Raw genomic sequence first — 55,940 nt, 5'->3', positions numbered from 1 at the left:
TAGCGGCCGCCTTCACCGCCTGGCGGTTGGGGGTACTGCCCGAGGCGTTCAACGCGATCATCTCGGCGTACAGCGCGCGCTTGTCGTCCTTGGTACCCAGATCACGGATGGGCAGCACCGCGCCCTTGTCGCTCATGTCGTAGGAGGCGTTGTCGTTGATCTTGAAATAGCCCACGCGCAGGTTGTCCACCGTCGCCATGGATCGGGTCATGCCGGCGATCATGGAACGGTTGCGGTTGCCGTAGTAGGAGAACCAGTTGGCAAAGTTCTGCAACGCGATGCCATCAGTGCTTTTGATGGTGTACTTCCACATCGTGCAGCCCGTGCCACAGGCATTGGCGACCTCCGAGCGTTCCACCGCCGCGTAGGCCCCGGGGCTTCCAGCCAATTCAGGGCGCGGGTCGTTCTTGCTCGTGAACGGAAGGAAGAAGGTGGCCGGCACGTAGGTAATCGTGGCGTCGTATCGTGTTGGCTGATTTTTGACTTTGTAGAAATCTGCGGTGTTCCAGACGTAGTCATTGTTAGCCGCGAACGGGGTGCCGTCCTTCTCCCTACCATTGTTGTCATAGGCGAAGAAGACCGTGCCCTTTGGCACGATCATTCCATCGACCATGTTGAACACACCAGTGGTGGCCGCGGTCAACGACACTTTATTGGCCTGACGAGGATCGATCAGAGTATTGTCGGTGGCCGCCTGCGCGTAATCGACCACCTTCTCCTGGGCGGTGTCATAGCGCATCCACGGCTCATACTTGATCGTAGGGTTGTAGAAGGCCGGGTTGTACGTCGGGGAACGTGCGAAGCCGAACTTATCGAACGGTGCAATGCCGTAATACGCGCCGGAAATGCGCGACCCCGGCAGCACGTAGAAGAAGCTGCAGGTCCCTGATGTACTGAGCGCCTTGGAGCTGTTGAAGAAGCTCTTGGTCGTCGTATTCCAACAGGCCTCGCCATCCGCACCGGGGAACTGGGTCTGGAAGGTCATCGAGCCGGAGTTGTCGACGGTCATGATGAAGGCCGGTTGCGCCTGCACCTGATTGTTCAACGGCACCTGGGACAGCGTCCCCTGCCCCTGCGCGGCGATCAGCTGGTACGTCAGCACTCCGCCGCCGACCAGCACGGCCAGTACGGATGCGGAAATGAGTGTGGTCCTGCGCGATACCATGTGCGCGTCCTCAGAGCTTGAAAACCGTGTCAATCACGGTCGAAGAAGTGGGATTGTCAGCATCGTCGGCGGCATAGCCGGTGATCTGGTAGATCGGTATGGGGTTATCGCCCGGCCCGCCCATGCCGACGCCGGTGCCGAAGGGCACGCAGGTATCGATCTGCCTGACCGTTACCGCTGGAACGGCATCGGAACTCTGCTTGCTGCCCCACTCTGACGGGTCGAAGGCAGCATCGCAGCCGGCATCGATGTCGCCGGCGCCGATCAGGCTGCCGTCGGGCACCGCCTGACGATTGGCGATTTTCTCCACGAGATGTTCGGCGGTGCGCACCGTCGCTTCGGTGTTCTGGAAGGAGAGATTGCTCGCGCGATAGTTGGCCGACATCTTTTCCTGCATGCCGGCGACCTGCATGCCCGCGATACCGATCAGCGCCAGCAGGATCAACATCACCAGCGCCACATACAGCACGGCGCCACGCTGGCGGCGCGGGGCCGGAGAACGAACGACGGGGCGGACGGAGGCGTGCATGTCAGTTCCCATAGAGTCGATTGCGCAAGGCCACCGATACTTCATAGCTGGCCCGGTAGCGGGTATCGCGGGTATCGGACGGCGCGAACTCCACGCCCAGTGCGCCCTGGCGAGCTACCTTCTGCTGGGCCTGCAACGCATCGGCCGGTTGCGGGCTGCGTGCCAGCACGCCGACCTGCACCAGGCCTACGCGCCGCCACTGGCCGGCAGCGGCGGCATCGGTGCCTGTGGAGACGCCACTGGCGGTTGCCTGTGCGGTGATGTTGCCGATCGGCGAGGCATCCGCACTGATGTTGGTGGTCGAATCCAGGCCGAACAGCACCTGCAGATTCTCGATGCCCTCGACCAGTTCTTCATTGAGCTCGGCCGGATATTGGCCAGCAGAATTGGCGCGGGCACGTCGCAACGCCGGCTCGCCGGACGCGCCGACCCCGATGTAGTACACGATGGATTCGGCGCGGTAGACCAGCGTCTGCCCGTTCGGCGGTGCGTATCGGGACAGGTCCGCATTGGTCGCCGTCACCGTGCCGCCAGCCAGCGTCCCCGGGAAAATATCAACATGGGCGCAATCGGCGATACCGAACATCGTCGGCGCAGCGGGCGTGCCCTGGCTCAACCGCGCGGCGCGCTCCGTGTCCATCGTCAATTCGCTGCTGCCGCTGTCCGCCGAGATGGCCGTGACCGGAACGCCCTCACCGGCCAGGAAGCGCAGTACCAGCACGTCGCTGCCGCCCAGCGGATTCAGCCCGACGATCCCGGACGGCAGGCCACTGGCATCACTCCAGGCCTCGCCCAGAGTCAGGGTATTGCCTGGCGCGGTGCCGCCGGCTTCATAGCCCTGCACCGCCACCGAGAAATCCAGCGGGCTGCCGGCACCGGTGGCAGCCGTGAAATGATGTCGTGGATCCCCCTCATCCTTGATGAAGTGGGCCTGGTCGTTGACGCACCCGTAGTGTCCAGCCATGCGGATGTCGCGCTCGAGGAAGTCGATCGCAAACCGCGCATTCTCCTGAGTACGTGCAACGCCTTCGGCCAAGCGGGAGGCTGTGCGCGAGGCGATGAAGACCTGGATGACGCCCAGCATCAGCACGGTACCGATCACCACCGCGACCATCAGTTCGATCAGCGACAGACCCTGCTGCCTGCGCGACATGTTCGGGAAAGGGGTCATAGCTGCGACGTCACGGTGAAAGTGGTCTTGTCATCGGGGTTGTCCTTGTCCCAGCGCTGGTCGCCCCAGGCGATCCCGACGGTGACGCTGCCATCGCTGTAGGTCACGTTGGCACTGGCGGTTTCGCCCAGCGCCTTGGCCACCTGGCACTGCCACCGTGCGACGTTCTGTTCGATGGTGACCGCATCCCCGGTCGGACGGCCACAGGCCCCGGCCACGGCCACTGATCCGGCCGAGAACGATGCCGTGCTGTACCAGGCTGCCTGGAAACGATTGGCACGCATCTGATCGATCAGGTCATACGCCAGGTTGGTCGCTTGGGTGCGGTAGTTGGCGCTCTGGGTAAAGCGCACGCTCATGGTCTGCAGCAGCGCGAAGCCGAGCAGGCCAAACGCAAGCACCACAATAGCAACCAGCACCTCGATCAAGGTAAATCCACCTGGCACTGCGCGCAGGCGGCGATGGCGTTTGCGCTTCATTGGCACGCTCCCTGGGCACTGCGTGCCTGGCCGGAGGAATTGATGGTCACGGTGCGCTGCATCGGTTGGCCGCTGCATTCGTCAGGCCGCAGGGTCAGCGTCTGGTCGGCAGACGCCTGGCGGCGACCTCGCCCGTCGAAACTGATGGCCAAGTTGTCCGGCCCGTCAACGACCAGCCTGGGGTGGCCCTGGCTGTAGCGCAGGACCGTTTCGCCGGTTTCCAGGGTACCGCTGCCGTCCGGGTCGGCAAAAGCCAGCATGCCGCTGTTCCAGTCGCCGTCGCAGCTGCTGCCAGTGGCGCTGCCACAGACACCCCCGCCCCTGTTGTTACGGATGGCCTCACTGCGTGCGAGCGCCAGCAGGCCCAACGCTTCATTGTTGGCCGCAACCACCCGATTGGATCGGATGACGCCCAGAAAATTCGGGAACCCCACCGCGACCAGCACGGCAAGCACCGCCATGGTCACCATGAGCTCGATCAGTGTGAAGCCGTTGGACCGGCGCAAAGACATGAAACGCTCCCAGCGTTGATGACACAGAAGATGAACGCCCCGCCGCCGATCAGCAAGCGGCGGCAGGACGAACGGTCGCCCGGAGGCGACAGGCGTCAATCAGTTGACGCCGATCGACACCGGCGGCGGCCCCCCTGCCCGCCACCGGCCGGGTCACGGCCTCAGGCCATGACCTTGTAGCAGGGCTGGTACTCGCCCGAGATCTTCATGCGGCGCTGGTCGACGAAGGCGCGCAGCAGCTCGTCCAGGGCCTGCATCATGTCCGCGTCGCCGTGGATTTCGAACGGACCGAACTGCTCGATGCGACGCATCCCGTCTTCCTTCACGTTGCCGGCGACGATGCCGGAGAACGCACGACGCAGGTCGGCGGCCAGGGCATGCGGCGGGCGGCCGTGGTGCAGGTCCAGCGCGGCCATCGCCTCGTGGGTCGGCACGAACGGCTGCTGGTACTCCCACGGAATCTCGATCGACCAGTTGAAGAAGAACGAGTCCTTCTGCGCCAGGCGGTGCTCGCGCACGCGCTTGATGCCCTGGGCCATCTTGCGGGCCACGTTGACCGGGTCGCCGATGATGATCTCGTAGCGGCTGGCGGCTTCTTCACCCAGGGTGAGGCGGATGAAGCGGTCGATCTGCTCGAAGTACGGCGCGGCGACGGTCGGGCCGGTCAGGATCAGCGGGAACGGCAGGTCCTTGTTCTCGTCGCGCAGCAGGATGCCCAGCAGGTACAGGATCTCCTCGGCGGTGCCGACGCCGCCGGCGAACACGATGATGCCGTGGCCGATGCGCACAAACGCTTCGAGGCGCTTCTCGATGTCCGGCATGATCACCAGGTGATTCACGATCGGGTTCGGCGACTCGGCGGCGATGATGCCCGGCTCGGTCAGGCCGATGTACCGCGTGGTGGTCTTGCGCTGCTTGGCATGGGCGATGGTGGCGCCCTTCATCGGACCCTTCATCGCACCCGGGCCGCAGCCGGTGCAGATGTCCAGGCCACGCAGGCCCAGCTCGTAGCCGACCTGTTTGGTGTACAGATACTCATCGCGGCCGATCGAGTGACCGCCCCAGCACACGACCAGGTTCGGGTCGCCCGGGTTGAGGATGCGCGCGTTGCGCAGCAGCCCGAACACCGCGTTGGTGATGCCTTCGGAGGATTCCAGCTCGGCCGCGTAGGCCGGGCCCATCTCGATGGCCATGTAGGCCAGGTCGCGGACCACGGCGAACAGCAGCTCGGCGACGCCGCGGATGATCTCGCCATCCACGAACGCCATCGCCGGCGCATTGACCAGGTCGATGCGCACGCCGCGGTCCTGCTGCGCCACCTGGATGTCGAAATCGGGGTACAGATCGCGCGCCGCGCGCGGATCGTCGGAGGCGCTGCCGCTGGTCAGCACGGCCAGCGCGCAGCGGCGCAGCAGCTCGTGCATGCCGCCACCGGAGGCGTCCCGCAGGCGCGCTACTTCGGCGCGCGACAGCACATCCAGCCCACCGCGCGGGTAGATCCGCGCGTCCTGCACCGGCAGCGTACGCGCCGGTTTTTCGTTGATCGTCATGTCCATCTTTTTCGCTTTCCTCAAGGTTACCGACTGTACCGCTGCCCCCTTAAAAAGCAAAACGGCCGGGAAACCCGACCGTTGGATGTGTCCTGACCGCGACAGGGGCGCTGGGCCGTCGCAGTTGCGCCGATTTTCGCGCAACCAGCTGAAGATACGCCCATAAGCCGCCCAGCACAACCACCGGGGCAGCATCGCCTGGAAACGCGCGACGTCTCTGCCGGCCCGCGTCCCCGCCGAAGCGTGAAACGCCGGCAGAAAAAAAGCGGCCGGGTTGCCCCGGCCGCTTTCAATCCCACGCTACGTTCGATGCATCAGAACTTGTAGCGGAAGCCCAGCTGCAGCGACCACTGCGACACGCCGGTGTTGAAGCCGTCAGCGTCCGCGTTGGCGAAGGCGCTGTCGGTCACGGTGGCGCTCGTGTTGCCCTGACGCTCCGCGCGGAACTCGTACAGGTACTTGCCAGTGGTCGGGTCGATGCCGCGGAAGTTGGCGATGCCCTGGTCAGCATAGAAGCCGAAGTCGTCGATGCGACCCCACTTCTTGTTGAGCAGGTTGCCCACGTTCTGGATATCGAGCCAGATTTCGGACTTGTGACCCTTCATGAAGCCCGGCAACTGCTGGGTGATACGCACGTCAAAGGTGTTGACCCAACCGGCGCGAGCCGAGTTCTGCGGGGTCACCTGGCCGGCGTAACGGTTCAGCTGTGCATTGTTCTCCATCCATGCGAAGAAGGCTTCTTCCATGGCGGCACCGCCGGTGAACAGCACGTCGCCACGACCCTTCGGCACATAGAACAGGTCGTTGTAGGTGCGGCCGTCGCCGTTCATGTCGTTGGAGTACACGAAGCTGTACGGACGACCGGTACGGCCTTCATAGAACATGCCGACCTGGGTCTCGTAGTCACCGAAGAACGCATGCTTCCAGTTCACCGAACCCGAGATGCGGTTGCGGATCTCGTAACGCGAGCGCGCAAGCGCGTTCTCGTTGGCCTGGAAGATGTAGTTGTTGTTCCAGTTCGAGGTCGCCACCGAGGAGGTGTTGCTGGCAACTTCCTTCGCATCGGTATAGGTGTAGCCCAGGTTCCAGGCCCAGTCACTGTCCGGGCTGAACGGCTTGGCCAGGGACACGGTGAACTGCGCGGTGCGACCCTTGTCGGTGTTGTCCAGCAGCACGGCATCGCTCACCCAGCTCGGGGTGGTCGACTTGGAGGTCGAGGCGTTGGCAATGTTGCCCCAGTAGAAGTTGCGACCGTCCGGACCACCGGTGTAGCTCGGCTGCACCAGTTCCAGGCGCTTGAAGTACAGACCATCCTTGACCTTGGTCACCAGCAGCTCGGCCGATGCGACCAGACCGTTCCACGGCAGTTCGTGATCGAACGCCAGATTGGCCTTGTACACGGACGGGGTACGGAAATCGTCGGAGACGAAGTTCACGACCTGCTGCCCCGGACGGTTGCGGTTGGCGTACGGGTAGTCGGTGCCCTGGGTGAAGTTCACGCCGTTGTTGGCGTAGATGTTGCCCAGCCACACCTGCGGCGCTTCACCACGGAACAGGCCAACGCCACCGCGCAGCTGCGTCGGGCGATCGCTGTCGAAGGTGTAGTTGAAGCCGACGCGCGGCTGCACCAGGAAGCCGTTGTCGCCGATCGAACGGTTGTCGTAACCGAAGAACTCACTGGCACGCTGGTTGTAGGCCGTGTCCTTGTTGGTGTCGTACTTGTCCGCACGCACGCCCAGGGTCAGGGTCAGGTTGCTGTTGACATACCAGGTGTCCTGCACGAACAGGCCCAGGGTGGTGTAGTCGTAGTCGGCCGCAAGGCTCTCCACGCCACCGTCCACCGGGTTGCGCCAGGTGCTGACCACCGGCGTGTTGTTTCGGAAACCTTCGATGCCGTTGTAGACCAGGTAGCCGTCGATGTTCGGCGCGTACAGGTTGTAGATTTCGTTCTTGCTGTAGTCCGCACCGAACTTCACGTCATGGTCGCCCAGGGTGAGCGTACCGGAGGCGAAGTAGTTCCAGGTCTTGGTGTACAGCTCGTTGTACTGGGTGTTGGCTTCGGTACCCAGGTACAGGGTCGGATTGGCGACCGACTCCCGGTTCGAGTTCAGACCACCGAAACCGATCAGGATCGCCGGAGTGCCCGGAGCCGACGGGTTACGGATGGCCGAGTAATCGCGGTAGCTGGCCTTGATTTCGGTCGAGAAGTTGTCGCTCCAGTCGCTGAACAGCTGGCCGACGTAGGACTCGATCTTCTTGTCGTGCTGGTACCAGTACGAACTGATCGACGCACCGGTGGTCTGGCCGTAGCCGTTGATGCGCAGCTTGTCCTGCTCCAGCTTGCTGTAGCGGAAGCTCGCACGCTGGTTGTCGGTGATGTTCCAGTCCAGCTTCAGCGCGTACTCTTCGAGGTTGGTGTCCGAAGCGGCGTCGTAGCTGCCCGCCGACACGCCATAACGATCCTGGAAGATCTGCTGGGCCTGGGCGATCTGGGCATCGGTGATGGTGCCGGCGCCGATGGCGCTGCCGGCGATGTCGGCGCCGGGAGCGGACTGCTCGAACTTCTCATAGTTGGCAAAGAAGAACAGCTTGTCCTTCACCAGCGGGCCACCCAGCGTGAAGCCGTAGGTCTTCTCGTCTTCGAAACCGTTGAACTTGCCGCCACCCGGGTTGTCACCGAACCAGCTGCCGTCACGCATGTAGCCGTAGACCGAGCCGTGGAATTCATTGGTACCCGACTTGGTCACGGCATCAACCACAGCGCCGGTGGCGCCAGTGATGGTGATGTCGTAGCTGGACAGGTCGACGTTGATGGCTTCGATGGCTTCCATCGAAACCGGCTGGCGACGGGTCGGGAAGCTGTTGCCTTCCAGGCCAAAGGTGTCGCTGGCGGACACGCCATCGATACGGACGGCGTTGTAGCGCGGGTTCTGGCCGCCGGCGCTGATGCTGCCCGAAGCACGGTCAACGAAAGCGACACGCGGATCCAGGCGCATCATGTCCTGGATGTTGCCGCCGACGGACGGCATGGCTTCGATCGTTTCCTGGCTGATCGACGTGCCCGAGCCCATCTTGGTGGCGCTGAACACTTCCGAGCCTGCGGCCACGGCGGTGACCTGCACGGCATCGAGGTTCGTCGCAGCGAGGTCGCCGGTCAGTGCCGCATTGACGGTACCGATCTGGTTGACGCCGAGGTACACACCTTCTTCAGTGCGCGTGCCTTCACCCGGCTTGTTGATGGTGATGGTGTACGGACCACCCACGCGCAGGCCGCGCGCGTTGTAACGACCCGATGCATCGGTCGTGGCGCGGCTGACGGTGCCCGACTCGGTGTGCGTGATGGTGACTTCTGCACCGACGACAGGCGCGCCTGCAGCCGACGTGACCTGACCGCCGACACCGGAAGAGGTGCTCTGGGCGAAGGCGGGAGCGGCGGCAAGTGCAGCCACGAGACCAAGCGTCAGCTTGGACATCCGGAGACAACGGGAGTGGGTCATTGGGGAGTAGCCTCGATGCGAGATTGGCGATGGCGGAGAAAAAAACGCGCCCAAGCAGCCTTGCTGGCGGCTGACTGGACTTTTATCTGGGTTCCCTAGCCGCGAGCTGGTTTCAGCCGCAACGGTTAACACTAGATTAACACGATAGCCTCCGATTGTGACGGTTTGGAGACAAAACACACGCCATCACAACGGGATCGTGACGCTATCTTCACATCTGTTTATGACTCGCTGAATGCAGGGTGGCAGCGGATTTCAGGTGGGGTCGCTTGCCGGGGAGCCGGCCAGCCGCCGGCACTACCGGGTTGGCTGGGGAGCCGGCCAGCGGCCGGCGCTACCTGGCATCGTTGGGGTCGTCGTCCAGTGCCGGCACGTCCCAACAAAGGCGTTGACGCCTTTGGCGCCCTCAGGCGGCGAGAATCCGGCCGCGGTGCGCGGCGCCCGCGGCGGACAGCAGCAGGACCGCCGCGGCGGCACAGTCGGCCGGGTCCCGGGCGGTACGGTCTTCATCCAGCGAGAACGCGCGGGCGCGCAGGGCCGTGCGCATCGGGCCGGGCTGCAGGCCGCTGACCCGGACCGGGCTGCGGCCGAGTTCGTCATGCAGGGAGGCGATCAGTCCGCGCAACCCATGCTGGGCCGCGCCGTAGCCGCCCCAGTAGGCCTGCCCTACCCGCTCGGGATCGTCCACGGTGAACACCAGGGCGGCATCGTCGCGCTGGCGCAGCAGCGGCAGGCAGGCCTGGGCCAGCCAGGCCGGTGCCGTCAGGTTCACGTGGACCGCACGGGCGAAGGCGGCCGGGTCGGCCAGTTCGAACGGGGTCAGCCCGGCGAAATCGGCCGCGCAGTAGAGCACCCCGTCCAGCCGGCCCAGCTCGGACTGCAGGCGCTCGGCCAGCGTGGCGTAGTCGTCGGGGGTCGCGCCTTCCAGATCCAGCGGATACAGCAGCGGCTCCGGGCCGACGGCTTCGACCGCGGCGTAGACCCGGTCCAGCCGGCGCGGTTTGCGCCCCAGCAGCACCACGGTGGCCCCGGCCTGCGCACAGGCCACGGCGGCAGCGCTGCCAAAGCCTCCCCCGGCCCCGGCAACAAGAATGACGCGATCGGCGAGCGATCCGGTCCCGACCACCACGGACGGGACCGCACTCACGGCTGGGAGGCCTCTTCGACGATGCGCTTGAGCTCGCCGGATTCGAACAGCTCCAGCACGATGTCACAGCCACCAATCAGCTCACCGTGGATGAACAGCTGCGGGAAGGTCGGCAGATTGGAGAAGCGCGGCAGGTTGGCGCGGATCTCAGGCTCTTCCAGCACGTTGACCGTGCGCAGCGCGATCGCGCCGGCGGCCATCAACGCCTGGAGGGCACGGCTGGAAAAGCCGCACATGGGATATTGCGGGGTGCCCTTCATGAACAACACGAGGGGGTAACGTTCGACTTCGGACTGGATCTGCTGCATCACCGCCACAACGACTCTCCCTCCAATGGGACAACCCGGCCTCACCGGTCGGATAGACTTCCCTGACCGCCATTGTATGCCCTACCTTCGCGTGGTGGGCACTCTGTCGGCGCTCTCCCCTCCCAATCTGTCGTGCCCATGCCCCTCGAACTGCCTCGCCTTCCCTACGACCGCGCCGCCCTGCAACCCCACCTGTCGGCGGAGACGCTGGACCTGCATCACGGGCGGCACTTGCGGGCCTATCTGGAGGCGGTCAATGCACGTATCGACGGCACGGAGCTGGCCGAGCTGCCGCTGGAGGACATCGTCCGCCAGAGCCAGGGCAGCCTGTTCGATGCAGCGGCGCAGGCCTGGAATCACCAGTTCTATTTCCAGTGCCTGCACCCGCGCGCCGGTGGCGATCCGCAGGGCCGGCTCGGCGAACGGGTGACCCGATATTTCGGGGATGCCAAGCGGCTGCGCGAGGCCTTCGACCGCGCGGCGCTGGGCCTGTTCGGCTCGGGCTGGGTGTGGCTGGTGCAGCACCCCAACGGCGCACTGGCGATCCAGGTCACGCGCAACGCGGGCACGCCGTTGACCGGCGAGAGCACGCCGCTGCTGGCCTGCGATGTGTGGGAACACGCGTATTACACCGATTACCAGAATGAGCGCGCCCGCTATCTGGAGGCGTTCTGGAAACTGGTGAACTGGGATTTCGTCACCGCGCAATTGCGCGATTGAGGCGGTGCCGGCCAGCGGCCGGCACCACCAGGCCTCTAACCGCGCAGGCTCTCGATCACCGGCGCAACCTGCTCACCGCGATCAAGCTGTCCACCGACGGTCTCCAATGCACCGGCCAGCGCAGCCGCATCATCGTCGCGCAGCGTGGCATGGCCTACCTTGCGTCCGTCCCGCGCCTGCTTCCCGTAATCGTGCCAATGGCCACTGGCCTGGCCGAGCACGGCCGCAGCATCGGGCATCTGCCCGATCCAGTTGAGCATGCAGGCGTGGCCGAGCATGCGCGTGTCGCCCAGCGGCAGGCCGAGCACGGCGCGCAGGTGGTTCTCGAACTGCGAGGTCTCGCTGCCTTCGATGGTCCAGTGGCCGGAGTTGTGTACCCGCGGCGCCATCTCATTGGCCAGCAGCTCGTCGCCGCGGCAGAACAGCTCCAGCGCGAACACGCCCACATAGTCCAGTCGCTCGGCCAGGGTGCGTGCGTAGCCGATGGCAGCCTCGTGCTGGGCCGCCGACAGCCGTGCCGGGGCCAGGCTGGCCGAGAGCACACCATTGACGTGCCAGTTGCCGGTGATCGGCCAGGCGCGGAACTCGCCGTCCTGCCCGCGTACCGCCACCACGCTGACCTCGCGATCAAAGGCGACGAAGCCTTCCAGGATCAGGCCGGTCTTCTCGACCTGGCTGCCGAGGGTGTCCCAGGCCGCGTCGATGTCGGTGGTACTGCGGATCCGGAACTGACCCTTCCCGTCGTAGCCCAGGCGGCGGGTCTTGATGATGCAGGGCATGCCGAATTCGGCGACCTTGGCCGCCAGTTCGTCGCGGCTGCGGATGTCGGCGAAGGGCGGCAGCGGGATGCCCAGCGACTGGAACAGGGTCTTCTCGCTGAGCCGATCCTGGGCCACGGCCAGCGCATCCGGATTCGGATGCACCGGCACGCGCTCGGCCAGGAACGTCGCGCTCTGCGCCGGCACGTTCTCGAAATCGAAGGTCACCACGTCCACGCGGGCGGCGAAGGCGGCCAAGGCGGCTTCATCCTCGAACGCGGCCACCTGCAGCGGCGCCACCTGGGCGCCACAAGCATCGGCAGCCGGGTCGAACAGCTCGAAGCGCAGCCCCATCGGCGCACCGGCCAGGACCATCATGCGGGCGAGCTGGCCGCCGCCCAGGATGCCAACGGTCTTGGAGGTCATTGACGCGGGTCGTCGTGGGCCATGACGTCTTCGGTCTGGCGGGCACGGAAGGCTTCCAGCGCCTCACCGATCGCCGGCTGGTCCGAGGCCAGCATGGCGGCCGCGAACAGCGCCGCATTGGAAGCGCCGGCATTGCCGATGGCGAAGGTGGCGACCGGGATGCCGGCCGGCATCTGCACGATCGAGAGCAGCGAGTCCATGCCGTTCAGGGCCTTGGACTGCACCGGCACGCCCAGCACCGGCACGGCGGTCTTGGCGGCGATCATGCCCGGCAGGTGCGCGGCCCCGCCGGCACCGGCGATGATCGCGCGCAGGCCACGCTGGCCCGCCTGCTCGGCGTAGGTGAACAGCACGTCCGGCGTGCGGTGCGCCGAAACCACTTTCACTTCATAGGGAACGCCCAGCGAATCCAGCTTCTGGGCGGCGTGCTGCATGGTTTCCCAATCCGAGCGGGAACCCATGACGATGCCGACGAGCGGCGCGGTTTGGTTGAGGGTCATTGGCCGTCACCTGCCTTAAAGACGTATTCTAGCCGTCTTCCACGCAAGACGAAGAATCCATGGATCGCAAGCTGCTCGACCTCCTGTGCTCGCCCGATACGCGCCAGCCCCTGTCCCTGCTCGACGCCACCGGCCTGGACGCGCTCAACCGTGCGATCGGCAGCGGTGCCGTGCTCAAGGCCGATGGCAGCCCGCAGGCCCAGGCGCTGCGCGAGGCCCTGCTGACCCGCGACCGCAAGCAGGTGTTCCGCGTGGACGACGGGATCCCGGTGCTGCTGGCCGAAGAGGCCATCGCCACCGCCCAGATCGCCGATTTCCCGGAAAAATGAGCCACCTCCCCGTGCCGGCCCCCGAGGCCGCCCTGGTGGCCGCCGATGTGGCCCGTGCACTGGCCGAGGACATCGGCAGCGGTGATGTCACCGCCGCCCTGCTCCCCGACCGCCCCGACACCGCCTACCTGCTGTGCAAGCAGGACGCGGTGATCGCCGGCCGCCCCTGGTTCGATGCGACCCATCAGGCGCTCGACCCGCAGGTTCGGATCGACTGGCGCGTGGCCGAGGGCGACCACGTCGCCGCCGGTACCGTGCTGGCCCTCCTGCAGGGCCGAAACCGCAGCCTGGTGAGCGCCGAGCGGACCTCGTTGAATTTCCTGCAGACGCTGTCCGGCACGGCGACCACCACCGCTCAGTACGTGGCGGCGGTGGCCGGTACCGGCGCGCTGATCCTGGACACCCGCAAGACCCTGCCCGGGCTGCGCGTGGCGCAGAAGTACGCGGTGCGCTGCGGCGGCGGTGACAACCATCGCCTGGGCCTGTTCGACACGGTGATGCTCAAGGAAAACCACATCCGTGCCGCCGGCTCGCTGACCGCCGCGGTGCTGGCCGCGCGCGCGCACTGGCCGGCATTGCCGCTGGTGGTCGAGGTCGAGGACCTGGACCAGCTGCGCGAGGCGCTGGAGGTCGGCTGCACCCGCATCCTGATCGACGATTTCGACGCCGCCACGCGGCGCGAGGCCGTGCGCATCGCGGCCGGGCGGATTCCATTGGAAGTCTCCGGCAGTGTCGGCCTGGACGGCCTGCGCGCGATCGCCGAGGACGGCGTGGACTGCATCTCGATCGGCGGGTTGACCAAGCATGTGCAGGCGATCGACCTGTCGTTGAAACTGGGCGATCCCCCGCGCGGATAATGCCGCTTTCACGGTATGGGCAGATGCGGTCTGCGAGGCTGCGTCTGCCCCCACCTGGATTGCACGCATGCGCTGCCTGCCGCTTCTCGCCTGCCTGTCTCCCCTGCTCGCGCTGCTGCCCCTGCAGGCCGCCGCCGCCGAGGTCTGCGATGTGCCGCCGCGCTTCGGGCTCAGCCCGTTGGCGATCAACATCGTCAAGACCGCCTGCAACGAACACCGCCTCTGGTACCGGCCTTTCATCGATCGCGATGGCCGCGCGGCCAGCCTGAGCGTGACCGAAGCCGAGGACGTACACCTGGCCGACAACGGCCTGGTTGCCTGGCAGCGCGTGGTCGGCTACTGGCGGCAGAGCGGCACGCTGTCCCCGATGAGCAGCCAGCCCGGCGCATCGAGCTGCATGGCCCCACCGGGCACGCGCTACACCGACACCGACTGCCGTGCGTTCCTGGTGGACAACCCGTGGTCGGCCGCCTTCATTTCCTGGGTCATGACCCGCGCCTCGGTCCCCGGCTTCACCCGGTCGCCGCGGCACATCGACTACATCCGCGCGGCGTACCAGAACAGCGGACCGTACCGGATGACCGACCCGGCGCAGGAGAAACCGGCGCCGGGCGACCTGCTGTGCTACCTCCGCGACCGGCGCGAGACCCTGAGCTACAGCGGCCTGGTGCAGTCACTGGGCAGCGGCGCGGTGACGCACTGGAAATCGCATTGCGAAGTGGTGATCGCGGCCAACATGGGCGGCGACCGCACGCTGTATCTGATCGGCGGCAATGTGATGAACACCGTCGCGTTGCGCAAGCTGTCGCTGGACCGCAGCGGCCGGGTCGAGCTGCCGCCCGCGAAGGCCAGTGCAGGCGACGGTGTGGATCTGGGCTGTACGCCGGGCCGCGAAGAGGAATGCAGCTTCAACCGCCAGGACTGGGCCGCACTGCTGAAGCTGGTGGCGACCGCCCCGGCGACGATGCCGATGGACGCGCCCGTTCCGGGCGATATGCCAGTGCCGGGCGCGATGACACCGCCGATCCCGGCGCCACAGCCCGTACCGGTCCCGCCACCCCGCACGCCCTGATCGTCGACGCCCGCATGGCTTGATCCGCGCCGCATTCGTCGCCATCTTGGAGGGACCGTCCTCCTTGACCGCGCCGAGTCACCGATGCCCAGTTTGATCCTGTTGATGATTGCCGGCGCGTTCGCGTACGCCTTCTGGAATTCCTCGCGTGCCGCCGCCGAACGTGCCGGCGTGCTCGGGCGCAATGCCTGCCGCGCTGCCGACGTGCAGTGGCTGGACCAGAGCGTGCACGCCACCGGCCTGCGCGTGTGCCGCAAGGACAACGGCTGGCTGGGCTGGGAGCGCACCTTCAAGTTCGAGTATTCGCACGATGGCGTGGACCGCCACAGCGGCCGCATGGTGCTGCGGGGCGATCAGCTGATCACGTTCGTGGGTCCCTCGGCGGCGCGGATCAGTGAAATCCGGCGCGATATCGATACCCGGGATGCTGAAGACGTTTAATGAAATGGCCGCCTTGCGGCGGCCATGGTGTGTCTTATTTGACGACCCGCAGATGCGGGCGACCGCTGGGCTTGGGCGGTGCATCGTCCGGCGGGGTCGGTGAATCGTCCGGCGGCAGTTCGTCGTCCGGGCCCGGCTCATGGCCCGGGATATCGTCCGGCAGCGCCATGCCCTGCCCCGTCTCGCGGGCATACACGGCCAGCACGGCCGAGATCGGCACGTGCACCGGGTAGCTGGTGCCGGAGAAGCGGGCCGAGAAGCTCACGCTCTCATTGTCGATATGCAGGCGCACCACGGCGCGCTCGGCGATGTTCAGGACGACGCGGCCGTCCTTGACCGCGCTCTGCGGCACCTGCACGCCGGGCATGCCGGCGTCGACCAGGATATGCGGCGTCAGGTCGTTGTCATTGATCCATTCCACCAGGGCCCGCAACAGGTACGGACGGTGGCTGGTCATGCGAAAAGTGTCTTCAGTCATGTGGTAGAGCCGAGCCGTGCTCGGCTGCTCTTGATCCGGATTGCCTGATGCAAGTGTACGCGCCCGCCTACCCGCAGGTCAGCCATCACGCGTACCGGCACCGCGATTTCGTTCAGTACGCCGGGGGTGCACGCGGCACCCGGGCGCGATCAGACCGGCAGGTCGCGGAGCTTCTTTTCCTGCTCGGTGAGGCTGCGGATGAAGCCCGGGTGGCGGAAAATGCGGTTGCCGTAGTCTTCGATCGACTTGCCATCCTTCGGCAGCGGCACGTCCAGTGCCTGCAGCCGCCAGATGATCGGCGCCATCGCGCAGTCGGCCAGGCTCATTTCCGGATTGAGGAAGAACTTGCTGGCCTTGAACAGCGGTACCGCGCTGGTCAGCAGTTCCTTGAGCCGCTTGCGGCCCGCCTCGGCCTGGGTCTTGTTGCCCAGCTGGATGGCCTGCACCTGCGGCACCCAGTCGTGTTCGATACGCAGCATCGCCAAGCGGATGCGGGCCCGCGAGAGCGGATCGACCGGCATCAACGGCGGGTGCGGATAGCGCTCGTCCAGGTACTCGCTGACCACCGACGCCGCGTACAGCACCAGCTCGCGCTCCACCAGGGTGGGCACGGAATGGTACGGATTGAGATCGATGAGATCCTCGGGCGGATTCTGCGGGTCGACCGGCACGGAGTCATAAGTGACGCCCTTGGCCGCCAGTACCAGCCGCACGCGATGGCACAGGACATCGTCGTTCGAGGAAAACAGCGTCAGGGTGTTCCGCATGCGTACGCTCGCCGCCATCAAAGGCTCTCCAACGTCCGGTAACCGCCGGTCGTATCGGCGCCGCCAGCCCATTGCCGACGGTCGTCACAGTACCCGAGTGTGCAACCGCACATCACAAAAGCCAATAGGTCGATCGTCCCACGACAGGAACGATCGACACAGGACGGCGTCCGGCGGCTCAGTGGACGTCCTTCCAGTATTCCTTCTTGAGCAGGTACGCCAGGAAGGTCAGCAGTGCCAGGAACAGGATCACCCAGACGCCCAGCTTCTGGCGCTTCAGGGCGGCCGGCTCGCCGGCGTACTCCAGGAAGTTGGTGATGTCGCGCACCGCCTGGTCGTACTGGCCGGCGTCGACGTTGCCCGGCTGCTCGATCTTCAAGCCGACCACCGGTGCGTCGAGTCCCGGGCCTTCGGCCTTGCCATGCACGGCGTGCTGCAGCCCCTGCATTTCCCACAGCGGGTTGGGCATGGAGGCATTCGGGAACACGGTGTTGTTCCAGCCCAGCGGTCGCGTGGGATCGAGGTAGAACGACTTGAGGTACGTGTAGACCCAGTCGCTGCCACGCACGCGCGAGATCAGGCTCAGGTCCGGCGGCATCTTGCCGAACCACTTCTCGGCCTGCGCCTTGGGCATCGTCACCGGAATCGGTTCGCCAACCGGGGTACCGGTGAAGTTGAGGTTGTTCATGACCTCCTCTTCGCTCAGCCCGAGATCGGCGGCCATGCGCGAATAGCGCAGGTATTTCAGCGCGTGGCAGCCGGAGCAGTAGTTCATGTAAAGCTGCGCGCCGCGCTGCAGCGAGGCGCGGTCGCTCAGGTCATTGCCGGCCTGCAGGGTCTTGGCACCCTCGGCGGCATCGGCGGCCGCGACACCCAGCATCAGGGCCGCCGCGCAGGCCAGCCGGACAATCCAGTGGTCAGTCATGCGTGGTCACCCGGTCCGGTACCGGCTTGGTCCTGTCCAGCTTGGTCCATAGCGGCATGGTGATGAAGAAGGCGAAATACAGGAAGGTCAGCACGCGGCCGAGGTAGGTCTCGTGCGCGTCCGTACCCGGGCCCGAGCCGATCACGCCCAGCCACACGAAGCACACCGCGAACATGCCCAGCAGGCCGCGCGAGAGCAGGCCGCGGTAGCGGTAGGACTTCACCCGCGCCCGATCCAGCCACGGCACCAGGAACAGGATGGCGATCGCGGAGAACATCACGATCACGCCGCCGAGCTTGTTGGGCACCACGCGCAACATCGCGTAATACGGGGTGTAGTACCAGACCGGCTTGATGTGCTCGGGCGTCACCAGGCGGTTGGCTTCGGTGAAGTTGTCGTGCTCGAGGAACAGCCCGCCGAAGGCCGGGGCGAAGAAGATGATGAAGGCGGCGATGATCAGCAGGAAGCCGGCGCCGACCGCATCCTTGAGCGTGTAGTACGGATGGAAGGGAATGCCGTCGGTGGGCGCGATGGCCGACCAGCGGTTGCCCTTCGGGCCCTTCTTGATCTCCACGCCGTCCGGGTTGTTGGAGCCCACTTCATGCAGGGCGCCCAGGTGCAGCACCACCAGCAGCAACAGCACCAGCGGCAGCGCGATCACGTGCAGGGCGAAGAAGCGGTTGAGGGTGGCATCGCTGGGCAGGTAGTCGCCCATGATCCATTCGGTCAGCCCGGTGCCGATCACGGGGATCGCGCCGAACAGCGAGATGATCACCTTCGCGCCCCAGAACGACATCTGGCCCCACGGCAGCACGTAGCCCATGAAGGCTTCGGCCATCAGCACCAGGTAGATCAGCATGCCGAGGATCCAGACCAGTTCGCGCGGCTTCTGGTAACTGCCGTAGAGCAGGCCGCGGAACATGTGCAGGTAGACCACGATGAAGAACAGCGAGGCACCGGTGGAGTGCATGTAGCGGATCAGCCAGCCCCACTCCACGTCCCGCATGATGTATTCGATGGAGGCGAACGCTTCGGCGGCGTTCGTCTTGTAATGCATCGTCAGGAAGATGCCGGTGACGATCTGGTTGACCAGGATCAGCAGCGCCAGCGAGCCGAAGTAGTACCAGATGTTGAAATTCTTCGGCGCGTAGTACTCGCTGACGTGCTTGCGGTAGACCGGCATGAGGCCCGGTGCGCGCGCGTTGACCCAGTCGGCGACGCCGGTGGCGGTACGGGAAAGGATGTTGGCCATGATCAAGCCGCCCCCTGCGGATCAACGCCGATGATGATGGTGTTGTCGTCCTGGTAATGGTGCGGCGGCACCAGCAGGTTGATCGGTGCCGGAACATCCTTGAACACACGACCGGACATGTCGAAGCGCGACTTGTGGCAGGGGCAGAAGTAGCCGCCCTTCCACTGGGGGTCGTAGGGCTCGGGACGGATCTCGGCGACCATTTCCGGCGAACAGCCCAGATGGGTGCACAGCCCGACCAGCACCGAGACCTCGGCCTTGATCGAGCGGAATTCGGGATTCTGCTTGAGCACGTACTCGGGCTGCTGCTCTTTCTCGCCCGACCCGGGGTCCTTCAGGCGGCCGTCCAGTCCGTGCAGCGCCTCGAGGATGGCCTTGGAGCGCTTGACGATCCAGATCGGCTGTCCACGCCACTCCATGACCAGTCGTTGGCCTTCCTGGAGCGCGCTGATGTCGGCAATCACCGGTGCACCGGCCAGTTTGGCGCGGGCGCTGGGATTCCAGGACTTGATGAACGGTACCGCTGCAAATCCGACGCCGACCGCTCCGACCACCGCAGTGGTGGCGGAAAGAAACCGTCGACGTCCAGTGTTGACTGGATCGTTTACCCCATCGTTGGCCATCCGGCACTCCGATATTGATTTAGGTAGCTTGAGGCTGCCAGCAGACCGGTGGGGGCCAGTCCACATTGAATCAGCCGCGAGTGTAGCTGAACCGAAGTCGGCCACACAACGCGGTACTACGGAACGACATTACCCCGACAGTACGGCATCAGGTACCACCGGCGCCATGGGTTATTGATGGCTGGCCACCGCGCCGCGATAGCGGTCGGCCAACAGGGCCACCCGCTTCACGTAATACTGGGTCTCGCTGTAGGGCGGCACGCCACCGTGGCGGTCGACCGCGCCCTCGCCCGCGTTGTAGCCCGCCGCGGCCAGGGTGAGATCGCCATTGAAGCGCTTGAGCAGCCAGGACAGATACTGCACGCCGCCGCGGATGTTCTGCGAGGCATTGAAGGAATCGCTGACGCCGAAGCGGCGCGCGGTGGGCGGCATCAGCTGCATCAGCCCCTGCGCGCCGGCACGACTGAGCGCGGTCGGGTTGTAGGCCGACTCGGCGTGGATGATCGCGCGGACCACCGCTTCCTCGACCCCGAACTCGCGCGCGGCGGCGGCGATCTCGCTCTGGTAGGCCGTGGTGTTGAGCCGCACCGAGCCGAAGTTGACCGCCGGGTTGGCCCCGCAGGCGTAGCAGCGCTCGATGAAACTGTAGTGGATGGTGCGGACCTGGCCCAGGCTGGCGACGCCGGCCGGGCGTGCGCTGGTGTAGTGGCGCACGCCGTCCTTCATATAGGAGTACAGCTGGCCGCTGCGCACCTTTCCCGCCTTGCCGGTGGCCGCTGACGGGGCCGACGGCGCGGTCAGCACCGCGGCCGGGGCCGGGGCGGGCGTGATCGCAGTGGCGGACGTGGCGCTGTCGGCCCGGACGGGGGCTGGCGCCGGCGTCACGATGGCGATCGGGGCCGCCGGGCCCGGCGCGGGCGGCGGCGGCAGGGCCCGGCGAGGCGCGCTGCGGTCCGGCCGGTAGCTGCTGATCACACTGCAGCTGGCCCCGGTCACGCGCTTGCTCACGTAGCTCGGGATACCGTCGCTGCCGACACACTTGTACAGCGTGCCCGCACTGGCCGGCATAGCGGTCAGCGCAGCCAAGGCCAGCGCAGCGATCCCCAACATCCCCTTCATGAGCGGAGTGTCCCCAATTCGTCGGGGATTGCCAAGGGGGGAGCCCGACCCGGCTACAATGGCCTGCTCACCGCAGCCATCCGGCTGCCTGCCCGCCCACCCGACTGGAATAAGCGCCATGACCGGGACGCCAGCTTCGACCGCGCCGACTTCGGCCGGCTCTACCCTGCCTGCCTCTGCTCCTGCCAGCTCCGCCCCCCGCCCCGACCTGCTCCCCCTGCCCGGCGCCAGGCCGCAGGTGACCGGACCGGTGCGCGGCAAGCTGTACATCAAGACCCACGGTTGCCAGATGAACGAGTACGACTCGACCAAGATGGCCGACGTGCTCGCCGCCTCGGAAGGACTCGAGCTCACCGACGACCCGGCCGAGGCCGATGTGTTGCTGATGAACACCTGCTCGATCCGCGAGAAGGCCCAGGAGAAGGTGTTCAGCCAGCTGGGTTACTGGAAGGCACTGAAGAACAACGGCCGCGGCGTGATCATCGGCGTCGGCGGCTGCGTGGCCTCGCAGGAAGGCGAGGCGATCATCAAGCGCGCGCCGCACGTGGACCTGGTGTTCGGCCCGCAGACCCTGCACCGCCTGCCGGAGCTGATCCGCCAGCGCCGTGAATCGGGCAAGTCGCAGGTGGACATCAGCTTCCCGGAAATCGAGAAGTTCGACGCCCTGCCCGAACCGCGCGCCGAGGGTGCCTCCGCGTTCGTCTCGATCATGGAAGGCTGCTCGAAGTACTGCTCGTTCTGCGTGGTGCCCTACACCCGCGGCACCGAAGTCAGCCGCCCGTTCGAGGACGTGGTGGTGGAAGTCGCGCAGCTGGCCGCCCAGGGCGTGCTGGAAATCAACCTGCTGGGGCAGAACGTCAATGCCTACCGCGGCCCGTATGGCGACGGCGAGTTCGCCGACCTGGGGCTGCTGATCCGCACCATCGCCGAGATCGACGGCGTGGGCCGGATCCGCTTCACCACCTCGCATCCGCTGGAGTTCAGCGACTCGCTGATCGACGCGTACCGCGATGTGCCGCAGCTGGCCAACTTCCTGCACCTGCCGGTGCAGGCCGGCAGCGATCGCGTGCTGTCGGCGATGAAGCGCGGCTACACCGCGCTGGAGTTCAAGTCCAAGATCCGCAAGCTGCGCGCGGTGCGCCCGGACATCTCGATCAGTTCGGATTTCATCGTCGGCTTCCCCGGCGAGACCGACGCCGAGTTCGAGAAGACCATGAAGCTGATCGAGGACGTGGGCTTCGACCAGAGTTTCTCCTTCATCTATTCGCGCCGGCCGGGTACCCCCGCCGCCGATCTGGAAGACACCACCCCCGATGCGGAAAAGCACGCGCGCCTGTCGCGCCTGCAGGCCCGGATCAACGAGCAGGCCGCGGCCATCTCCGAGAAGATGGTCGGCACCGTGCAGACCGTGCTGGTGGAAGGTCCGTCCAAGCGCAACCCGAACGAGTTGACCGGCAAGAGCGAGAACATGCGCTCGGTGAATTTCCCGGGGCACCCACGCCTGATCGGCCAGTTCGTCGATGTGGTGATCACCGAGGCGTACAGCAATTCGCTGCGTGCGCGGATGGTGACCGCCGACTGAGCCGCGTGCCGCGCGCACTGGTCATGAAATGATCACGTGCTCGCGGCCCTTGCCCGCCTTGGGGCGACGCGGCTTATCCACACCTTTCTCCCGCGCCCACCCACAGGGCGTGTGGATGACCACGCCACGACGCGCGCACCGTTGACGTTTTTTTGATCACGCGATCGAATCCGTTGCCGCACAAGGGCTGGCGGCCGCTATCCACAGGTTGCTGCACCGGCGTTGCACAGGCGGTGTGGAAAAGTAGCGGCCGCCCGATACCCGCGCTACCCTGTTCTCCCTTTCCCTGCTTGCGGCCCGGTCGGCTGGACCGGCGGCCGCCGGACGCAATGACCGCACTCGCACAACGCGACTTCACCCTCACCCCGGAAGACAACGAACGCCTGGCCAACATGGCCGGCCCATTCGACGAACATCTCCGGCAGGTGGAACTCAAACTCGGCGTGGAAATCGCCAACCGTGGCCACGTCTTCCGCGTGACCGGCCCCAAGGCCGTGGTCGCCGATGCGCAGGCCCTGATCGAAGCGCTGTACGCCGAGGCCGGCGACGTGGTGTTCGACAGCCATGCCATCCACCTGCGCCTGAACCAGGCCAACGTGGAGCATGTGGTCGAGCGTGCCTACGAGGCCCAGGACGTGGCGATCAAGGTCAAGCGCGGCACGGTGCGCGGCCGCGGCGCCAACCAGGCGCGCTACCTGCACCAGATCACCACCCACGACATCAACTTCGGCATCGGTCCGGCCGGTACCGGCAAGACGTTCCTGGCCGTGGCCAGCGCGGTCGAAGCGCTCAACGAAGCGCGCGTGCAGCGCCTGATCCTGGTCCGCCCCGCGGTGGAGGCCGGCGAGAAGCTCGGCTTCCTGCCCGGCGACCTGAGCCAGAAGGTCGACCCGTACCTGCGCCCGCTGTACGACGCGCTGTATGAAATGCTCGGCGTGGAAAAAGTGCTCAAGCTGCTGGAAAAGAACGTCATCGAGATCGCGCCGCTGGCCTACATGCGCGGGCGCACGCTCAACGATGCGTACGTGATCCTGGACGAAGCGCAGAACACCACGGTCGAGCAGATGAAGATGTTCCTGACCCGGCTGGGCTTCGGCTCCACGGCGGTGGTGACCGGTGATCTCACCCAGACCGATCTGCCCAAGCACGTGAAATCCGGCCTGCGCGATGCGATCGATGTGCTGCGTGACGTGGAGGGCGTGAGCTTCACCTTCTTCGAAGCGCGCGACGTGGTCCGGCATCCGCTGGTGGCCCGTATCGTCAGCGCCTACGACCGCCGCGATCTGCAGCAGGTCCAACCCGGAGCAACCCCATGACCCGTGGTCCCGTGCGACTGGATGTCGCGATCAGCTACGCCCTGCCCCGCGCCGGCCTGCCGTCGGCGGTGAGCTTCCGCAAGTGGGTTGCCGCGGCCCTGAAGGGCCGCATCCGCGAGGCCGATCTGGCGATCCGCCTGGTCGACGCCAAGGAAGGCCAGTCCCTGAACCGCCATTACCGCGGCAAGGATTACGCCACCAACGTGCTCAGCTTCCCGGCCGAACTGCCGGAGGGCCTGCCCAAGGGCGTCAAGTTCCCCCTGCTCGGCGATCTGGTGATCTGCGCCCCGGTAGTCGCCCGCGAAGCGGACGAACAGGGCAAGGCACTCAACGCCCATTACGCGCACCTCACCGTGCACGGCGTGCTGCACCTGCTCGGCTGGGACCATGAGGACGAGAAGGAAGCCGATGCCATGGAACAGCTGGAGCGTGACATCCTGGCCGAACTGGGCATCGCCGATCCGTATGCCGGCGAGCGCTGAGCGCCCCCTCGATACCTGTGTTGATCCCTCTGCCCTACAAGGATGTATGCCGCGATGCCGTCACCTGACCGCCGCTCGGCACTGGGCCCCCTGCTGCTCGCACTGTCGCTGGCGGGCGTGGTGTATTCCGCCCTCGGCGCGCCAGGTCTGCCGGCACTGACACCGGCAGGCCGCGATCCCGGTGCGATCCGGTTGGGCATGCTGGCGCTCTCGGCGGTGATCGCCCTGCTGTCCCTGGCCCCGGCGCGCAGCTGGTGGGCTGCACATCAACGGCGCGCGCTCCTGCCCGCACACTGGGCCGACCGCCTGGACGGCATGGCTGCCGGCGTATTCGTCGTGGGCCTGCTGACCAGCGTGGTGGCGGGCCTGGTCCTGCCCCGCCTGCTGGCCGGCCCAGGCGACGCCGCGCTCAGCGCCACCGGCCTGGGCGTGGTGGCTTGGTCGGGACTGGCGGCGGCACTGGCCGCACCGACGGGCTGGCGCACGTTGTATCGCTGGGCCCGGCGCGATGGTGCCCCGCCCGCACAGTCCCCGGTCTTCCGCGCACGGCCGGTGCAGGTGGCGCTGCTGTTCGTCCTTGCCGCGGCCTTCGCGCTGGTGTTCGGCCGCACGCTGATCACGCTCACCGCCAGCGGCCCGGAAGCGCTCCATCTGGGCGCCTCGGCCTTGGTCCTGTGCGCGGCGGGGATCGCGATCGTCACCTTCACCGCCACGCTGCGCTGGCTGCTGCGCCGTCGCTGACGGCCTGCCACGCGGGACCGCCCCCCGTTATGATCGTCGCCGCGTCCGTGCCGTGCACGCCTGTTGATGGACCTGCTCCGATGACCCCGTTGCGATTTGCCTGCCTGGGCCTGCTCGGCCTGCTGCCTGCCCCGGCGTTTGCCGACGCGGCGCCGCTGGACCTGCCCGCTTTGATTGAATGCCGCAAGAGCGTGAGCGATTACGATGCCGTCGCCCCGGTCGTGGCGGACCCGCTCAAGGCGGTCGCCAATGGCCTGCAGCCGTTGCCGCAGACCAACCAGTTCATGACCGAATTCCGCCTGGCCGCGCCGATCACGGTCTTCGGCCAGCGCGCCGAGTACATCACGGTGGCCGGGGCCAGCATCATGGCGATCCTGGACCTGGCCGATCCGCGCCCGCTGGCCAAGCGCCTGGCCCTGGAAGACGGTGTGGATACCCCGGAGAAGTTCATGGCCGGGCGCGAGCTGGTCAGCCGCGACGTCACCGACCCGCGTACCGGCGAGGCCCTGATCGAGTCGGTGATCCTGAGCCTGTCCACGGTGAAGTCCCACCCCGGCCGGACCCTGGCCGGCTGTACCTACAGCCTGGACCTGCCGCCGGAAGAGGAGACCCCGCCCCCTGCTGCCGCCCCGGGCCCCGCGCCGGGCGTGAATCCCCCCTCGGCAGGCCGCTGACAGGCGCCCGCATCCTGATAGACTAAATCCAACGCCCGGCACGCCGGGTGCCTTTTTTTCCAGAGATGTCTGAAGACGACAGTAGTAGCTCCACCCAGGAGCACAATGAAAAGAAGCGCAGCTGGCTCGAACGCCTGACCTCTGCCTTCTCCGGCGAACCCCACACCCGCGACGAGCTGGTGGCGGTCCTGCACACCGCGCACGAAGACGGCCTGATCGCCGCCGACACGCTGCGGATGATGGAAGGTGCCATCGCGGTGGCCGAGCTCACCGTCGGCGACGTGATGATCTCGCGCTCGCAGATGGTCTCCCTGCCGGTCGAAGCCCCCTTCCTTGAACTGATGAAGCAGGTGGTCGAATCCGGCCATTCGCGCTTCCCGGTGCACGGCGACAACAAGGACGACATCCTCGGCATCCTGCTGGCAAAGGACCTGCTGCGCGGCGTGGTCGCCGACAACGGGCCGGCCAACATCCGCGAGCTGCTGCGCCCGGCGGTGCTGATCCCCGAGGCCAAGAAGCTCAACGTGCTGCTCAAGGAGTTCCGGCTGTCGCGCAACCACATGGCCATCGTGGTGGATGAGTACGGCGGTGTCGCCGGGCTGGTCACCATCGAGGACGTGCTGGAGCAGATCGTCGGCGAGATCGATGACGAGCACGACGAAGCCGAGGACCACACCTCGCAGATCGCGATCCAGGCCGACGGCCAGTACGTGGTCGACGCGCTGACCGCGATCGAGGATTTCAACGAGCGTTTCGGCGCCACGTTCCCCGATGATGATTACGACACCATCGGTGGCCTGGTCACCGAGGCGATCGGGCACCTGCCGGAAACCGGCGACGAACTCACCCTGGACCGCTTCGTGTTCCGGGTCGCGCGTGCCGATGCCCGCCGCGTGCAGGCGTTCCACGTGACCGTACTGCCGCCTGACACCCACAACGAGGATTGACCCACGCCATGCGGCCCCCTTTGAATCGGTGGTCGCTGTGCCGCCTGTTGTTCGTGTTGTCGCTGATGGCGATGGCCAGCCTGCCCTTCGGGGCGCTGGCCGCGCAGGATGCCGCGCCGGTCAGTGATGCCCCGGCCTCCGTTGCCGCGGCGCCGCGCATCGGCGTGGTCACCATGCAGCCGGGCGAGATCTTCTTCGAACGCTTCGGGCATGACGCCCTGGTCGTGGTCGACCCGGTCACCGGCGACGCCACCTCCTACAACTTCGGTTACTTCGACCCGAGCGAATCCGATTTCATCGGCAACTTCGTGCGCGGCGACATGATGTATTACCTGGTCGCGCTGCCCCTCGGGCAGGATCTGTCGTACTACCAGGAGAGCGGTCGCGGCGCGAGCGTGCAGTGGCTGGACCTGACACCTGGGCAGGCGCATGCCCTGGCCGCCTCGCTGGCCGAGCGCGCCAAGCCGGAGAACGCGCGCTACCACTACGATTACTACACCGCCAACTGCGCGACCATGGTCCGCGATGCGATCGATGGCGCGCTCGGCGGCGGGCTGCATTCGCAGCTGTCCGGGCGCTCGCGCGGCAACACCTACCGCAGTGAATCGGTGCGCCTGGCGTCGCCGTCGCCGTGGATGTGGCTGGGCTTCGATATCGGCCTGGGCCCGTTCGCCGATCAGCCGCTGTCGCGCTGGCAGGAGGCGTTCGTGCCGATGCGCCTGGCCGATGCGCTGCGCCAGGCGCGCAACAGCGAAGGTCGCCCGCTGGTGCAGGCCGAGCAGGAACTGCTGCCGCACCGGATCGCCCCGGAACCGGCCGAGTCGGCCCGGAGCTGGTGGCCCTGGCTGCTGTGCGGCCTTGTTGCCGCCGCGGGCGTGGCGGCGCTGCGCCGACGGCGCCGCCTGCTCGGCGGCCTGGCGCTGCCGTTCTGGCTGTTCTGCGGGATCGGTGGCGCGCTGCTGACCTACCTGTGGGGCTTCAGCGCGCACCAGGCCGCCTGGGCCAACCGCAACCTGCTGCAGCTCTCGCCGCTGTGCCTGCTGCTCCTGCCCGGCGCGATCACCCTGCTGCGCGGCCGCGTGCCGCGTGCGTGGTTCCGGATCGTGCTGTGGGCGGTCGCTGGCCTCTCGCTGCTGGGCCTGGTGCTGCATTGGCTCACGCTGCAGGCGCAGTACAACCTGCAGTGGATCGTGCTGCTGCTGCCGATCCACGTGGCGCTGGCGTGGGCGCTGGCCCGCCGTGACCCGCCCGTCACGGGCCGCTGACGCACGATGCCCGCCATGGATACCGTCACACCCGAGAATCCCGCCTGCGTCATCAACTGCGTTCACTACGATGACCAGGGCAAACGGCACGACATCAGCCTGGATGCGATCAGTGATGTGATCGCCAGCGACAACGGCTTCGTCTGGGTGGGGCTCTACGAACCCCAGGACAGCGTACTGCTGAAGCTGCAGGAAGAGTTCGGCCTGCACTCACTGGCTATCGAAGACGCGCGCAACGCCCATCAACGGCCCAAGGTCGAGGCGTACGGCAACTCGCTGTTCGTGGTGGTGACCACCGCGCAGATGGTCGACGAGCGCATCCAGTACGGCGAGACGCATGCCTTCCTCGGGCCGCGCTTCCTGGTCACGGTGCGCCACGGCGCCTCGCTGTCCTACGCGGCACCGCGCGCCCGCGTCGAGCGCGAGCCGGAGCTGCTGCGCACGATGGGGCCGTCGTACTGCCTGTATGCGGTGCTGGATTTCGTGGTCGACAACTACCTGCCGATCACCCAGCGCTACCGCGACACGCTGGAGCTGCTGGAGAAGGACATCTTCTCCGACAACTACAAGCGCCATACCGTGGTGCGCCTGTACGAGCTCAAGCGCGAGCTCAACAAGATGCGCATGGCAGTCGCGCCACTGCAGGACATGCTCTCGCAGATCAAGCGCTACCAGGGCGACCTGGTGCCGGACGAAGTGAAGCTGTACCTGCGCGACGTGCACGACCACGCCGTGCGGATCAGCGATGTGATCGACACCCTGCGCGAAATGCTGGGGACCGCGCTGAGCGTGAACCTGTCGCTGGTGACCCTGGCACAGGGCGAGACGGTCAAGCGCCTGGGTGCGTGGGCAGCGCTGCTGGCCGCCCCGACCCTGATCACCAGCTGGTACGGCATGAACTTCACCCACATGCCCGAACTGGACAAGCCCTGGGCCTACCCCGCCATGATCATCGGCGTGGGTGCGGTATGCGTTGGCCTGTACCGCCTGTTCAAGCGCGCCCGCTGGCTGTAGGTAGGTAGCGACCGTTGGTCGCTACGACGGCGACCGTTGGCCGTTAAGGCGGTGAGCCGACCACCGGTCGGCTCCTACCCCGATCGGTGGCATCAGGCCACGTAAACGGTCTTGATGTTCATGAACTCATGGATGCCGTGCTCGGCCAGTTCGCGGCCGAAGCCGGAGCGCTTGCTGCCGCCGAACGGCAGGCGCACGTCGCTCTTGACGATGGCGTTGACGAAGGCGGCACCGCATTCCAGCTGCTGGGCAATCGCTTCGCCGCGCACCGGGTCGGTGGTCCACACGCTGCCCCCCAGCCCGAAGCTGGTGTCATTGGCCACGCGCAGCGCCTCGGCCTCGTCGCCGACCCGCAGGATCGCGGCCGCCGGGCCGAACAACTCTTCGTCATAGGCCGGCATGCCGGGGGTGACGTTGTCCAGGATGGTTGCCGGGTAGCCCGCGTGCGAGCCGGCCACCGGCTCGCCACCGAGCAGCAGCGTGGCGCCCTTGGCGATGCTGTCCTGCACCTGCTTGTGCAGCTCGTCGCGCAGGTCCGCGCGTGCCATCGGCGCCAGCGTGGTGGTCTCGTCCTGCGGATCGCCGTAGACGCGCTTGCCTGCCGCGGCGACGAACTTTTCCACGAAGGCATCGGCGATCGCATCGACCACGATGAAGCGCTTGGCCGCGATGCAGGTCTGGCCGCTGTTGTCGAAGCGTGACTTCACCGCGGCGGCGACCGTCTTCTCGAGATCGGCGTCGGCCAGCACCACGAACGCGTCGCTGCCGCCCAGCTCCATCACGCACTTCTTGAGCTGGTCACCGGCATTGGCCGCGATGGACCGCCCGGCGCGTTCGCTGCCGGTCAGGGTGACCGCCTTGATCCGCTTGTCGCGCAGCACCTCGGCCGCCTGGTCGTTGTCGATGTGCAGCACATCGAACACGCCCTCGGGCAGGCCGCCGTCGCGACATATCGCCAGGATCAGGTCCGCGCACTGCGGCACGTTGCTGGCGTGCTTGAGCAGGGCCACGTTGCCGGCCATGAATGCCGGGGCGAGGAAACGGAACACCTGCCAGATCGGGAAATTCCACGGCATCACCGCGAACACGCAGCCGATCGGCTCATAGCGCACGTAGCTGCGCTGGGCTTCGGTATCGATCAGCTGCGGCTTGAGGTAATCGGCCGCGTGGTCAGCGTAGAACTCGCAGGCCCCGGCGCACTTCTCGATCTCGCCCAGCGCCTCCCCCTTGAGCTTGCCCATCTCGCTGGTCATCGCCTGCTGGATGTCGCCTTTGCGCTGGCGCAGCTGGGCGGCGATGGCACGCAGGATCGCCCCGCGCTCCTGCAGCGAGCGTGCGGCCCAGGCCGGGAACGCCTCGGCGGCAGCGGCCAGGCGCTGCTCGACCTCTTTGGCGGTGAGCAGTTCATGGCGATACGTGACCTGGCCGGTCGCAGGATTGATGATGTCAACGGTCATCGCGGGTCTCCGAAAGTCAGACCCGCAGTGTGCGCCCGGCCACGTGATCCGGATGTTGCCGGATCAGGATGACGTTCAGCCGGGGTCCTGCAGCGCCATCTGCATGTCGCGCTGGCGACGCTTCTCCGTGCGCGCGGTGATGTACCACCCGATCACCGCCGCGATCGACACCGCCAGCACCATCAGGGTGGCCAGCGCATTGATCTCGGGCTTGATGCCCATCCGCACCGAGGAGAACACCTTCATCGGCAGGGTGGTCGAGTTCGGCCCCGCCACGAAGCTGGCGATCACCACGTCATCCAGCGACAGCGTGAATGCCAGCAGCCAGCCGGCCACCAGCGCCGGGGCGATGATCGGCAGGGTGATCTGGAAGAACACCTTCAGCCGGCTGGCGCCGAGATCCATCGCGGCCTCTTCCAGCGAGCGGTCCAGTTCCTGCAGGCGCGAGGACACCACCACCGTCACGAAGGACAACGTGAACGTGACATGCGCGATCCAGATGCTGGTCACGCCGCGGCTGGGGAAGCCCGGGATGCCGCCCATCGCCACCAGCAGGGTCATCAGCGAGAAGCCCAGGATCACTTCCGGCATCACCAGCGGCGCGGTGATCAACGCTCCGAACAGCGTCTTGCCCGGGAAGCGGCGCATGCGGGTCATCACCATCGCCGCCATCGTGCCGAGCACGGTGGCCGCACAGGCGGTCCAGAACGCGACCTTGAGGCTGATCCAGAGCGCATCCAGGATCTGCCGGTTGTTGAACAGTTCGCCGTACCAGCGCGTGGAGAAACCCGACCAGACCGTGGCGAGCTTGGAGGCGTTGAAGGAGTACACCATCAACAACAGGATCGGCAGGTACAGGAAGGCGAAGCCCAGCCCGAGCAGGCTCCAGCCCAGCCAGCGGTTGCTGCGTACCATGCTCATGCCAGCTTCCCTTCCAGCTCGCGCTGCTGCATGCGGTTGAACAGCAGGATCGGCACCAGCAGCAGGGCCAGCATCACGATCGCCACCGCCGAGGCCGTCGGCCAGTCGCGGTTGTTGAAGAACTCGCCCCACAGCACGCGCCCGATCATCAGCGTATCCGGCCCGCCCAGCATTTCCGGGATCACGAATTCACCCACGGCCGGAATCATCACCAGCATGCAGCCGGCGATGATGCCGGTGCGCGACAGCGGCAACGTGATCCGCAGGAAGGCCTGCCACGGCTTGGCGCCGAGATCGTAGGCGGCCTCGAGCAGGCGGTTGTCCAGCTTGACCAGGTTGGCGTACAGCGGCAGCACCATGAACGGCAGATAGCAGTACACGATGCCGATGTAGGCCGCAGTCGGGGTGTACAGGATCTGCAGCGGCGCATCGATCACGCCGATCTTGAGCAGCAGCTGGTTGAGCAGGCCGTTGCGGTCGAGGATGCCGATCCAGGCATACACGCGGATCAGGAACGAGGTCCACGAGGGCAGCACCACCAGCATCATCGCCACGTTGCGCGCGGCCGGGCTCATCCGCGAGATCACGTAGGCCATCGGGTAGCCGATCAGCAAGGTGAGCAGGGTCGAGATCACCGCGATCTTGATCGAGCTCAGGTACGCCAGCAGGTACTGGTTGTCCTTGACCAGGGCCGCGTAGCTGCCGAGGTTGAGCTTGAGCGAGAAGGCGCCGTCCACGTACTCCAGCAGCCAGGTGTACGGCGGCGAGCCGACCTGGGTGCGCGCGAAGGAGATCATCAGGATGATCACGAACGGCACCGCGAAGAACAGCAGCAGCCACAGGTACGGCGCGGCGATCACGCCGGCGCGCGTGCCCGGGAGCCAGCGCTTCCAGCCGGTCGCGCTCATGAGGTCAGCACCACGCCGTCGTTGTCGCGCCAGTGCACCCACACGGTGTCACCCCAGGTCAGGCCATCGCTGGCCCAGCGCTGCGAGTTGGCGAAGTTGGACAGCACCTTGGCCCCGCTCGGCAGTCGCACATGGAACACCGAGTGACTGCCGAAATAGGCGATCTCCTCGATCACGCCCTGGGCCTTGTTGGTGTCGCCGGCCGGCTCGTCCTTGCCGATCATCACCTTCTCCGGGCGCAGCGCGAACGCCACCGGCTGGCCTTCGTAGCCGGTGATGCCGTGGGCGACGTAGATCGGCGCGGGGAACAGCGGCGTGCGCACGGTGACGTACTCGGGAAGGTCTTCATCCAGCACGCCGTCGAACAGGTTCACCGAGCCGATGAACTCGGCCACGAAGCGGTTGGCCGGCTGCTCGTAGATTTCATCCGGCTTGCCGACCTGCTGGATCCACCCGGCGTCCATCACCGCGATCCGGGTGGCCATGGTCATGGCCTCTTCCTGATCGTGGGTGACCATCACGCAGGTCACCCCGGTGGTCTCGATGATGTTGACCAGCTCCAGCTGCATCTGCGAGCGCAGCTTCTTGTCGAGCGCGCCCATCGGCTCATCCAGCAACAGCAGCTTCGGACCCTTGGCCAGCGACCGCGCCAGCGCCACGCGCTGCTGCTGGCCGCCGGACAGCTGGTGCGGTTTGCGCTTGGCCAGCTTGCCCAGCTGCACCAGTTCCAGCATTTCGCCGACGCGGCGGTTGATCGCATCGCGGGCCATGCCGTCCTGCTTCAGGCCGAAGGCGATGTTCTGCTCCACCGTCATGTGCGGGAACAGCGCATAGGACTGGAACATCATGTTGATCGGGCGCTGGTACGGCGGCAGCGCGTTGATGCGCTGGCCGTCCAGGTCGATGGTGCCCTGGGTCGGTGTCTCGAAGCCGCCCAGGCAGCGCAGCAGCGTGGATTTGCCGCTGCCGGAGCCACCAAGCAGCGCGAAGATTTCGCCCTTGCGCACGTCGAGGGTGACGTCATCGAGCGCGACGAAGCCGTCGAACTCCTTGCGCAGCGCGCGGATGGACAGGTAGCCCGGTTCCAGGACCGGGAGGACCGCGCCTTCCGGCTTGGCTTCAAATGGCATGGGGGGCGGCTCCGGGAGCGGCGGCAGGACGGGGGGAGCATCCCATTTTACCGGTCGTCGTGGCGTCATGCGCTACCCGGTCGGGCGGCCCGCTTCGCCGGGCCCGGGGCGGATTGCCGCCCCTCCCCCTGAAACGACGACGCCGGCACGGGGCCGGCGTCGCAGGGGCGGGTCAGCGCCCGGTCTTCACCTCGGTCCACAGCCGGGTATAGAGCTTGTCGACCTCGGGCGTGTTGATCGAATAGGTGAACATCTTCGCCGCCACATCGGCCGGCGGGTAGATGGTCGGGTCGGTACGGATCGCTTCGTCCACCAGCGGCGTGGCCGTGGTCACCGGGTTGGCGTAGTGGATGAAGTTGGTGTTGGCCGCGGCGACCTTCGGCTCCAGCAGGTAGTTGATGAAGGCATAGGCGGCCTCCGGGTGCTTGGCATCCTTGGGGATGGCCAGCATGTCGAACCACTGCGGGGCGCCTTCGCGCGGGATCGAGTACGCCACGGTCACGCCGTTGGAGGCCTCGGCCGCGCGGTCACGGGCCTGGATGATGTCACCGGACCAGCCCACCACCAGGCAGGTACCGCCGTTGGCCAGCGAGCCCACGTACTGCGAGGAGTGGAAGTTCTGCACGTACGGGCGGATGGTCTTGAGCAGCGCGGCGGCCTTCTCCAGCGTGGCCGGGTCCTGGCTGTGCGGATCCTCGCCCAGGTAATGCAGCGCGATCGGGATCATGTCCGACGGCGTATCCAGGATCGTGATCCCGCAGTCCTTCATCTTGGCGATGTTTTCGGGCTTGAAGATCAGGTCCCAGCTGTTGGCGATCTCGGTGCTGCCACCGAAGCGCTGCTTGAGCAGCTCCACGTTGTAGCCGATGCCGGTGGTGCCGATCATGTACGGCACGCCGTATTCGTTGCCGGGATCCTGCTGCGCGATGCGCTTCATCACGCTCGGATCGAGATTGGCCAGGTTCGGGATCCTGCTCTTGTCCAGCGGCAGGAACACGCCGGCCTTGATCTGGCGGCCGAAGAAGTTCAGCGTCGGCACGACCACGTCGTACCCGCTGTTACCGGCCAGCAGCTTGGTTTCGACCATCTCATCGCTGTCGAACACGTCATAGGTCACCTTGGTGCCGGTGGCTTTCTCGAAATTCGGGATGGTGTCTTCGGCGATGTAATCGCTGTAGTTGTAGACGTTCAGCACCTTGGCGTCGTCCTGCTTGTCACCGCCGCCACAGGCGGTCAGCACGGATACGGCAATGCCGAGGGTGAGGATTCGCAGCTTCATCGGACTCTCCACAGGTCAGGTGCGAGTTGGGGGGAACCGGCCGGACCGGCGCAACGGGTGCCAGCCTACCGGGCATGTCCCCATTTTCCCAGCACACGGCCCTCACGGCCATGCCGGATGGGGTGCCTGGGGTCAGACGTTGAGCAGCAGGAACTCGCGCTCCCAGGAGCTGATCACCCGGAAGAACGTCTCGTATTCCTTGCGCTTGACCGACACATAGGCGCGGCAGAAGCGCTCGCCGAGCATCTCGCGCAGCTCCGGGCAGCCTTCCAGCCCGTCCAGCGCCTCGCCCAGCGAGCGCGGCAGGTCGTAGCCGAGCTCCTTGGCGCTGCCGCTGATCGGCGCGGTCGGCGAGCCCTGCTCGCGGATGCCGAGCAGCCCGGCGGCCAGGGTCGCGGCGATCGCGAGGTAGGGGTTGGCGTCCGAACCAGCGAACCGGCTTTCCACCCGCATGTTCTCGGGCGTGTCCAGCGGCACCCGCAGCCCGCAGGTGCGGTTGTCGAAGCCCCAGTGCACGTTGCTGGGCGAGACTTCGCCGAACATCAGCCGGCGGTAAGAGTTGACGTTCGGCGCGAAGAACGCCATCGCGGCCGGCACGTATTTCTGCAGGCCGGCCAGGTAGTGGCCGAACAGCGGGCTGAAATCCTCACCGCCATGCTCGCCGGTGAACACATTGCTGCCATCGCTGATCTTCAGCAGGCTCTGGTGGATGTGCATCGCACTGCCCGGCTCGTTCTCCATCGGCTTGGCCAGGAACGTGGCATAGATGCCGTGGCGCATCGCCGATTCGCGCATGGTGCGCTTGAACAGGAACACCTGGTCGGCCAGGTCCATCGCGTTGGCGTGGGTGAAGTTGACCTCCAGCTGCGCCGCGCCGGATTCGTGGATCAGCGTGTCCACGTCCAGCTTCATCGCATCGCAGTAGTCGTACATCAGATCGAGGATCGGATCGAACTCGTTGACCGCATCGATGGAGTAGGACTGGCGCGCCGTCTCCGGTCGCCCGGAGCGGCCGGCCGGCGGCAGCAGCGGGAAGTCCGGATCGGTGTTCTTCTGGACCAGGAAGAACTCGAGCTCCGGTGCCACCACCGGGCGCAGGCCCAGTTCGGCATAGGCATTGAGGACGCGACGCAGCACGTTGCGCGGGGCCAGCTCATGCGGCTCGCCGGTCTTGGTGAAACAGTCATGGATGACCTGCGCGGTCGGATCGGTCGCCCACGGCACCATGCGGACGGTGTCGGCATCAGGGCGCAGGATCATGTCCGAATCCGAGGGGGAGGTCAGCTCGTAATAGTCGTCCGGGAATTCGCCGGTGACCGTCGTGGCGAAGATGCCTTCCGGCAGGCGAGTGCCGTAATCGTGCGAGAACTTGTCGGCCGGAATGATCTTGCCGCGGGCATTGCCGGTGATGTCCGGCACCAGGCACTCCACCTCGGTGATCCGCCGGTCCTTGAGCCAGCGCAGCAGCGTGCTCTCCTGCGGAACAGGCTTGGGGGCGGCGGCTTTGCGCGAACGCGTTCGGGTGGTCATGACCGGTCTGCTGTAAGGGAGTTGCGGCGACAAGCATCGCCGAAGGCATGGAAAATACTGTGATAGAACGGATTGTCGGCCACCCGCCACTCCGGATGCCACTGCACCCCGAGCACGAAACGATGCGTGGTGCTGCGCGCGGCCTCGATCAGGCCGTCCTCGGCGACGGCCTCGATCTGCAGCCCCTCGGCCAAGCGATCGATGCCCTGCCCGTGCACGGAATTGACCCGCGCCGACGATGCCCCGGCCCAACCGGCCAGCCAACCGCCGTCGGACAGCCGGATGTCATGTGCAGGACCATACTGCACCTCGACGGGCGCGTCCGGATCTTCACGATGATCGCTCATCCCCGGTACCTCGTGCACACGCGGATGCAGGCTGCCGCCCAGGGCCACGTTCAACTCCTGGAAACCGCGGCAGATCGCCAGCACCGGCAGGTCGCGCGCCAGCGCTTCGTGCAGGAGCGACAGCGCGTTCGCATCACGGGCCGGATCATGGCGGTTGCCCGGCCAACTGGGCGGCCCGGCATACAGATGCGGCTCGATGTTGCTCACCGCGCCGGTGAGAAGCACGCCCTGCAGGCGATCCAGCCAATGCGCGGCCGGCAACGGCGGCTGCAGGCTGGGCAGCAGCACCGGCGTGACGCCGGCCGCCTCGACCAGCGCGCGGAGGTACTTCTCACCCGCCGCGGCGAAGCGGTGATGGCCCAGCATCGTGCTGTCGGTGGGCAGGCCGACCCAGGGGGGCGAGACCATGCGTCATGCTCGGATGACCTGCGGCCACGTTACCCCTGCGCGCAGACCCCGCGCAACACGCGGCCGCGCCGGCGAAGCACGACCCATCACATGCCGGCGGCAAAGGCTGCGACAGACTGCGTGCTGTTCCGCGCGTCGGTTGCTGGCATCCTCTGTCCATGATTGTCGTCCTCACCTTTTTCCGCCGGTGCCCGGCGTGACCGCCGCCGGCGAAGCGCACGCGCCGAGCTGGTACGCCGACAGCGTGCCTGGCACGCCACTGCGTGCGCCGCTGGCCGGCGACCTGAACGCCGATGTCTGCGTGCTCGGCGCCGGCTACACCGGACTCTCCGCCGCCCTGACCCTGGCCGAGCGCGGCTATCGCGTCGTGCTGCTGGAGGCCCATCGTGTCGGCTGGGGCGCCTCCGGCCGCAACGGCGGCCAGGCGATCGTCGGCTACGGCTGCGAAGTGGATACGCTGGAGCATCTGGTCGGCGCCGAGGACGCGCGGGCGCTGTTCGCGTTTTCACGCGACGGCATGCGCCTGCTGCGCGACCGCATCGCCCGCCACCAGATCGACTGCGACTGGCGTGACGGCCATGCCAGCGTGCCGATCAAACCCCGCCAGGAGCGCATGCTGCGTGCCGGGCTGATGGATCTGGCCCAGCGCTACGACTATCCCCTGGAGTGGTGGGACCGCGCGCAGTTGCGCGGACAGCTGGACAGCCCGCGCTACCGCGGGGCCATGTTCGATCCCCACAGCGGCCACCTGCATCCGCTGGCCTATGCGCAAGGCCTGGCGCGCGCGGCCGAGGGGGCCGGGGCGGTGATCCACGAACAGTCGCCGGTCCTGCAGCTGATCCGAGGGGCACGGCCGCAACTGCGCACCGCGCACGGCACGGTAACAGCCGACCATGTGGTGATCGCCGGCAACGCGTGGCTGGAAGGCATCGCGCCGGAGTTGGAATCGCGGATCATGCCGGTGGGTACGTATATCGGCGCCAGTACGGTGCTGGGCCAGGCACGCGCGCAGTCGCTGATCCGCAACGACATGGCCGTGGCCGATGTCAGCTGGGCGCTGGACTATTTCCGGCTGAGCCGCGACCACCGCCTGCTGTTCGGCGGCCAGGCCAGCTACTCCGCCCTGCCCCCACCCGGCCTGCGCGGGGTCATGACCCGGCGCATGCGCGCGGTGTTCCCGCAGCTGGCCGATGTGGAACTGGAGTTCGTCTGGGGTGGCTATGTCGACATCACCCGCAACCGCGCCCCGCATTGGGGCCGGCTCACCCCGAATGTCTATTTCGCGCAGGGCTTCTCGGGCCACGGCGTGGCGGCAGCCGGGCTCGCCGGCCAGGTCCTGGCCGAGGCCATCGCCGGGCAGGCCGAGCGCCTGGATGTGTTCGAACGCATCCCGCACCGGCCCTTCCCCGGCGGGCGCATGCTGCGGACGCCGCTGCTGGTCGCGGCGATGTCCTGGTACAAGCTGCGGGATGCGTTGTGGTGATCCCCACGTAGACACGATTGCGCCATGCCCGTTCTGCCGATACCGTCCGATCTGAACGGACGCTCGTGTCATGTCGTACCTGCCGGGGGTGTTCCGGCCGGGATGGGGAGGGGATGGTGGGACTGCAGTGGTCGAAAGAAGGTCTTCAGCTGAGTCTGCGCATCCAGCCCGCGGGGCTGGTGATTGCCGTGGTGTATGCCGTCGCCTGCTGGGGTGCGCGGAAATTCTCCCTCGACCAGTTCTACCTGCCGGCCGGCGTCCGTGTCGCCGCGCTGCTGGTCTGCCCACCGAGGCTGTGGCCCTACCTCCTGCTGGGCGAGTACGCCTACTTCGCGCAGATGCGGATTCCCATGATCGGCAGGTACGGCCTGGCGTGGGTGGTCCTGGGGTCGGTACTGCTCATGCCCGCCGTCGCGATGATCGTGCACCTGCATCGCAGGATGATGGCGGGCACGAGCGTCATCTGGCTGCTGTCCGTCGCCGCGTCCGCCGCCATTGTCGTCACCGCGATCAATCTCACCGGGTCGCATCTGCTGTGGCCGGTACCGCCCGCGATCCCTGTCACGAGCAGCGCAGCCCGGATGATCCTGGGTGACTTCATCGCCATCCTGACGCTTGCGTTGCCTGCACTGCTCTGGACACGGCGCCGGAGCGAACCGGAATGGTCGCGGCGCTTCGTGGTACCCACCCTGGCCGCCATCGCGCTGACCCTGTTGCTGGGCATCTCCTCCATCGTGACGCCGCCGGAGACTGACGGTGCCAAGGCCAGTGTATTGCTGTTGATGGCCCTGCCTGCGATCGCGCTGACCTGTATGCACGGTTGGCGCGGCGCCGCCATCGGCGTTCCGCTGCTCAACCTGATCATCCACATCACGACGCCCAGCACCGGCCTTCCCGAATCCTTCGATGCGCAGACCTTCGCCACCCAGCAGAGCATGGCCGTGGTCAGCATCGCGCTTCTCGCGCTGGGCTCCAGCATCAGCCATTACCGCCAGCAATACCGGACCCGCGAGCAGGCCGAGAAAGCGGCCCTCGCGCTCGCCAGAACCTCGCAGATCTCCAGTGAGATCATCCTCAGGGAGCGTGCGCTCCACCTGCAGAGCAGCGGCGAGGGAATGGATGTGTCGCTCAGCCAGGTGGTGACCTGGCTCCAGGCGCACGGACACCACGACACGGCCGCTGCGCTGCTGCACACCTCCGCACGCCATTCACGGCAGTTCCGCGAGCAGGCCAGCATGCTCTATCCCACCGCGCTGGAGCAGCTCGGCCTCTATCTGGCCCTGCAGACAGGCGGCCTCCGCGAGAGCTGGGAACGATCGGACCGCATGGCCCAGCCACGCCTGGCGGGCGACCCATGTCGATTGAGCGTGGACGTGCAGCTGGCCGCCTATCGCACGTTGAGCGACGCGGTGTCCCTGCTGCTTGGGCAGGAGACCGGGCAGCTCCGGGTGCATGTGCGCTGCGGCCGGGTCCGGCAGCAGCGCGGGATCGTGATCGTCGTGGCCCTGCTCGACAGCGACCGCCAGCTTTCGCAGGCGACGGCGGCACTGGCGCGCGAGCGGCTGGCGGCGCGCGCACTGGCCTACGGCGGCGCAGTACGTTGCCGCCACAATCGCGTCAGCATCCTGCTGACCGAGACCGCCCTGCCTGCCTCCCGATGGAGCGATGCGCTGCTGCGCACGGGCGCCGCGTAGGGGCCGCTGCGCGTCGACCTAAAGTTGCGTGTGAAACCGCCGCTATCTGTCCCGACCCACTCGGAACCGAGCGTACGCCTCATGCCGGCACTGTTGCAGGGCGCTGACCTCAGCGACCCCGGTGATGCCCTGCCCCAGCGGATCCTGCTGGTGGAAAACTCGCGCACGTTCACCAGCATGCTGCGCGAGGCGATCGAGCAGCGGCTGGAGCTGCCGGTCTCGGTGGCGACCAGCCTGGCCGAAGCCGGTCGGCTGCTCGATGAAGAAGAGGGCTGGTTCCTGGTCCTGACCGGGCTGGTCCTGGCCGATGGCGACCGCGACACCGTGGTCGATTACTTCCTGTCGCGCGGGCTGCCCACGGTGGTGGTCAGCGGCGTCTACGACGAAGACCTGCGCAAGCGCGTACTGCAGCAGCAGATCATCGATTACGTACTCAAGAACACGCCGGGCAGCATCGACTACCTGGTGTGGCTGGTGCAGCGGCTGGAGCGCAACCGGCGCATCGCCGCCCTGGTGGTGGACGACTCGATGTCGGCGCGGATGTACGCCGCCTCGCTGCTGCGCATGTACGGGCACGACGTCTACGAGGCCGCCGACGGTGCCGAGGGGCTCAAGGCGATCGAGGCCCATCCGGCGATCCGGCTGGCCGTGGTCGACCAGGAAATGCCCGGCATGGAGGGCGTGGAGTTCACCCGCCGCCTGCGCACCATGCGCTCGCGCGACAAACTGGCGGTGATCGGCATTTCCGGCAACACCGATCCATCGCTGATCCCGCGTTTCCTCAAGAACGGCGCCAACGATTTCCTGCGCAAGCCCTTCTCGCGCGAAGAGTTCTTCTGCCGCGTCTCGCAGAACGTGGATCAGCTCGAGCTGATCGGCACCCTGCAGGACCTGGCCACCCGTGATTTCCTGACCGGCCTGCCCAACCGCCGGTGTTTCCTGGAGCAGAGCCAGCGCCAGCTGCCGCAGCTGCACCTGGACGGTGAACAGGTCGCGGTGGCGATGATCGACATCGACCACTTCAAGCACATCAACGATACGCATGGGCATGAGGCCGGTGACGATGCGCTGCGCGCGGTCGCGGCGGCGGTCGCCCAGCACGCCCGCCAGGACGACCTGGTCGCGCGCTTCGGTGGCGAGGAGTTCTGCCTGCTGGTGCCGGGCCTGGACCAGGAGGCAGCGCTGGTCTACTTCGACGAACTGCGCCAGACGATCGCCGCGCTTGAGGTCGACCTGGGCCATACCACCCTGCGCATGACGGTCAGCATCGGACTGTGCTGCCTGCGCCCGCAACGCGATTCGCTGCACCGGCTGATCTCCGAGGCCGACCGGCAGCTGTACCTGGCCAAGGCGGGGGGCCGCAACCGGGTCCACTGCGCCACCGTGGCCACCGGCCCACGCCAGCGCGAGCCCGCCCTGGCGCCTTGATCGAGATCAACGCGGCCCCGGCCGCGACTGCCTAGAGTCGCCCCCAGTTGAACAGCGCGGGGAACGCACCATGGCACTTCTGGTCTGGCAGGACGATCTGAACATCGGCATCGATGTCATCGATCACCAGCACATGCGCATCGTGGAGATGCTCAACCACCTGCACGTCGCCCAGAAGAGCCTGGAGCGGCTGGCCGTGGCCGAAGTGATCGACGAGCTGGTGGACTACACGATGTCCCACTTCGCCTTCGAAGAAGAGCTGATGGAGGAAGCCGGCTACCCGTTCTGCGCGGCGCACAAGCGCGTGCACGAAATTTTCGGCAAGCGCGTGGGCGAGTACCGGCTGCGCTTCCAGGCGGGCGAAGACGTCACCGAAGAGCTGCGCACGATGCTGTCGCGATGGCTGTTCAACCACATCCGTGGCGATGACAAGTCCTACGCGCCGCAGGTCAAGCAGCACCTCAACCAGTTCGCGCGCGACCACCAGCAGGGCAGCTGGCTGGGCCGCACGCTCAAGCGCTTCTTCCGCTGATCAGCGCCCGCGCCGGCCCATCGCCAGCAGCGCCACGATGGTGATCAGCGCGGTCACGCACAGGTAGTAGCCCACCGCCACCAGGCCGTAGCGTTCGGCCAGCCAGGTGGCCACGTACGGCGCCGGTGCGGCACCGAGGATGCCGGCCAGGTTGAACGAGAGCGAGGCGCCGGTATAGCGCACCTGGACCGGATAGATCTCGGCCAGGAAGGTGCCGCAGGGCCCATACGTCAGCCCCATCAGGAACAGGCCCAGCGCCAGGAAGCCCAGCACCAGCCATGGGCTGCCCGCCTGGAACAGCGGCGCGAACACCACGCCGAAGGCGAGGATCAGGCCACTGGCGACGATCATGGTGCGGCGCGTGCCCCAGCGGTCGCCGTACAGCGCGGAAATCGGAATGCCCGCCGCGAAGAACAGGATGCCGACCATCTGCAGCAGCAGGAACTGCTCACGCGAATAGCCCAGCACGGTGGTGCCGTGGCCCAGCGTGAACACCGTCATCAGGTAGAACAGCACGAAGGTGGCGAATGCCCCGAGGGTGCCCAGCACCAGGGTCAGCGGATGCTCGCGCAGCACCGTCAACATCGGCAGCTTGACCCGTTCGTTGCGGTCCAGCGCGGCCTGGAACTGCGGGGTCTCGTGGATGTTCAGGCGTACCCACAGGCCGATGCCGACCAGCAGCGAGCTGGCCAGGAATGGCACGCGCCACCCCCACTGCAGGAAGTCGGCCTCGCTCATCGCGCGCCCCAGCAGCAGGAAGATGCCGGCCGAGAGCAGGAAGCCCAGCGGCGCACCCAGCTGCGGGAACATGCCGTACCAGGCCCGTTTGCCGGGCGGTGCATTCTCGGTGGCCAGCAGCACCGCGCCGCCCCACTCCCCGCCCAGCCCCAGGCCCTGGCCGAACCGGCACAGCGCCAGCAGCGCCGGCGCCACCAGGCCGATGCTGGCATGCGTGGGCAGCAGGCCGATCGCCACGGTCGAGATGCCCATCGTGAGCAGCGCCGCCACCAGGGTGGCCTTGCGCCCGATGCGGTCGCCATAGTGGCCGAACACCGCCGAACCGACCGGCCGCGCGATGAACGCGACGGCGAAGGTCGCCAGCGACTGCAGCATCGCCGCCCCGTCGCTGCTCTCCGGGAAGAACAGGTGCGGAAACACCAGCACCGCCGCCGTGGCGTAGATGTAGAAATCGAAAAACTCGATGGTGGTGCCGATCAGGCTCGCCAGCAGGATGCGGCGGGGGGAGTTCACGACAGGGGCGACAGCAGGTGTGGACATCGGGTACGCAGGAATAGGCAGCTGCCGGATTCTGCCACGCCCACCCCGGGCCTGCCGCGATGGTTGCAGACGAGACTGTCAGGCTGTGACCGGGTCGGCGACCTGCGCATCGGGCAGGAACTTCCCCTGCACCGCCCGGTCTCACGGCGGTCACCCCACCAGGACGGTCCCGGATGTCTGCCTCAAGGAAGAGTGCCACCGCCTCGCGCTGGACACAGCCGACCGCCATCGCCGTGGTGATCGTGGTGCACGGACTGATGCTGGGCGTGCTGCTGCATTCACCGGCCCCCAGTGTTGCCGCTGATGAAGCGCGCCTGGCGCTGTACTGGCTGCCGACGCCGTTGCCTGCACCGGTTCCCCCGCCCTCGACGGCCACCCCGCCCTCCCCGGTGCAGGCCGCGGCATCGCGGCGCCTGCCTGCGCCCGTCGCGACCACGCCAACCCCCGCATCGCACGCCGCCGTGGATCCACTGGCCCTGCCCGTGCCGCTGGACCTGAGCGTGCCGTCGTCGCTGACCGGCAGCGGCATCGACGCTGCCTCCCTGGTGCCGCGCGTGCTGGGCGACCGGGAGGTCCACCCTGCGTTCCAGCCCCGGCGCGAGCGCTTCCGCATGAAGGCGGGAATGACGCCGGAGCAGATCGTACAGGGCATCTTCCAGTTGATCGGTGCCTGGCCGCCGGGCTACATGGTGGACCAGTGCAGACTCACCCGGCAGCAGATCGATTACCTGCGCAACGCCGTGGACGAGATGGATCGCGACCTGCTGCGCGAGGCGCTGATCCGCCACGGCCAGGACTGCTGAGGGGCCTCATTCGCCCAGATGGATCCAGGTCGCCTTGAGCTCGGTGTATTTGTCGAAGGCGTGCAGGGATTTGTCGCGGCCGATGCCGGACTGCTTGTAGCCACCAAACGGCGCGGTCATGTCGCCGCCGTCCCATTGGTTGACCCAGACACTGCCCGCACGCAGCCCGCGGGCCACCCGGTGCGCACGCCCCAGGTCGCGCGTCCACACACCGGCGGCCAGGCCATAGACCGAGTCGTTCGCCAGGCGCAACGCGTCCTCTTCGTGATCGAAGGTCAGCACCGACAGCACCGGCCCGAAGATTTCCTCGCGGGCGATCGTGTGCTGCGGATCGACGTCGTCGAACACCGTCGGCTCCACATAGCTGCCGCCCGGCACCACCTCGCGCCGCCTGCCGCCCAGCAGCAGGCGCGCGCCCTCGGCCTCGCCGCGTGCCACGTAGTCCAGCACGCGGCCCGCGTGCGCCTCATCGACCAGGGCGCCCATCGCGGCGTCCGGCTCGAGCGGATGCTGCGGCTGCATGTGCCGGCCCTGTGCGAGCACCCGCGCCACGAAGGCATCCTTGATCGAGCGCTGGACCAGCAGGCGCGAGCCTGCCGTGCACACCTCGCCCTGGTTGTAGAAGATGGCGGTGGCGGCGGCCTGCGCGGCCTTGTCCAGATCCGGCGCGTCGGCGAACACCAGGTTCGGGCTCTTGCCACCGCACTCGAGCCACGTGCGCTTGAGGTTGGATCTGCCCGCGCACTGCAGCAACCGGCGACCGACGGCGGTGGAGCCGGTGAAGGCCAGCGCATCCACGTCCATGTGCAGCGCCAGCGGTTCGCCGGTGCGCTCGCCATGGCCCGGCAGCACATTGAACACGCCATCGGGCACCCCGGCTTCGGCGACCAGTGCGGCAAGGCGGATCGCGCTCAACGGGGACCGTTCGGACGGTTTGAGCACGATCGAGTTACCCGCCGCCAGGGCGGGCGCGATCTTCCACGCAGCCATCAGCAGCGGGAAATTCCACGGCACGATCACCGCCACCACGCCGATCGGCTCGCGGGTGATCAGGCCCAGCGTATCCAGCGCGGTAGGGGCGACCTCGCCGTACACCTTGTCGACCGCCTCGGCCGTCCAGCGCAGGCAGCGCAGCACCCCGGCCAGGTCGCCCTGGCGGGCGTCGCGCACCGGCTTGCCCATGTCGAGGGTTTCCAGCAACGCGAGTTCGTCGGCGTGCCGTTCAACGAGATCGGCCAGCCGCAGCAGCACCTGCTTGCGGTGCGAGGGTGCGGCCCGCGACCAGTCCCCTGCGTCGAAACTGCGCCGTGCCGCCGCGACGGCACGGTCGACATCCACGGTATCGGCATCGGCCACCTGTACCAGCACGCGGCCGTCGATCGGGCTGATGCAGTCGTACCGCGCGCCGCTGGCGGCATCGACATACCGCCCATCGATGAAGGCCTGGCCCTGGAAGGCCAGTGCATCGGACTGGCGCTGCCAGTCGTCACGGGTGCGTGCGGTGGTCATGGGCGTCATCCTCGCGGTGTCATTGTCATTCGGGTAAGGCGGTTATACCCGCCGCCGTCACGGGATGACGTGAGGCGGGTGCGATAAAGTCGTGACCATCGCGACCCTGCGGAGTGCCTCATGCCTCGTCCCGAATCGTCGTTGTCGACCCTGGCCGGCCAAGCGCCCGCGGACCTGGACGCGTACTGGATGCCGTTCACCGCCAACCGCCAGTTCAAGGCCTCCCCGCGCCTGCTGGTCCGCGCCGAGGGCATGTACTACCACGACGTCGACGACCGCCCGATCCTGGATGGCGCAGCCGGGCTGTGGTGCTGCAACGCGGGACATGCGCGGCCGCGGATCGTGCAGGCGATCCAGCAGCAGGCCGCCACGCTGGATTTCGCGCCGCCCTTCCAGATGGGCTCACCGCTGCCCTTCGTGCTGGCCCAGCGCCTGGCCGCGCTGGCGCCGGGCAGCTTGAACCATGCGTTCTTCACCAATTCGGGTTCCGAAGCGGTCGACACCGCGATGAAGATCGCGCTGGCCTACCATCGCCTGCGCGGCGAGGGCCACCGCACGCGCTTCATCGGCCGCGAGAAGGCGTATCACGGCGTCGGCTTCGGCGGCCTGTCGATCGGCGGCCTGCCCAACAACCGCAAGAGCTTCGGGCCGTTGCTGGCGGGCAGCGATTTCCTGCGTCACACGCTCGATCTGCAGCGCAATGCCTTCAGTCCCGGCCTGCCACGCCACGGCGCCGAGCTGGCCGAGGATCTGGAGCGGCTGATCGCTCTGCACGATGCGTCCACCATCGCGGCGGTGTTCGTCGAGCCGATCGCCGGCTCGGCCGGCGTGATCCTGCCGGCGCCGGGCTACCTGCAGCGCCTGCGCGAGATTTGCGACCAGCACGGCATCCTGCTCGTGTTCGATGAGGTCATCACCGGCTTCGGCCGGGTCGGCAACGCCTTCGCCGCGCAGCGCTTCGGGGTCACCCCGGATCTGCTGACCCTGGCCAAGGGCCTGACCAACGGCGCAGTGCCGATGGGGGCAGTGCTGGCCAGCGATGCGATCCACGGTGCCTTCATGCAGGGTCCGCCGGCCGCGATCGAGTTCTTCCATGGCTATACGTATTCCGGTCATCCGCTGGCCTGTGCGGCCGCCCTGGCTGCCCTGGATACCTACGCCGAAGAGCATCTGTTCGAGCGTGCCCTCGAGCTGGGCGACTACTGGCAGGAACGGCTGCACAGCCTGCGCGGGCTGCCGCATGTGATCGACATCCGCAACTTCGGGCTGATCGGCGCGGTCGAGCTGATGCCGCGCAAGGATGCCCCGGGCGCACGGGGCTACGAGGTGTTCGAGCGCTGCTTCCGCGACGGCCAGCTGCTGGTGCGCTGCACCGGCGATGTGATCGCACTGTCGCCGCCGCTGATCCTGGAGCGCAGCCACATCGACCGGATCGTGGACGTGCTGGGCGAGATGATCCGCGCCACCGGCTGAGCCTGAATCCATCGGCGACGACGGCGGCCGCCGCGATCCTTACAATGGTCGGTCACGTTTCACTCGCGTACCGGATTGCATGGACATTGTCGTCAAAGAAGAACTCAAGGCCTACATCGACCCGCTGACCCCGGACGAGCACGACGCCCTGGAGCGCAGCATCCTCGCCGAGGGCTGCCGCGATGCGCTGGTGCTGTGGGGGGAGGTGCTGGTGGACGGCCACAACCGCTACGGCATCTGCCAGAAACACGGCCTGCCGTTCCAGACGATCCAGAACACCCGCTTCCAGTCGATGGACGACGTCCACCTGTGGATGATCGAGCAGCACCTGGGCCGCCGCAGCGTCTCCGATTTCCAGCGCGGCGTGCTGGCGCTGCGCAAGCGCGACATCCTGGCCGAGCGTCATCGCGCCGACCAGGCCCAGCTGCAGAAGGAAAGCGACGGCGAGATCAGCGGCCCGGCCGATGCCGGTGACGAGGACAGCCCGCCCTGGGCCGCCGCGCCGAAGGTCAGCCGCGCCGACATGGCCCGCGAAGCGCGCCTGAGCAGCAGCCAGGTGACGATGATCGAGCGTATCCACAAGCAGGCCGCGCCGGAGCTGGTGGAAGCGGTCAAGACCGGGGTGATCTCGATCAGCGCCGCAGCCGCCGTGGCCGACCTGCCCGAAGATGAACAGCGCGCCGCGGCCGCCGCCGGCAAGGACGAACTCAAGCAGGCCGCCAAGCGCGTGCGCGAGTCCAAGCGCAAGCCGCGCAAGCCGGCCCAGGAGGTGCTGCACAGCGCCGATGGCGACACCGAGATCGACCCCAGCCGCGCCGCCGAGATCGCCGATGCGCTCAACGCACTGGGCGAAGGCCCGGGCGAACTGCGCCAGCGCATCATCGCGCTGACCCTGGAGAACGACACCCTGCGCCAGCAGCTGGCCGCGCTGCGCAAGCAGGTGCAGGACAGCGAGATGGCCGACGCCTGATCGGGTGTAGTGCCGGCCGCTGGCCGGCAACGCGAACAACCTTCGGATGGGGGTGCCTGGTTGCCGGCCAGCGGCCGGCACTACCTCGCAATCATCCTTCGGTCGTTAGACTGCCGGAATGACGCCGATCTCCCCGCCCGACCCGCGCCGCGCCCAGCTGCGCCGCCTCAAACTGATCGCCCTGGCCATGCTGGTGGCGATGCTGGCCGGCTTCGCGGTCAGCCACTGGCACGGCGAACGCGGCATCTGGGCCTGGGTCTCGGCCTTCTGCGAAGCCGCCGCGGTCGGCGCGCTGGCCGACTGGTTCGCGGTGGTCGCGCTGTTCCGGCGGCCGCTTGGCCTGCCGATCCCGCATACCGCCATCATCCCGCGCAGCAAGGACCGCATTGCCGACAGCCTCGCGCTGTTCGTGCGCGACCAGTTCCTGGAACCGCAGGCGCTGCTGGCGAGGCTGCAGGTGTTCGATCCGGCCAGCCGCCTCGGCAGCTGGCTCGCCGAACCCGCACGCGCCCGCATGCTGGCCGACATGGCCCGCGGCTGGGCGCTGCAGGCACTGGATTTCCTCGATGAAGCCGCGGTTCGGCGCAGCATCCAGGGGTTCGTGATCCAGCAGCTGCGCCAGTGGAACGCGGCCGCCACCGCCGGTGAACTGCTCGGCCTGCTGACCGCCGACAACCGCCACCAGCGGGTGCTGGATGAAGGCCTGACCCGGATCAGCGAATGGCTGGGCAACGAGAAGGTCAAAGACCGCGCCTCCACGCTGATCGTGGGCTACATCCAGCGCGAGTGGCCCAAGCTGGCCAGCACGGTCAACTGGGTCAAACCGATCGACGAGATCGGTGACACCCTGGCCGGGCGCCTGGCGCAGGCGGTGCTGGAAGAACTGCAGCAGATCCTGGCCCAGCCCGAGCATCCGCTGCGCCGCGATTACGAAACCTGGCTGAGCGACTACATCCAGCGCCTGCGCGAAGACCCGGCCCTGGCCGAGAAAGTTGAACAGCTCAAACAGCAGGTGATCGACCACCCGGCCGTGCAGGAGTACGTACAGGGCCTTTGGGCGCGCATCCACGCAAGCCTGCGTGCCGACCTGGCCAGCGAGGACTCCGCGCTCGCCGGCCATCTGCGCCGCAGCCTGGCCTCCGTGGGTGAGGCGCTGCAGGCCGACCCGTCGCTGCGCGACGCGCTCAACCAGCACCTGATGGACGGCGCCGAGCGCCTGACCACCCGCCTGCGCAGCGGCGTGACCGAGCACATCGCGCAGACGGTCAAGAGCTGGGACGAACGCCACCTGGTCGAGCAGCTGGAACTGAGCGTGGGCCGCGACCTGCAGTTCATCCGCTTCAACGGCACCCTGGTGGGTGGCCTGATCGGCGTGATCCTGCACGCGCTGACGGTGTGGTTCCACTGGTAGCCCGACCCGCGTCGGGCCTGCCGACGGACGCTGGCGAGGTCACCGCCAGCGTCGCCGGATGCCTCAGCCGGCGACCGCGCGTACCGCCGCCACCAGTGCGTCCATCTGCGCCGGCGTGCTGAAGATGCCCGGCGTCACCCGCAGGCAGGCGCCGGAGGCCAACCCCTCGCGTGGCACCACGAACACCCCGGACTGCTTCACCATCCGCTGCGAGGTGCCGGTGTTGTCGCGCATCGTGGTCTGCCCGCGCAGCCGGAACGAGGTGATCGCACTGGACAACCGCGGGTCGTCCGAGCCCAGCAGCTGGATGCGCGCGTCGCCGCGCAACGCATCCATCCACTGATTGCGCAGGCGCAGCAGGCGCGCACGCTTGTTGGCCACCCCGACGCGCTCGTGCAGGTCCAGTGCGACCGGCAGTGCCATGTACGCCGCGAAGTTGACCGTGCCGGTGTGCACGCGGGTGCGGATGTCGTCGTGGTCCTGCTCGCCCATGTACGGATCCAGATCACGCACCCGTCCGCGGCGGACATACACCGCGCCGACACCGACCGGCGCGCCGATCCACTTGTGCAGGTTGATCCCGATGAAATCCACGCCCAGCGCGCGCAGCGGCGTATCCACCTGGCCGATGCCATGCGCCGCATCGAGCACCACCTCCACGCCGGCCGCCCTGGCCAGCGCGGCGATTTCGGCCACCGGCAGCAGCATCCCGTTGCGGTGATTGACGTGGGTCAGCAGGAGCAGGCGCACGCGCGGGTTGGCGGCCAGCGCGCGGCGGTAGGTCTCCACGATGCTGTCATGGTCGAACGGCTCGGGCAGCGTGATCGCCACCGGCTGCACACCGCGCCTCGCCTGCAGCCACTGCATCGCGCTGATCATGCTGTCGTAGTCGGTGTCCGCGTACATCACCGCATCGCCCGGCGACAGCCCGCGGTAGCTGCCGATCAGCACCTGCATCGCTTCCGTCGCACCGCGAGTGAGCACGATCTCGTCGGTCTCCACCCCCAGCACCTGCGCCAGGCGCACGCGGGCCTGTTCGAACAGCGGCGGGAACGCCAGGCGCCCGAACCAGGCGTTGCCGGCATTCACCGTGGCAGTGGCCTGCTGGTAGGCCTGCAGCACCGGGCGCGCCATCGCGCCCCAGTAGCCGTTGTCCAGCATCACGACCTCATCGGTGAGGTCGTACAGCGCGCGGACCTGCGCCCACCAGGTTTCGTCGGCGGCAAGCTCTGTGGGCGTACGCGTGCCCACTGCCGGCAGCGCCATCGGTTCAGCACCCATGGCGGTCGTGCCGGAAAGTACCGTGGCGACCGGCAGGGCCAGTGCGCCACGCAGCAGAGAGCGTCGTTGCCGGTCCATCAGTAGCGGATCCGGTATTCGGCGTAGAGGTTGCGGCCGTCGGTGTCATACGGCGCGTTCCGCGAATAGATCAGGCCGCGACTGGCCTGGAAGCTGGCCTCGTCCGGGTAGCGGTCGAACAGGTTGTCCGCGCCGATCCGCAGCGTCTGCTGCTCGGTGACAGTCCAGCTCACGGCCAGATCGACGAAGCTCATCGCCCCGAAGCGCTGGAAGATGTCGCCGGTGGCATTGCCCGAAGAGTCTGTCCATGCCCCGTAGTATCGCAGCTTGCCGAGCACGCTGAAGCGGCCCCACGCGTAGGTGCTGCCGAGGGTGGCCTTCTGCCGCGGCAGACGCTCTTCGAAGATGCGGCGTTGGCTTTCATTGGTGGCCACGCCGGTGGCACCGCTGTACACCTGGGTCTGGTTGTAGTTGTAGCCCAGCGTGGTGCTCAGTCGTCCCGCGCCGAGTGCGGTGGTGTGGCTGGCGACCACGTCGACACCGCGCGTGGTGGTATCGAAATCGTTGGTGTAGAAACTCACCGAGGTGTACGCCAGCGGGTTGGGCACGCCGGCCGGCACCGCGAACGAGGCCGACTGGCTGAATCGGTCGGTGACCTTGATGTCGTACAGGTCTACCGAGCCGGAGAAGCCCAGGTCGTTCTTCCAGGTCAGGCCGAGTGAGGCGGTGCGCGACTGCTCCGGCTTGAGCGGCTGGGCACCGAGCTGGATCGCGAGCGGATCGCTGGGCGACAGGCGGCCGGTGGTGAACACCTGCAGCGTCACGGTATCCAGGCCCTGCTGGGTGCTCTGGGTGTAGAGCTGGCCCGGGGTCGGCGCACGGAAGCCGGTGGAGACCGAGCCGCGCACCGCCAGGTCCGGGGTGAACTCGAAGCGGCTGGAGAGCTTGCCGTCCACGCTTTCACCGAAGGCGGAGAAGTGCTCGTAGCGGGTGGCTGCGCCGACCGTCCAGCGCGCGGTCAACGGCGCTTCGACATCGATATAGGCCGCGCGGCTGCGCTGGCTCCAGCGCCCGGCATTGGCCGCGCTGAAACCCGGCGCACCATTGGCGCCACCGGCCAGGCCGGTGACCGCACCCGGGCCGATCGCATAGGACGCCGGATCACCGGCATCCACCCCGTAGGTTTCCTCGCGCGTCTCCGCGCCGAAGGCGATGTTGATCGGCGCGGCCAGCGCGCTGACCGGCAGCGAATAGACGATATCCGCGTTGAGGTTCTTCTCTTCCTGCGAGAGGCGCCCAAGGTAGAACGAGGTGGGGCTGTCCGGGCCGAGCGAGGCGTTGATCGAATGGCCCAGCGTGTAGTCGATGCGGTTGCGCCCATAGGAGCCGCTCACATCCCAACGCCAGCGCTCGCCCCAGTAACCGCGCAGGCCGAGCACGCCCTGCAGGTCGTCCTGCTCGTTGCCGTATTTCGGGCTGAAGCCGGTCGGGTACAGGCTGCGCGCATCCCAGCCGGGGAACACGCGGCTGCGGTTGTAGACCGAGGCGGTGCCATCGGGATTGCGCCAGTTGAAATCACTGACGCCTTCGCTGTGCCCGTACAGACCGAAGCCATAAAGGTCGACGCTGTCGTTCAAGGCCAGGGTGAGGTTGACGCCGAAATGGCGGTTCTCCAGGTCCGGCTGGCCCCAGCGCTGCACCGGATCGGGCACGACCAGATCCGGATGCGCGTTCTGGAAGGCGATCGCATCGGCGCGCTGGCGGCTGCGCGAGGTGGCATCGGACTTGTCCCAATCGGCGAACAGCGACAGGCTGCCCTTGTCGCCCAATGCGAAGCCGTGGCGGCCGCCGATCTTGCGGCCCGTGCCATCGCCCTCGCTGTATTCGGAGAGGCCCAGCGACAGCTCACCCCCGACGCGATCATCCAGGATGATGTTGATCACGCCGGCGATTGCATCCGAGCCGTACTGCGCCGACGCACCGTCGCGCAGCACTTCGATGCGCTGGATAGCATGCACCGGAATCTGGGCCAGGTCCGGGCCCTGCGCACCGCGTGCACCGAGCAGCGCAGAGCGGTGAAAGCGTCGGCCGTTGACCAGCACCAGGGTCTGGTCCGGCGAGAGGCCACGCAGCGTGGCCGGCCGCACGAACACCAGGCCGTCGTTCATCGGCATGCGTTGCACCACGAACGACGGCACCAGCTGCGCCAGCACATCGTTGAGGTCGGACGATTCGATCGCCTGGATCTCTTCCTGTGAGAACACGTCCACCGGAGCCAGCGTGTCGAACTGCGTGCGATTGCTGCCGCGCGTGCCGGTGACGATCATGGTGTCCAGGGTGGCGGGGGCCGCGGCATTCCCTGCCGGGGCGGCCTCGGCGCGCGCATCGGCGGCCGTGGCGAAGGTAAGGACGGACAGCACCGCAACAGCAAGGGCACAACGATTCACTGACGACTCCGCGAACGAACAGATGGGGGATGCAGTGACGGCGTGTCACGACATCCTCACAGTCTGTTGACGCGATATTGCCCGGCCGTGACACACAGGCGACGGTCTTGTAGCCCCCGGACGTACCCCAGCGAACGGCGTTTCCCCGCTCCCGACACCGCCGTGACGCTTGTCTAACTAAATGATAATGCCTATCATTCACCAATCGGCTGTGCGCTTGGCCAATTGACGCACAGAGGCCCTGCGCTCTGCCGCGCAACGGTCCCGTGTACCTCCAATGATCCGTGGTTCCTCGCACCGCCTTCTGCCTTTGGCAGCGTCGCTGTGCGCGGATGGTGCCGATTCTCACACTGGAATTGCCATGTCCTGTTTGCCCGCCTCTCCGTCGTCGAGATCATCGTTGTTGGCAACTGCGCGTGTGGCTGCCTACGGAACGTGATGTTGAACCTGCGCTGGAAGCTCTGACACCGGCTCCAAGGGACCACTGCGACGCGCAGTGAACACGGCCACGGATGGCCACTTTTCTTCATCACCGGCTGCGGCCGGTGATGCCCGTTTCCCCGATCGATCAGCAGGTTTCCGTGGACAGCACGCCGCACGCCAGCGCCAGGTTCAACCGTCTTGGTTCCTTCTTCACCCGCCCCTGGTTGGGTGTGTTGTCACGCTCGCTCGCCGCGATCTTCGGCGGCTACGCACTGGCCGCCACCTGCTCGATGTTCTTCGCGGTCGCCCTGCCGATCGCGCGTGGGCAAGCCGTGCTGACCGGCATGATGGTGGCGATCGTGCTGTGCGCCTGCGCGGCGCTGTGGGCGTTCGCCACCCGCACCGCCCTGCGCGCCTGGGTCGGCATCCTGGTTCCCACCGTGCTGTTCTGGGTGGGCACCCGCCTGCTGCAGGGGGCCGCATGAAGAATGGATTCCGCCAGTCGATGGCCTGGCTGCACACCTGGACCGGCCTGCTGGTCGGCTGGCTGCTGCTGCTGATTTTCATGGCCGGCACCGCCAGCTATTACCGCGAAGAGATCAGCCGCTGGATGCGCCCGGAACTGCCGCGCAGCAGCGTCACCGCCGACGTGGCCGCCGAACGTGCGCTGACCTTCCTGCAGCACAAGGCCCCGCAGGCCGAGAGCTGGAACGTCACCCTGCCCGACCCGCGCAACCCCGCGATGCGCATGTTCTGGCGCAACCCCGAATCGATGGTCAAGCCACCGGTGGAAGGCGAGCGCCGCCGGCGCGGCGGTGGCCGCTTCGGCGATGCCACCGTCGATCCGAACACCGGCGAGGAGATCGCCGCGCGCGAGACCCGCGGTGGCGACTTCTTCTACCGCCTGCATTTCGACCTGCACTACATCCCCGTGTACTGGGCGCGTTACCTGGTGGGGTTCTGCGCGATGTTCATGCTGGTGGCGATCATCACCGGCGTGATCACGCACAAGAAGATCTTCAAGGACTTCTTCACCTTCCGTCCGGAAAAGGGCCTGCGTTCGTGGCTGGATTTCCACAACGTCAGCGCGGTGATGGCCCTGCCGTACCACGCGATGATCACCTACACCGGCATCGTCACCCTGATGTTCATGTACCTGCCGTGGGGCGTGAGCGTGGCCTACCCCAAGGACGAGGAGGCGTTCTTCAGCGAGGCCTTCGCGCGCCTGGCCGAGATCGAGACCCCCGCCGAGGGACGCGCCACGCCGCTGCCGATCCAGCAGCTGCTGGACAGCGCCCGCGCCGAATGGAAGGGCGCGGACGTGGCCGGCTTCACCCTGTACCACCCGGGCGCGGCCAACGCGATCGTGGACATCACCCAGCGCGATGGAAAGCGCCTGTCGGTGGATACCCCGTCGCTGCGTTTCAATGCCATCACCGGCCAGTTGATCGAGGCCAGCCCGGCCTCGGGCGGGGCAACCCAGACCCGCGGCGTGATGTACGGCCTGCACCTGGCGCGCTTCGCCGATTGGGGCCTTCGTGCGCTGTTCTTCCTGTCCGGCCTGATCGGCTGCCTGATGGTCGCCAGTGGCGTGGTGCTGTGGGCGGTGAAGGAACGGCCGAAGCATGCCAAGTCCGGCAAGACCGGCTTCGGCCTGCGCCTGGTCGACGCGCTCAACATCGGCGCGGTTGCTGGCCTGCCGATCGCGTTCGCGACCTACTTCCTGGCCAACCGTCTGCTGCCCGTACACATGGCCGAGCGTTCCGATGCCGAGGTCAATGCCTTCTTCTATGCCTGGGCCGCTGCCTTGCTGGCCGGCTTCCTCTGGCCGAAGCGGATGATGTGGACCTGGCAGCTGTATCTGGGTGGCGTGCTGTTCGCCCTGATCCCGGTGGTCAACGCGCTCACCACGCATGCGCATCTGGGCGTAACCCTGCGTAGCGGTGACTGGGTGCTGGCCGGGTTCGACCTGACCATGCTCGCCTTCGGCGCGATGCTGGCGTACTGCGGCCATCGCATGCAGCGCTGGCAGCCCCCGCTGAGCGCGGCCGAAAAGAAGCGTCGCCAGCAGGCGGCCGCGGCGGAGGCCACGGCATGATGCTGCTCGCCATCACGCTGACCTTCTCGGCATTCACGGCGCTGTCGCTGGCCATGGACAAGCACCAGCTGGACCTGCATGGCAAAGCCGGCGCGAGCGCATCCCGCATGCGGGTATGGCGCTGGGTGGGCTGGGCGCTGCTGACCGTCGCATTCGCGCTGTGCGTGCTGGACCACGGTTGGGCGATCGGCCCGGTGCTGTGGCTGGGCGCGCTGACGATCAGCGGGGTGGTGATCGCGTTCGGGCTGTATCCATACCGCCCGCGCTGGATCGCGCCGCTGGCGTGGGCGTTGCCGGTGGTGGGGCTGGCGGTGGCGCTCATCGCGCGCTGAGGGAACGGCCACGCATGGCGTGGCTCTTATCTCTTGCCGATCTGGCACTTTAGGTGCCGAGAGCCCGGCGTGGGCGACCGTGTGGCTCTAGGTCTTGCGACCGCTGGGTAGCTTGGGTCCCCACGCCGGTTTCT

The 55,940-nt window shown here is 67.1% G+C and carries 52 protein-coding genes (1 of these 52 running past the window's edge); 24 read left to right on the top strand and 28 right to left on the bottom strand.

The genetic code is table 11. The features are described from left to right. The 9 genes from HH110_RS10210 to grxD all read right to left on the bottom strand — a co-directional run. Nucleotides 1–1,165: the 5' end (the start) of a pilus assembly protein gene (locus tag HH110_RS10210; RefSeq protein WP_176989590.1), read on the bottom strand. 2,648 nt of this gene lie to the left of the window's left edge; the window shows 1,165 of its 3,813 coding nt (coding positions 1–1,165); it begins with the start codon at nt 1,163–1,165; its stop codon lies beyond the left edge, outside the window. 10 nt (nt 1,166–1,175) lie between these two features. Then, nucleotides 1,176–1,694, bottom strand: a complete 519-nt coding sequence (locus HH110_RS10205; protein WP_176989589.1) for a PilX N-terminal domain-containing pilus assembly protein — start codon at nt 1,692–1,694, stop codon at nt 1,176–1,178. A 1-nt stretch (nt 1,695) separates the two neighbouring features. Next, entirely contained in the window at nt 1,696–2,865 is a 1,170-nt protein-coding gene (locus HH110_RS10200) for a PilW family protein (RefSeq protein ID WP_176989588.1), read from the bottom strand. Next, a complete protein-coding gene (pilV, locus tag HH110_RS10195; RefSeq protein ID WP_176989587.1) occupies nt 2,862–3,344 on the bottom strand; it encodes a type IV pilus modification protein PilV in 483 nt (160 codons plus the stop codon). Before pilV ends, HH110_RS10200 begins: the two co-directional genes overlap by 4 nt. Then, nucleotides 3,341–3,856 carry a Tfp pilus assembly protein FimT/FimU gene (locus tag HH110_RS10190; RefSeq protein WP_176989586.1) on the bottom strand — a complete coding sequence of 172 codons (516 nt, stop codon included), beginning with the start codon at nt 3,854–3,856 and terminating at the stop codon, nt 3,341–3,343. The genes pilV and HH110_RS10190 overlap by 4 nt, the downstream gene beginning before the upstream one ends. 161 nt (nt 3,857–4,017) lie before the next feature. After that, the gene (ppnN, locus tag HH110_RS10185; protein WP_176989585.1) at nt 4,018–5,406 is read right to left on the bottom strand and encodes a nucleotide 5'-monophosphate nucleosidase PpnN; all 1,389 of its coding nucleotides are present in this window, start codon (nt 5,404–5,406) and stop codon (nt 4,018–4,020) included. Nucleotides 5,407–5,720: 314 nt separating this feature from the next. Beyond that, nucleotides 5,721–8,903: a TonB-dependent receptor gene (locus HH110_RS10180; RefSeq protein ID WP_176989584.1), complete on the bottom strand. Its 3,183-nt coding sequence runs from the start codon at nt 8,901–8,903 to the stop codon at nt 5,721–5,723. A gap of 406 nt (nt 8,904–9,309) precedes the next feature. Continuing rightward, complete coding sequence (locus tag HH110_RS10175) at nt 9,310–10,050, bottom strand: SDR family NAD(P)-dependent oxidoreductase (protein ID WP_176989583.1); 741 nt, start codon at nt 10,048–10,050, stop codon at nt 9,310–9,312. Beyond that, nucleotides 10,047–10,367, bottom strand: a complete 321-nt coding sequence (grxD, locus tag HH110_RS10170) for a Grx4 family monothiol glutaredoxin (protein ID WP_176989582.1) — start codon at nt 10,365–10,367, stop codon at nt 10,047–10,049. The genes HH110_RS10175 and grxD overlap by 4 nt, the downstream gene beginning before the upstream one ends. A 129-nt stretch (nt 10,368–10,496) precedes the next feature. Between grxD and HH110_RS10165 the strand changes: the two genes are divergently transcribed. Next, complete coding sequence (locus tag HH110_RS10165; RefSeq protein WP_176989581.1) at nt 10,497–11,078, top strand: superoxide dismutase; 582 nt, start codon at nt 10,497–10,499, stop codon at nt 11,076–11,078. A gap of 35 nt (nt 11,079–11,113) precedes the next feature. Here the strand turns inward: HH110_RS10165 and HH110_RS10160 are convergent, their stop codons facing one another. Next, nucleotides 11,114–12,262 carry a 5-(carboxyamino)imidazole ribonucleotide synthase gene (locus HH110_RS10160; RefSeq protein ID WP_176989580.1) on the bottom strand — a complete coding sequence of 383 codons (1,149 nt, stop codon included), beginning with the start codon at nt 12,260–12,262 and terminating at the stop codon, nt 11,114–11,116. Beyond that, the gene (purE, locus tag HH110_RS10155; protein ID WP_019186188.1) at nt 12,259–12,762 is read right to left on the bottom strand and encodes a 5-(carboxyamino)imidazole ribonucleotide mutase; all 504 of its coding nucleotides are present in this window, start codon (nt 12,760–12,762) and stop codon (nt 12,259–12,261) included. The genes HH110_RS10160 and purE overlap by 4 nt, the downstream gene beginning before the upstream one ends. A gap of 59 nt (nt 12,763–12,821) precedes the next feature. Between purE and HH110_RS10150 the strand changes: the two genes are divergently transcribed. From HH110_RS10150 to HH110_RS10135, 4 genes are all read left to right on the top strand, one after another. Continuing rightward, entirely contained in the window at nt 12,822–13,091 is a 270-nt protein-coding gene (locus HH110_RS10150) for a Trm112 family protein (RefSeq protein ID WP_176989579.1), read from the top strand. Next, complete coding sequence (gene nadC, locus HH110_RS10145) at nt 13,088–13,948, top strand: carboxylating nicotinate-nucleotide diphosphorylase (protein WP_176989578.1); 861 nt, start codon at nt 13,088–13,090, stop codon at nt 13,946–13,948. Before HH110_RS10150 ends, nadC begins: the two co-directional genes overlap by 4 nt. Before the next feature lie 67 nt (nt 13,949–14,015). After that, the gene (locus HH110_RS10140; RefSeq protein ID WP_176989577.1) at nt 14,016–15,020 is read left to right on the top strand and encodes a DUF2272 domain-containing protein; all 1,005 of its coding nucleotides are present in this window, start codon (nt 14,016–14,018) and stop codon (nt 15,018–15,020) included. An 84-nt stretch (nt 15,021–15,104) separates the two neighbouring features. Then, a complete protein-coding gene (locus tag HH110_RS10135) occupies nt 15,105–15,461 on the top strand; it encodes a DUF3301 domain-containing protein (protein WP_019186192.1) in 357 nt (118 codons plus the stop codon). A gap of 34 nt (nt 15,462–15,495) precedes the next feature. On the opposite strand, the gene HH110_RS10130 is transcribed toward HH110_RS10135, so the two are convergent. From HH110_RS10130 to HH110_RS10105, 6 genes are all read right to left on the bottom strand, one after another. After that, nucleotides 15,496–15,939 carry a ClpXP protease specificity-enhancing factor gene (locus tag HH110_RS10130; RefSeq protein ID WP_176989576.1) on the bottom strand — a complete coding sequence of 148 codons (444 nt, stop codon included), beginning with the start codon at nt 15,937–15,939 and terminating at the stop codon, nt 15,496–15,498. A gap of 149 nt (nt 15,940–16,088) precedes the next feature. Next, nucleotides 16,089–16,724: a glutathione S-transferase N-terminal domain-containing protein gene (locus HH110_RS10125; RefSeq protein WP_088433019.1), complete on the bottom strand. Its 636-nt coding sequence runs from the start codon at nt 16,722–16,724 to the stop codon at nt 16,089–16,091. Nucleotides 16,725–16,884: 160 nt separating this feature from the next. Then, complete coding sequence (locus HH110_RS10120; protein WP_241696536.1) at nt 16,885–17,586, bottom strand: cytochrome c1; 702 nt, start codon at nt 17,584–17,586, stop codon at nt 16,885–16,887. Nucleotides 17,587–17,623: 37 nt separating this feature from the next. After that, nucleotides 17,624–18,883: a cytochrome bc complex cytochrome b subunit gene (locus tag HH110_RS10115; RefSeq protein ID WP_176989574.1), complete on the bottom strand. Its 1,260-nt coding sequence runs from the start codon at nt 18,881–18,883 to the stop codon at nt 17,624–17,626. Nucleotides 18,884–18,885: 2 nt separating this feature from the next. Beyond that, nucleotides 18,886–19,506 (bottom strand): ubiquinol-cytochrome c reductase iron-sulfur subunit, encoded by a 621-nt coding sequence (petA, locus tag HH110_RS10110; protein ID WP_176989573.1) that lies wholly within the window; start codon nt 19,504–19,506, stop codon nt 18,886–18,888. 171 nt (nt 19,507–19,677) lie between these two features. Beyond that, nucleotides 19,678–20,625: a lytic transglycosylase domain-containing protein gene (locus tag HH110_RS10105; protein WP_176989572.1), complete on the bottom strand. Its 948-nt coding sequence runs from the start codon at nt 20,623–20,625 to the stop codon at nt 19,678–19,680. A gap of 118 nt (nt 20,626–20,743) precedes the next feature. Here HH110_RS10105 and miaB point away from each other — a divergent pair, with 118 nt between their 5' ends. From miaB to HH110_RS10065, 8 genes are all read left to right on the top strand, one after another. Next, nucleotides 20,744–22,207 (top strand): tRNA (N6-isopentenyl adenosine(37)-C2)-methylthiotransferase MiaB, encoded by a 1,464-nt coding sequence (gene miaB, locus HH110_RS10100; protein ID WP_176989571.1) that lies wholly within the window; start codon nt 20,744–20,746, stop codon nt 22,205–22,207. Between the two features lie 329 nt (nt 22,208–22,536). Continuing rightward, nucleotides 22,537–23,523: a PhoH family protein gene (locus HH110_RS10095; RefSeq protein WP_176989570.1), complete on the top strand. Its 987-nt coding sequence runs from the start codon at nt 22,537–22,539 to the stop codon at nt 23,521–23,523. Beyond that, on the top strand, nt 23,520–24,005 hold the full coding sequence (gene ybeY / locus HH110_RS10090) for an rRNA maturation RNase YbeY (protein WP_121041647.1): 486 nt from the start codon (nt 23,520–23,522) through the stop codon (nt 24,003–24,005). The genes HH110_RS10095 and ybeY overlap by 4 nt, the downstream gene beginning before the upstream one ends. Before the next feature lie 54 nt (nt 24,006–24,059). Continuing rightward, the gene (locus HH110_RS10085) at nt 24,060–24,746 is read left to right on the top strand and encodes a hypothetical protein (RefSeq protein WP_176989569.1); all 687 of its coding nucleotides are present in this window, start codon (nt 24,060–24,062) and stop codon (nt 24,744–24,746) included. A gap of 80 nt (nt 24,747–24,826) precedes the next feature. Continuing rightward, the gene (locus HH110_RS10080) at nt 24,827–25,420 is read left to right on the top strand and encodes a hypothetical protein (protein WP_176989568.1); all 594 of its coding nucleotides are present in this window, start codon (nt 24,827–24,829) and stop codon (nt 25,418–25,420) included. Nucleotides 25,421–25,485: 65 nt separating this feature from the next. Further along, the gene (locus HH110_RS10075; RefSeq protein ID WP_176989567.1) at nt 25,486–26,367 is read left to right on the top strand and encodes an HlyC/CorC family transporter; all 882 of its coding nucleotides are present in this window, start codon (nt 25,486–25,488) and stop codon (nt 26,365–26,367) included. A gap of 8 nt (nt 26,368–26,375) precedes the next feature. Further along, nucleotides 26,376–27,632, top strand: coding sequence for a DUF4105 domain-containing protein (locus HH110_RS10070; protein WP_176989566.1), 1,257 nt, complete (start codon nt 26,376–26,378; stop codon nt 27,630–27,632). A 15-nt stretch (nt 27,633–27,647) separates the two neighbouring features. After that, on the top strand, nt 27,648–28,646 hold the full coding sequence (locus tag HH110_RS10065; protein WP_176989565.1) for a magnesium and cobalt transport protein CorA: 999 nt from the start codon (nt 27,648–27,650) through the stop codon (nt 28,644–28,646). A gap of 92 nt (nt 28,647–28,738) precedes the next feature. Here the strand turns inward: HH110_RS10065 and HH110_RS10060 are convergent, their stop codons facing one another. The 7 genes from HH110_RS10060 to HH110_RS10030 all read right to left on the bottom strand — a co-directional run bounded on the left by HH110_RS10060 (nt 28,739) and on the right by HH110_RS10030 (nt 36,626). Then, nucleotides 28,739–30,103, bottom strand: a complete 1,365-nt coding sequence (locus HH110_RS10060) for an NAD-dependent succinate-semialdehyde dehydrogenase (protein ID WP_176989564.1) — start codon at nt 30,101–30,103, stop codon at nt 28,739–28,741. Between the two features lie 75 nt (nt 30,104–30,178). Continuing rightward, nucleotides 30,179–31,024: an ABC transporter permease subunit gene (locus HH110_RS10055; protein WP_176989563.1), complete on the bottom strand. Its 846-nt coding sequence runs from the start codon at nt 31,022–31,024 to the stop codon at nt 30,179–30,181. Next, complete coding sequence (locus HH110_RS10050) at nt 31,021–31,932, bottom strand: ABC transporter permease subunit (RefSeq protein WP_176989562.1); 912 nt, start codon at nt 31,930–31,932, stop codon at nt 31,021–31,023. The genes HH110_RS10055 and HH110_RS10050 overlap by 4 nt, the downstream gene beginning before the upstream one ends. Then, nucleotides 31,929–33,062 (bottom strand): ABC transporter ATP-binding protein, encoded by a 1,134-nt coding sequence (locus HH110_RS10045; protein WP_070426989.1) that lies wholly within the window; start codon nt 33,060–33,062, stop codon nt 31,929–31,931. Before HH110_RS10045 ends, HH110_RS10050 begins: the two co-directional genes overlap by 4 nt. 172 nt (nt 33,063–33,234) lie before the next feature. Next, nucleotides 33,235–34,341 (bottom strand): polyamine ABC transporter substrate-binding protein, encoded by a 1,107-nt coding sequence (locus HH110_RS10040; RefSeq protein ID WP_102789220.1) that lies wholly within the window; start codon nt 34,339–34,341, stop codon nt 33,235–33,237. A gap of 132 nt (nt 34,342–34,473) precedes the next feature. Next, the gene (locus HH110_RS10035; protein WP_176989561.1) at nt 34,474–35,871 is read right to left on the bottom strand and encodes a glutamine synthetase family protein; all 1,398 of its coding nucleotides are present in this window, start codon (nt 35,869–35,871) and stop codon (nt 34,474–34,476) included. Next, nucleotides 35,868–36,626 (bottom strand): gamma-glutamyl-gamma-aminobutyrate hydrolase family protein, encoded by a 759-nt coding sequence (locus HH110_RS10030; protein ID WP_176989560.1) that lies wholly within the window; start codon nt 36,624–36,626, stop codon nt 35,868–35,870. The genes HH110_RS10035 and HH110_RS10030 overlap by 4 nt, the downstream gene beginning before the upstream one ends. Nucleotides 36,627–36,822: 196 nt before the next feature. Here HH110_RS10030 and HH110_RS10025 point away from each other — a divergent pair, with 196 nt between their 5' ends. The 4 genes from HH110_RS10025 (at nt 36,823) to HH110_RS10010 (ending at nt 41,763) form a co-directional block, all read left to right on the top strand. Then, nucleotides 36,823–38,109: an FAD-dependent oxidoreductase gene (locus tag HH110_RS10025; RefSeq protein WP_176989559.1), complete on the top strand. Its 1,287-nt coding sequence runs from the start codon at nt 36,823–36,825 to the stop codon at nt 38,107–38,109. Nucleotides 38,110–38,222: 113 nt separating this feature from the next. Continuing rightward, nucleotides 38,223–39,803, top strand: coding sequence for an MASE1 domain-containing protein (locus HH110_RS10020; protein WP_176989558.1), 1,581 nt, complete (start codon nt 38,223–38,225; stop codon nt 39,801–39,803). Nucleotides 39,804–39,884: 81 nt separating this feature from the next. After that, the gene (locus tag HH110_RS10015) at nt 39,885–41,231 is read left to right on the top strand and encodes a diguanylate cyclase (protein WP_176989557.1); all 1,347 of its coding nucleotides are present in this window, start codon (nt 39,885–39,887) and stop codon (nt 41,229–41,231) included. A gap of 70 nt (nt 41,232–41,301) precedes the next feature. Beyond that, nucleotides 41,302–41,763 carry a bacteriohemerythrin gene (locus HH110_RS10010; protein WP_176989556.1) on the top strand — a complete coding sequence of 154 codons (462 nt, stop codon included), beginning with the start codon at nt 41,302–41,304 and terminating at the stop codon, nt 41,761–41,763. Here HH110_RS10010 and HH110_RS10005 read toward each other — a convergent pair whose 3' ends face one another. Further along, the gene (locus tag HH110_RS10005; protein ID WP_176989555.1) at nt 41,764–43,041 is read right to left on the bottom strand and encodes an MFS transporter; all 1,278 of its coding nucleotides are present in this window, start codon (nt 43,039–43,041) and stop codon (nt 41,764–41,766) included. It lies immediately after the preceding gene. 173 nt (nt 43,042–43,214) lie between these two features. On the opposite strand from HH110_RS10005, the gene HH110_RS10000 reads away from it, so the two are divergent. Beyond that, nucleotides 43,215–43,844, top strand: coding sequence for a hypothetical protein (locus tag HH110_RS10000; protein ID WP_176989554.1), 630 nt, complete (start codon nt 43,215–43,217; stop codon nt 43,842–43,844). Nucleotides 43,845–43,850: 6 nt separating this feature from the next. Here the strand turns inward: HH110_RS10000 and HH110_RS09995 are convergent, their stop codons facing one another. Continuing rightward, nucleotides 43,851–45,353, bottom strand: coding sequence for an aldehyde dehydrogenase (locus HH110_RS09995; RefSeq protein ID WP_176989553.1), 1,503 nt, complete (start codon nt 45,351–45,353; stop codon nt 43,851–43,853). Between the two features lie 120 nt (nt 45,354–45,473). On the opposite strand from HH110_RS09995, the gene HH110_RS09990 reads away from it, so the two are divergent. From HH110_RS09990 to HH110_RS09980, 3 genes are all read left to right on the top strand, one after another. Further along, on the top strand, nt 45,474–46,826 hold the full coding sequence (locus HH110_RS09990; RefSeq protein ID WP_176989552.1) for an aspartate aminotransferase family protein: 1,353 nt from the start codon (nt 45,474–45,476) through the stop codon (nt 46,824–46,826). Nucleotides 46,827–46,905: 79 nt separating this feature from the next. Further along, nucleotides 46,906–47,796: a plasmid replication/partition related protein gene (locus HH110_RS09985; RefSeq protein ID WP_176989551.1), complete on the top strand. Its 891-nt coding sequence runs from the start codon at nt 46,906–46,908 to the stop codon at nt 47,794–47,796. Between the two features lie 118 nt (nt 47,797–47,914). Then, on the top strand, nt 47,915–49,207 hold the full coding sequence (locus HH110_RS09980; RefSeq protein WP_176989550.1) for a DUF445 domain-containing protein: 1,293 nt from the start codon (nt 47,915–47,917) through the stop codon (nt 49,205–49,207). A 63-nt stretch (nt 49,208–49,270) separates the two neighbouring features. Here HH110_RS09980 and HH110_RS09975 read toward each other — a convergent pair whose 3' ends face one another. Next, nucleotides 49,271–50,566, bottom strand: coding sequence for an aminotransferase class V-fold PLP-dependent enzyme (locus HH110_RS09975; protein ID WP_176989549.1), 1,296 nt, complete (start codon nt 50,564–50,566; stop codon nt 49,271–49,273). Next, nucleotides 50,566–52,953 carry a TonB-dependent receptor gene (locus tag HH110_RS09970; RefSeq protein WP_176989548.1) on the bottom strand — a complete coding sequence of 796 codons (2,388 nt, stop codon included), beginning with the start codon at nt 52,951–52,953 and terminating at the stop codon, nt 50,566–50,568. Before HH110_RS09970 ends, HH110_RS09975 begins: the two co-directional genes overlap by 1 nt. A gap of 548 nt (nt 52,954–53,501) precedes the next feature. Here HH110_RS09970 and HH110_RS09965 point away from each other — a divergent pair. Genes HH110_RS09965 through HH110_RS09955 form a run of 3 tightly spaced genes read left to right on the top strand, consistent with a single transcriptional unit; the run spans nt 53,502 to nt 55,806 of the window. Then, the gene (locus HH110_RS09965; RefSeq protein ID WP_241696518.1) at nt 53,502–53,861 is read left to right on the top strand and encodes a DUF3649 domain-containing protein; all 360 of its coding nucleotides are present in this window, start codon (nt 53,502–53,504) and stop codon (nt 53,859–53,861) included. After that, nucleotides 53,858–55,474 (top strand): PepSY domain-containing protein, encoded by a 1,617-nt coding sequence (locus tag HH110_RS09960; RefSeq protein ID WP_176989547.1) that lies wholly within the window; start codon nt 53,858–53,860, stop codon nt 55,472–55,474. The genes HH110_RS09965 and HH110_RS09960 overlap by 4 nt, the downstream gene beginning before the upstream one ends. Next, a complete protein-coding gene (locus tag HH110_RS09955) occupies nt 55,471–55,806 on the top strand; it encodes a DUF3325 domain-containing protein (protein ID WP_176989546.1) in 336 nt (111 codons plus the stop codon). The genes HH110_RS09960 and HH110_RS09955 overlap by 4 nt, the downstream gene beginning before the upstream one ends. The last annotated feature ends 134 nt before the right edge of the window (nt 55,807–55,940 follow it).

Origin of the sequence: Stenotrophomonas sp. SAM-B (genome assembly GCF_013387485.1) — a bacterium.
Lineage (GTDB): Bacteria > Pseudomonadota > Gammaproteobacteria > Xanthomonadales > Xanthomonadaceae > Stenotrophomonas > Stenotrophomonas maltophilia_AA.
The sequence above is the reverse complement of the archived record's forward strand: the minus strand, read 5'-3'. Positions and strand labels throughout refer to the sequence as shown.

What these genes read in the sequence shown, in the direction of transcription:
- HH110_RS10005 (WP_176989555.1), bottom strand. Translation starts at nt 43,041, where the DNA reads ATGTCCACACCTGCTGTCGCCCCTGTCGTGAACTCCCCCCGCCGCATC.
- HH110_RS10085 (WP_176989569.1), top strand. Translation starts at nt 24,060, where the DNA reads ATGCCGTCACCTGACCGCCGCTCGGCACTGGGCCCCCTGCTGCTCGCA.
- HH110_RS10030 (WP_176989560.1), bottom strand. Translation starts at nt 36,626, where the DNA reads ATGGTCTCGCCCCCCTGGGTCGGCCTGCCCACCGACAGCACGATGCTG.
- HH110_RS10150 (WP_176989579.1), top strand. Translation starts at nt 12,822, where the DNA reads ATGGATCGCAAGCTGCTCGACCTCCTGTGCTCGCCCGATACGCGCCAG.
- HH110_RS09975 (WP_176989549.1), bottom strand. Translation starts at nt 50,566, where the DNA reads ATGGACCGGCAACGACGCTCTCTGCTGCGTGGCGCACTGGCCCTGCCG.
- HH110_RS10140 (WP_176989577.1), top strand. Translation starts at nt 14,016, where the DNA reads ATGCGCTGCCTGCCGCTTCTCGCCTGCCTGTCTCCCCTGCTCGCGCTG.
- HH110_RS10160 (WP_176989580.1), bottom strand. Translation starts at nt 12,262, where the DNA reads ATGACCTCCAAGACCGTTGGCATCCTGGGCGGCGGCCAGCTCGCCCGC.
- pilV (WP_176989587.1), bottom strand. Translation starts at nt 3,344, where the DNA reads ATGAAGCGCAAACGCCATCGCCGCCTGCGCGCAGTGCCAGGTGGATTT.
- HH110_RS10060 (WP_176989564.1), bottom strand. Translation starts at nt 30,103, where the DNA reads ATGACCGTTGACATCATCAATCCTGCGACCGGCCAGGTCACGTATCGC.
- HH110_RS10190 (WP_176989586.1), bottom strand. Translation starts at nt 3,856, where the DNA reads ATGTCTTTGCGCCGGTCCAACGGCTTCACACTGATCGAGCTCATGGTG.
- HH110_RS10130 (WP_176989576.1), bottom strand. Translation starts at nt 15,939, where the DNA reads ATGACTGAAGACACTTTTCGCATGACCAGCCACCGTCCGTACCTGTTG.
- HH110_RS10065 (WP_176989565.1), top strand. Translation starts at nt 27,648, where the DNA reads ATGGATACCGTCACACCCGAGAATCCCGCCTGCGTCATCAACTGCGTT.
- HH110_RS10115 (WP_176989574.1), bottom strand. Translation starts at nt 18,883, where the DNA reads ATGGCCAACATCCTTTCCCGTACCGCCACCGGCGTCGCCGACTGGGTC.
- HH110_RS09965 (WP_241696518.1), top strand. Translation starts at nt 53,502, where the DNA reads ATGCCCGTTTCCCCGATCGATCAGCAGGTTTCCGTGGACAGCACGCCG.
- HH110_RS10070 (WP_176989566.1), top strand. Translation starts at nt 26,376, where the DNA reads ATGCGGCCCCCTTTGAATCGGTGGTCGCTGTGCCGCCTGTTGTTCGTG.
- HH110_RS10010 (WP_176989556.1), top strand. Translation starts at nt 41,302, where the DNA reads ATGGCACTTCTGGTCTGGCAGGACGATCTGAACATCGGCATCGATGTC.
- HH110_RS09955 (WP_176989546.1), top strand. Translation starts at nt 55,471, where the DNA reads ATGATGCTGCTCGCCATCACGCTGACCTTCTCGGCATTCACGGCGCTG.
- HH110_RS10105 (WP_176989572.1), bottom strand. Translation starts at nt 20,625, where the DNA reads ATGAAGGGGATGTTGGGGATCGCTGCGCTGGCCTTGGCTGCGCTGACC.
- HH110_RS10205 (WP_176989589.1), bottom strand. Translation starts at nt 1,694, where the DNA reads ATGCACGCCTCCGTCCGCCCCGTCGTTCGTTCTCCGGCCCCGCGCCGC.
- HH110_RS10165 (WP_176989581.1), top strand. Translation starts at nt 10,497, where the DNA reads ATGCCCCTCGAACTGCCTCGCCTTCCCTACGACCGCGCCGCCCTGCAA.
- HH110_RS09980 (WP_176989550.1), top strand. Translation starts at nt 47,915, where the DNA reads ATGACGCCGATCTCCCCGCCCGACCCGCGCCGCGCCCAGCTGCGCCGC.
- HH110_RS10135 (WP_019186192.1), top strand. Translation starts at nt 15,105, where the DNA reads ATGCCCAGTTTGATCCTGTTGATGATTGCCGGCGCGTTCGCGTACGCC.
- HH110_RS10035 (WP_176989561.1), bottom strand. Translation starts at nt 35,871, where the DNA reads ATGACCACCCGAACGCGTTCGCGCAAAGCCGCCGCCCCCAAGCCTGTT.
- HH110_RS10125 (WP_088433019.1), bottom strand. Translation starts at nt 16,724, where the DNA reads ATGGCGGCGAGCGTACGCATGCGGAACACCCTGACGCTGTTTTCCTCG.
- HH110_RS10055 (WP_176989563.1), bottom strand. Translation starts at nt 31,024, where the DNA reads ATGAGCATGGTACGCAGCAACCGCTGGCTGGGCTGGAGCCTGCTCGGG.
- HH110_RS10180 (WP_176989584.1), bottom strand. Translation starts at nt 8,903, where the DNA reads ATGACCCACTCCCGTTGTCTCCGGATGTCCAAGCTGACGCTTGGTCTC.
- HH110_RS10120 (WP_241696536.1), bottom strand. Translation starts at nt 17,586, where the DNA reads ATGCTGGGTGTCGCGGCCGCCGATGCCGCCGAGGGTGCCAAGACCCTG.
- nadC (WP_176989578.1), top strand. Translation starts at nt 13,088, where the DNA reads ATGAGCCACCTCCCCGTGCCGGCCCCCGAGGCCGCCCTGGTGGCCGCC.
- ybeY (WP_121041647.1), top strand. Translation starts at nt 23,520, where the DNA reads ATGACCCGTGGTCCCGTGCGACTGGATGTCGCGATCAGCTACGCCCTG.
- HH110_RS10050 (WP_176989562.1), bottom strand. Translation starts at nt 31,932, where the DNA reads ATGAGCGCGACCGGCTGGAAGCGCTGGCTCCCGGGCACGCGCGCCGGC.
- HH110_RS09985 (WP_176989551.1), top strand. Translation starts at nt 46,906, where the DNA reads ATGGACATTGTCGTCAAAGAAGAACTCAAGGCCTACATCGACCCGCTG.
- HH110_RS09990 (WP_176989552.1), top strand. Translation starts at nt 45,474, where the DNA reads ATGCCTCGTCCCGAATCGTCGTTGTCGACCCTGGCCGGCCAAGCGCCC.
- petA (WP_176989573.1), bottom strand. Translation starts at nt 19,506, where the DNA reads ATGGCCAACGATGGGGTAAACGATCCAGTCAACACTGGACGTCGACGG.
- miaB (WP_176989571.1), top strand. Translation starts at nt 20,744, where the DNA reads ATGACCGGGACGCCAGCTTCGACCGCGCCGACTTCGGCCGGCTCTACC.
- HH110_RS10040 (WP_102789220.1), bottom strand. Translation starts at nt 34,341, where the DNA reads ATGAAGCTGCGAATCCTCACCCTCGGCATTGCCGTATCCGTGCTGACC.
- HH110_RS10015 (WP_176989557.1), top strand. Translation starts at nt 39,885, where the DNA reads ATGCCGGCACTGTTGCAGGGCGCTGACCTCAGCGACCCCGGTGATGCC.
- purE (WP_019186188.1), bottom strand. Translation starts at nt 12,762, where the DNA reads ATGACCCTCAACCAAACCGCGCCGCTCGTCGGCATCGTCATGGGTTCC.
- HH110_RS10075 (WP_176989567.1), top strand. Translation starts at nt 25,486, where the DNA reads ATGTCTGAAGACGACAGTAGTAGCTCCACCCAGGAGCACAATGAAAAG.
- HH110_RS10045 (WP_070426989.1), bottom strand. Translation starts at nt 33,062, where the DNA reads ATGCCATTTGAAGCCAAGCCGGAAGGCGCGGTCCTCCCGGTCCTGGAA.
- HH110_RS09995 (WP_176989553.1), bottom strand. Translation starts at nt 45,353, where the DNA reads ATGACCACCGCACGCACCCGTGACGACTGGCAGCGCCAGTCCGATGCA.
- HH110_RS10000 (WP_176989554.1), top strand. Translation starts at nt 43,215, where the DNA reads ATGTCTGCCTCAAGGAAGAGTGCCACCGCCTCGCGCTGGACACAGCCG.
- HH110_RS10020 (WP_176989558.1), top strand. Translation starts at nt 38,223, where the DNA reads ATGGTGGGACTGCAGTGGTCGAAAGAAGGTCTTCAGCTGAGTCTGCGC.
- HH110_RS10080 (WP_176989568.1), top strand. Translation starts at nt 24,827, where the DNA reads ATGACCCCGTTGCGATTTGCCTGCCTGGGCCTGCTCGGCCTGCTGCCT.
- ppnN (WP_176989585.1), bottom strand. Translation starts at nt 5,406, where the DNA reads ATGACGATCAACGAAAAACCGGCGCGTACGCTGCCGGTGCAGGACGCG.
- HH110_RS10200 (WP_176989588.1), bottom strand. Translation starts at nt 2,865, where the DNA reads ATGACCCCTTTCCCGAACATGTCGCGCAGGCAGCAGGGTCTGTCGCTG.
- HH110_RS09960 (WP_176989547.1), top strand. Translation starts at nt 53,858, where the DNA reads ATGAAGAATGGATTCCGCCAGTCGATGGCCTGGCTGCACACCTGGACC.
- HH110_RS10095 (WP_176989570.1), top strand. Translation starts at nt 22,537, where the DNA reads ATGACCGCACTCGCACAACGCGACTTCACCCTCACCCCGGAAGACAAC.